The sequence below is a fragment of the Palleniella muris genome (assembly GCF_004792655.1).
Classification (GTDB): Bacteria; Bacteroidota; Bacteroidia; order Bacteroidales; family Bacteroidaceae; genus Prevotella; species Prevotella muris_A.
The window spans coordinates 1-53,436 of record NZ_SRZC01000025.1 but is presented as its reverse complement, the minus strand read 5'-3'; the positions used below and the strand labels follow the sequence as shown (position 1 = coordinate 53,436).

Below are 53,436 nucleotides of genomic sequence, written 5' to 3'. Positions count from 1 at the left end.
TCAAGAAGGAACTCTTCGAAAGTCTCTTCAGCAACGGGATACACCTTGTCCATGGACTGAAGGCGAACATGAAGAACAAGCTCATGCCAATGTATGACAAGATAATGCTGAGGAAGAGGTATGTCATCGAATGCATCAATGACCTGCTGAAGAACAAGGCGGAGATTGTACATTCAAGGCACAGGTCTGTGCACAACTTCATAATGAACATCTGCTCCGCACTGACTGCATACTGCTTCTTTGACAACAAGCCCGAGGCTATGCACGTGCATGTGGAGAAATCAAGCCAGATGGAGCTATTTTAAATGATTTCTTATCCCGAACTCGCGTATTCTATAAGATTACGAAACTTGGCTAAAAAGTCTCTTGTTATAGGCAGAGATGGGTTCATTGCAAGACCATCCCATGAAAAATTCAAATAATCGGAAAATTCCTCAATTAACTCGTCAGTCCATTGAATTTGTTTATTGCAAGAAATACTATCCCAATCAAGAATATATTTATACTTCTTTAATTCTTCGATAGAAAAGGAACAATTTGTTGATATTGATTGAATTATCTTTTTTATCATTTGACAATATTTATTACATTTACTAGTTCATTAATGGGTTCGTCCCAAGAGCATGCGCTAGTTAATGATGGCATTTCTTTTGCAAGAGATAGAAGCACTTTCCCGTTCCCAGTAGAGAATATCATATTTCTTAAGAATGTAGGGTTACATCCTCTTCCTGGCAGTCTACTGCGATCAAGAGCATCGGCGTCTTTAAGAATCTCCCATATTTTGTTGCATCTAACTATTGATGGGGTTTTACTATCATCTATAGAGTGATATTTTACAGCTTCTAGTATGGACGACGCGTCTTCCGGGTTACAGAACTGTTCTATCTTCGTTTTATAAAGATTCGCAGAATTTTCTCCATGTATTTCTCCTTCAGTATCACTATTTTTGCCTAAATCATGAATCAAAGAAGCATACAAAACAGAAGATAGCATCGAATTGCTAACAGTTTTGTCAATGCATGCTATTAGAAATGCGTTCCACATGACTCTCACTGTGTGTCCAATGCCATGATAAGAGTTTAGCATATGGCTTTTAAATAGCGACTTAGTTAGAGTAATCTGAAGTCGTAATGTTTCTTCTTCAAACCGTTTTACAAGTTGGTCTGTAATAATAGGATACGAAGCCATAGAGCTTGTTGTATTTTTCTCGTTAGTATATATTACCCAAGAATTACTGTCATATTTTTGCAAATCCATAAATCTGATTGTAATCGGGATACTTGGTTTAATTATACTGATTGAAGGATATGCCTGAATCTTACCATTAGATATATTGGTAATATGAGACTTGTCGATAATATTTAGATTATCAACATCATCACATTCGATAATGATAGAACTAGAATCTCTGTAGTTGGTAGAAATACTAAGAGTTTCCTCTGTTTCATCAAAAGTTATTGTCCTATTAGTTCTGTGAAAGATTTCGATGCCAGAACTTGTATATGGATCTGTAGTGATATGATTACAAATAGGATCATCGCCTAATTGCATCTTTAATAATTCCGCCTGCTCTTCATTGTAGCAGACTATTCTAAAATTCTTAAGGCATGAGAAATCCAACTCATTCCAAACAAGAAATTCTTGCTGAGAATAAGCTTTATATGTATCAATACCATCTTTAATAGTAAAATACAGAGACAAGGTATTTAATTTGCTTGGATTCTCTACAATGGAGACAACCTGGCTGTTGTTACCTTGCATATTACCAGTACTATAGTAACATTTATCCAAACAATGATTCAGAATCTCTCGTAAGTCGAATTCAAAGAATACCGGCATTGGACATTTCGGAGAACCCAATTTTTGTGCACCCCAATATTTTATTGTTGGACATTCGAGATATGAATTCCAAATCTTTCTTCCTCGATAGTCATAGCCTCCAAACACCCACTTCTCTTTAGAGGAATGTGAATCTTCACCTAAAGCTTCGTTGTAGTATTGAGTTGGTGTTTGTGGACGATAATAGAATCTAGCATAATGATGTGCTGTATTTCTTCTGTGAACATTACTTCCTGCAGAGTTCTCAAATAAACCCTTACCACCGATTCTGCTTAAGATTTTTCTTAACTTGATAATACTTACCGCATTGAATAGATGGGCAAAGTGATAAACTTTAGGGGTTGGATCAGAAAAACGTTCTATAAATTTGATTCCGTTCAATTGCCCTTTGAAAGCAGACGCATACTTGTCTATAGTTTCAATGATTAGAGGATTATTGAATAATGCTGGCCAGTCCCATCTATCAATAAATTTCTTGACAAAATCAACTGAAAATTCGATAGTATTAGCATTAGAAGCCTTAGACCAATCAATATAATCTGCGAATTTATCAAGAAGTATGTTTGAATACTTGAGATCATTTCTTTGATTTATAATTCTCCAATCAACAATATCCTTAAATTCACTCAGATTCTCAATAGAAAGAGTAAATTCTGTAGCACTGGAGATAATAGACCAATCTAAGTATGTTTTATATTTACGGTAGAATTCTATTCCAAGTTTCTGGAAAGTTTCAGACTGGCTTATGTACTTCCAATTTAGCTTTTCTCTATATGGATATAAAACTTCCTTTGAGAGATATATGTTCTGAGAAATCGCATCCCAATCAAGGTCAAAAGCTGAAATTTTTGATAGAACATTTATGGATGGGATAAATGAGTTCATTCTTGAAATACTCTTCCAATCCATCGGCTTTTGCCATATCTTTAATATTAACTCCTCATTATATTGCAGATCTGTTCTTGTTGACAACGCATTCCAATCCCAGGTAATATAGGATTTATCCAATGTGGACAATATGCTCTCATTGTCAAAAGGTATATCTTTTCTGCTACTTAGCGCACTCCAATCCCAATTAACAATATTAAGAGAAAGTAGTTCTGCCAGAGATAGTTTCAAGCCTGTGTTTGAAGACAAGCTAATCCAATCCCATGCCCTCTGTTTTGTATTCTCAAGCAATTCTTTGTCTATGACTAAGCATCGTCCCTTTGAGAGACTTTCCCAATTCCAGTCTTTATCTTGATTTTCAATCAAGAAATTATTGTTTATTCTTAACTTGCTTGATTCGGATATTGCTTTCCAATTCCAATCTTCATCAATGAAGTTGTTGAGTAGATTGTCGTTAAATACAATATCTGGCCTTACTGATAAAAGGCTGAATTCGACAACATCTTTGAATAACTTAATGTTTGTGGACAGTTTTGATTGTCCAGATGTGGTTGTGGTATCAGAGAAACATTTGCTATGCTGTGACAAATACTGCCAGTCCCATTGCTTCTTTCGAATCTTTAAAATGGCAGGATGCCAATTGATCGCATCATTTTGCGACAAGGCACAAAAATCCCAATAGTAATCCTCATTGTGTAAAAGAGATTTAACCATCTCTAACCACATCTTAAAGCTGAGTATGCTTTTGTCGTAAAAGAAAAGTCTTTCTGCAGATTTGGATTTTGATAGTAGTTCCCAATTGATATCTTCAGGATACTGATTGATGTATTCGTTTAGACTGAAGTCTTTATGGTCATATACATACGTGAGATCCCATAGAAATAGTAACGAGTAGTCTTCCAACATTAATGTTTGATGTATTTGACCATACAGTTCTTCCAAAGTAAAACGCCTAGTGATTTTCCCCCAAAGAGTTATCTTAGAGTCATCATCCTTTAGACTGATTATCGTAGCGATGGAAGGTAAAAAACCATTAATATTTAAATCATCTTTTGTGAAGATGGAATTTACTAATGTTACCCAATCCCATTTGTCCGAAAAATCAGCCAGATTTGCTAAGATTACATTTCTGGCGAGTCTTTTGGTTAGAATTATCCAGTTCCAATAATCCTGATATTGAAATAAATGATCTGAAATATCGTCAATTGGCAGATGCTCTGACAAATAACTCCAGTTCCACTTATTAACCCAGCGCTCATCACCCAATTTATCAATCTTCAGGGAATCTATCGTTTTATTTGTAAGCAGATTCCAATCCCAATCAAAATTAATATGATTCTTTACAAGCTGAAGAGCAGCAAGTTCTGTGGCTCGAGACTTTTTTTCTGGGTGTGACGACAAGAAGGCTTGCATCTCTGGGTATTCAAACAATACACAGAAAGTGTCACTAGAAAATAAGTCAAAAGCAATATCAAGATCCAACTGTGCTATGTGTTTTACTACAAAATTAGTTACTTTAATCCATTCTGATTTTGAAGAGATCAGACTCCAATCCCATGAGAACTCAGGATGTTCGTCAACAATAGTAAAGTCTGTTACTCTATATGTGACGCAAGAACAGCCTGATGGGGTAGAGATTTTAGCAGAATAGTTATTAAAGAACTCTTTATCCCAATTGATGTGTGAATTTGACTCGAAGCCTCCAATAATGGGCACGCACCAAGACAACAGCCCAATTCCTTCAAGCATGTCAATGATTTCATTATTCCATATAAGTTTCGATGAATTGACATTGAAAGGAGAGTGGGACGTTTCGACAATATTCTTAAGTTCGTCTTTGTAACTTTGAGATTGGCAATACTGATATGCAAATTCTTCCGAACTTAGTGCTCGGATAGTTAATGTTTGCATATTTAATCTCTTAGAAAGAAGATTGATATTATTTAATATATAGTCCAGATCGTATGTGCGTGAAATGTATTCCCAGTTCCATGCTTTGTCTGGGTATTTTAAGATCAACGACTCCACAAGATTGGGTTCTGATTCTGTTATTAAAGATAAATCGAAAGAAACATCATCTATATGTTTGATTATAAAATCATCCGACAATGATGGCATAATTTCCTTCCAAAGCCATTGTACAGATGTGAGATTTGGATCAACTAAGAGTTTCTCAATATCTTCTTTGGTAACATTTGTATTGTGAACTACAATGTCAAAATCCCATGGAAAATTTGAGGCATGTTCTATTATGAACGACCCTTCAAGTCTTGCAGACAGAATACTCCAATCCCAATTCTCTGAAGATTCCATCACATACGTCTGTATGTCCTCTGTTGGACATACAGATGAGACATCGTGCCATATGTTTGCATCAATGTAATTGGAAAGCATATTAAACAGATTATGATCATTCCAACAGAATCTAACATCTTTGACAATCTTTCCCCATTCAATAATGTCTTCGAAAGGTTTTAGACTATTATAGTCCAAGGAAGCATTGGGATCATTCAATAATCTAAGATAATAACCCCATTCTACTTTAATACTCTTAATTTTGTTATTTGCTTTATTGTTAAGCTGTCCCGAAGCATATTCACTGATAGAACCATCTTTTGTAAATACAACAATGAAGTCTTCTCCATTTTTGTTATATATGGAGACATCAATCCCTTCACTTTCAATACAGAAGTTATTGCACACTAATGACGCTCTAAATACTTTTGTACCTACTGGCATCTGTTCAAGAAGTGCGTTTACCAATGCATTTTCATCCTCCTTGATTTGAGGAACTATATCATAGGATTGCAGAGATTTATAGTAAGAAATTTTCTTCTTGCTATAAATTGTCGTTATAACAGAAAGTGCATCTCTGAAAGGAAATGGAGCTACATTATCGTTCATCAAACTGAAGTTCTCAAAAAATCGGCATTCTGCTTCATAGTAGAATCTTTTCTTTCCTTGTTTTACAGAGAATTCACCCAAAGAGGTTAAAATAATTTTATCTTCCTCTTTGCTAATTAGTTCATCTCTTTCTAATGATTCGAGCAGTTTATTGAAGATGCATATTTCAGCATCGTCCTTATATCTCTTTGGGGTGGATTCATTATTGTCTATCACATTAAAACCGAGGAATGTGGCCAAATCATCTGTCTTTAGTGTGCCATCATGAAAGTATAGTGTTGAACAGATAATTTGGTCTATGTCTGAACACGGCTCATCTTCATACAAAAGTATTTTGCATGAAGTCTTTTTCAATGGCCATGCTCTTAGGGCAGAATCCGATGACTTGGATTTGTAAATAAGTTGTGCCCCTGCTATCTTATTTTTGAAGGTCTTCATATGGATTGCATTTAATAATCTTGCCATTGGAATTAGCTTCTATGATTTTATATACATTGTTATAGATGTCTTTTTGTCTAAACAATTCGCTATTTCCAATAATAATTAGCAGTCTTTTAGCTCTAGATAGTGCAACATTTAGTCTGTTTGGTGATTGTGCAAATCCCAAATCAGTCTGTTCTGGATATCCTAACTCATACTCGGCGAAATTCGGTTCTTGTTGCGAATCAGAAACAATAGTATTGCTTCTAACCATGGACACGATGATAATGTTTCGTTCCATGCCCTGAAACCTGTCAACGACATCAATCTTCATAGACAGATTGTTAAAAGATCTGCACATCTTTCTGATTCTGTTTCGTTGCTTGCTATAAAAACTGATAATTCCAATCTCTTTATCGTCTTCATCAGTCCATTTATCACAATATTCTCTAAAAGAGTTAGATATCGAAAATTTTTCAAGAATATGGGATATCACTTCTACTTCTCCTTCGTTGACTCTTGATGTTCCTTCTATCATCTCAGGAGAGTTGACATCAATCCAAACAACATGATTGTCTGGCGACAACGACTCTCCACAGATAAAATCATCAATCTGAATACCATGATATCTTGAAAAAGGATTTGTCATATTTTTGTCATTGACACCTAAGTCAATAGGGTCGATTAGTCCACAGACAAGTCCATCCTTAGATTCGGAATTATCATTGTCCTCATAGAATTGCTTGATAACTTCATTAATATCAGGATGCATTCTGTATTGTTGAGTGAATTTCCCCTTAAGACTTGGGTCAATATTTTCATATATTCTCTGGAAATGTGATATTTCCATTTCCTTAAAATTCTTTAAGACATAGGACTTTAACTTTCTTAACTGACGCAATTCGGATTCTCCTGAAGCGTTGTCCAAAAGGAATTCCAGGGTATTCACGAATTCTTCCTTGTCAAGCATAGGTGGCAATTGACGATGGTCACCAATTACAATGTTCCTCTTACCATATACAAGAGGTAATGCTAACTCAGCAGGAGTAGCCTTGCTTGACTCATCCTGAATAACCGTTGTGAAAGAGATTCCATCTTTACAATTGTAAGTCGTGATCTTAAGTTCTTCCTCTTTATCAGAGAAATCATTACCTCTTTTATATATTGTCTTTGTTCCAACTTCTCCAAATACAGAACAATAGTTCATAAAGAATTTAGTAGGTCTGTTCTTTGTATTTTTTTCGCCAATAGAACTACAAGTAGCTCCTACAACATTACAATGAGCCTTATATTGATCAAATATGAGTTGTCTCAGAGGTTTGTCTGGATTCTCAAGAATATGTTCCCACAAAGAAACAGATCTATAGTCCATATTGCTTCGGTCAATACGCTTCCTAATGTTGTCTAACCAGTTCTCGAGAATCATCTTCCCATTTTTAGTTTGAACTTCGTCATCCGCTATAGACTCGTCCTGATTTTCGATATAATCGAATTTCCCAGTTTCAACCCATTGCTCCATTGCATTTATAGAGAATTGTCTGCCCTCTACTGCAAGTCTGTCGTCCGATCCGAAACGTATAGGCTTTACAAGATTATGAGTGCTATTGACAGTTCTGTCAATAGCGTTATCAACGGCAAGATTTGTTTCAGAGGTCAGCAAAATCCTTTCCTGTGGATTCAATCTTATATGCTGCCATATCAGCTCCGCAATTGCTGTTGATTTACCAGTTCCCGGAGGGCCTTGAATCAAAGAAATGTCGTTGGCTTTCAGGCATTTGATGATTGCATCTAACTGAGAATGATTGATTTGTTTATTAAGTAAATTGCTTTTGACTTCTTGATAATAGTCGCTGGACTCGTTAGTATAAAACTCTATGTCTTGGGTTGGAGCAGCTTTTGTTGCATCAAAGATGAATTGACTGATATTAGAATTTTTGACACATTTCCCTGTTGAAATGTTGTCGAAAGCGTCTTTCAGTCGTTTAATTTTTTCCATATCACCTTCCAAATTTGGAGTAATTTGATTGAAAGTGAGAGCTCCTTCTTCGTTAAATTTATAGTCGGCAGAAGAAATATCTATTAACAATTCCGGGAAAATGACTTTAAATAGTTTACCTATAGAATGGCCTCTTACTGTGAACTCTGCACCACGAAGAGTGCTGACTACGTTTTCTTTGTTTTCGACAATTTTATTCTGATCAATACGTAACAGGTATCTTTTTTTTCCTACTGGGTCTGCATGTATTTCAAACTCGCATCCTAACTTCCTTAATTCATTCAGTGATGTTGACAATGAAATCTGGAATTGTGAAGCTTGTTCTTGCGTGCAATATTCTTGAACAAAGTGCATTGATCCATCTTTTGGACTTATGTAAGTCTTTAAAGATGAAAAGTTTTTTTTAAGGAAGGTTTCTATCTTTTCCCATTCTGCATTCTTGTCACTTATTTCTACATTGCATCTATGATTGGAAAAAATCGATACTTCCAAGTCGTCATATTTGTTGCTAAGTTCAATTCGTAATTGATCTGGAGCTGTGATCCTCCAGTCAAAATCCACACCGATTGATTGCTTTGATTCACTTATGGAGATACGTTCTTCAGAAATAGTGTCTTTCAAATCTTGGAAGAAATCATAAAGATTTATACCATCTACATTTTGATGATATAGTTTGGAATCATATAGATAATTATAATCTATATGAAACTGATAATTGTTATCGCCGAATTCTGAAGAGCATATATTTTTCAGCAAATCCACCTGCCATTTTCCTCTAATGATGGAAAGATTTCCATTGTTATCATTGGATTTGGCATTAAAGTGATAACGGAAAATACCATCCTGTGAATCCGGAAAGTCATATAAAGATTTCTCAAAATCATATTCCTTCATGATGTCTTCTGAGACTTTTACATAAACATCAAATGAGAATAATCTTAACCCCCAAAGTTCATTAAACTTTTGTAGTGCTGATTCACTAAAATATTTATCATGTATCGTTAATACTCGTCTTAATCTACGCTCTTCGACACCTTCAATCTTGAAGTTCTCGTATTTGAGTGAATGGCTACATTCGATGGACAACCACTTCCTAATGAAATAGGCTGGTGTCGGTGAAATGCTGAATATTCCACTGGCATTCTTTGGAAGAATACCACAAGGTATATCTGAATCATTATCTAGTTTTCGAAGTGCCTCCACAGTGACCTGAAGTCTTCTGTTACTGTCAACGTCATATTGGTCTCCCTGTTCTTTCAATGCCTTGACAATTTTTGAAAAAGTGGATTTCTGCGAGCGTATTACACCCTCTATTATTGGATTCCTTGATAACTGTATATAATATTTTTGGCAATCTTCAGCCAATTGAGAGATATCATATAGATTTGGGCTAAAGCGTGCGTCGCAGACGATAGTGTCATTGCTATTGTCAATAGCTTCATCACTAACGCCAAAGAAAGACTTAATTTTGTCAATTTTAGCATCTAATTCATCTGTTTGGCACACACTAAGTCTTAACCTTTGTCCGGAAATCTGTATGGATTCTGGCTCGATAGCAATAGGGGCAGAATTAAGTTGGAGAACTCGTTCCTGCACCTCAATATGCTTAAGCCATATCTCTTTCTGTAAATTTGTATCGAATCCCATTTTATACAATTGCTAAGATTATTATTCTTTTGTTTTCATCAATCTCTTGTACCTGGCACTTCAAAATTTCGCTTTCTCCTATAGCAAAATCATTTGGCACTAATTTAGCTGGAATAAATGCAGGTAGATGGTCATTTGCTAATTTTACTTGAATGCCCTGCTTTTCAATTCCAATAACGATTGCAGTTACATGTTGACCAACTGTGTAGTTTTGCCAAGGGTTTGGAAGAATACGTTTGTGGCTTAACTCTATTTTTCTTTTGTCTTTATTTATTGAGATAATAACTGCATCCAGGTGGTCTCCAATAGTATAATACTCTTTAAGCTTTTTAATTTTCTCAGTCCAAGAAAGCTCTGATACGTGAATCATTCCTTCAATGCCATCTGCAATATTTACGAAAATTCCAAAATTCGTAATGTTAATTATGGTCGCTTCAACAATATCACCTATAGAGATTTTGTTCTCAATATCTTTCCATGGATCGGCAACCATCTGTTTGATGCTTAATAGTAGTTTTTCTTTTTCCCAATCAATATTGATGATTTTTGCAGATAGAATCTGCCCTTTTGTAAAATCTATAGATGAAACTTTAGTATCCCACGATAGTTCAGATTTGTGAACGAGTCCCTGTACACCTGAAGGAAGCTTTATAAAAATACCATAATCTGTGATGTTACATATAGAGCCAGATACGATATTTCCTTCTCTGGTGTCCTTGTCTAATCGTTCCCATGGTCTCCGCGACAATTGCTTCAGACCAAGGCTAATTTTGAGTTTGCCATCGTTCGTTTGATTAATATCAAGGATAACAACAGTGATATTCTGCCCGATAGATACGATGTCTGAGGGATTAGATACTCTTTCCCATGACAGGTCTGTAATGTGTATAAGACCATCAATAGAAGGGAAAAGAGTTACGAATACTCCGTAGTTGGCAATGCTTTTTACTATTCCCTGAACTATTGAGCCAACTTTTAGATCTTGTAGTTTACTTTGTGTGTCTATTGCATTATTTTCGTCCTCAAGTATTTTATGTGACACAATTGGAAGAAATCTATTACTCTCTTCTTCTTTAAGTTTTACACTGATAAGTTTGACATCAATTGATTTGCCGACAAAAGATTGCAAGTCACCGTTTCTTTCGCGTCCAACCTGTCCTTTTGGCATGAAACATTGCAATCCTTCTATTGACATCAATAATCCTTGTTTTGTAGCACCAACAACTGTAGCCTTAAATATTTGACCGTCTTTTGCTCTTGGTAAAATATTCAAGTATAAAGCCAACTTACTATTATCTTTCACAGCTCGCCCATCTGCCTCATAGAGAATTTTTATATCACTTCCCAGTTCTAATCCATTAATATCTTCCGGTTCAAGTGCAGACAACAAACATGTATCATTGTTCGGAAAGGCAACTATTGTATTTTCCTCAGATTTGAATTCAACGATTGTGTGATAATACTGAATGTCAGAAATATATTGAATTACATTCGAAAATTCATGCAAAGGATATGCTTGATCAATAGAAAGTTTATCTGTCATAGTTGTTGGATTCATTATATATTCTTGTTTCCCTAAATGTTATAACAGGCGTTACCTTCTTCAATGTTTCGCCATTAACAACAGTCTTGTATGGAATGCCTGTTGTCATTTCTTCGACAAGCCAGTCATTGTTCCACAATGACTCAGTCTGCTTATCATCAACCAACTGACATAGGCGCAGTGTATATGGAGACGTATCACTTTTCTTGTCCTGGGTGTACGTCATGTTCTGAAGCCATAGCTGGTTATAGTCTGAATTAGGCTGCTTGCAAAGTTTATGGTACACCTTGTCAATGATATCACGTTTCTCCTGCATATCTTCAAGAGAATCTATCATGCGACTGATGACACGAAGAGCATAATGGCTGATAGCGACATTCTCCAAAGCTATCTGTACGGCAACAGCAGTCATGGCCGCAATACTACCACCTGTAAGTTTCTTTAGTTTAGTGATAGTCTTAGCCTTTGATGATTTTTCTTCTAATAGTGAAATTGTAGTTACTTTCTCTTCGTATGGTTTCAGCCACTCTTCTATCCGTCTATCTAAATCGGAAAGCATTGTTTTGAGTTGTCCGCTATTGGGATATTCTCGGCTAAACATCAGTATATAGAGCAGATGTTTCTCAAAGCTATCGAAGTCGGTACCTTTCTTGTTAAAAATCGGAGTATTATATATATACCATAACTTATCTGACTTGATTGAGTCAGTAACGATGCTGTCACTTATCTTTGTCTTCTGAGAGTTAAGACGCAGATTGAGTGTTTCGAGCACATGCTGCAATATGTACGATATGCGCTCTAACTTGTCATGGTCGTTGCAGAAGATGCGATAGTCATCGCGATAGCGAATTACTTCATAACCATCAAGACCTTCTTTCTGCAGAGCTTCATGAAATAGCAAGTCAGAATAGCCAAGCACTATTTCTCCTATGAAGTCAAACAAGGCACTTCCCTGTGGAATACCAATATTGTGGCCATGCTGCAAAGCACGCAAATACTTCTGGATATTATACGCCAACTCAGTATTATCGTTATTCTCATATTCTGTCCCCTTGCATGCCAAAGCCCACTCAATTGACTGCGGATTAATACTGCCATAGCAATTGGTGATGTCTGTAACGAACATATACCTGTACTCCAACGATAACTCTATGGAACGCTGTTCCATCGCGCTCCACCAATTCAGAATGGTAGTTGATTTATGAAACGGTTCAACCTTTTCTGGCACTACGGGTAGAGCACAAGAGGTGAGATGCGGCACGTTATACTCCTTGAAGCAATTCTGTAAAGCTTCCCATCTTGTAGGTTGGCATAGCTCTCGAACGAGAAAGCAATACAGATATGGATTAGCCAAGATTAATGGACGTACTGCATATTTGCCGTCCTTATTTAAAAGAATGTCTAAATTGATATTATCAAGATCATCGGGTAATTGATTACTCAAACACTCTTCATAAACCTTTTTACCAATCCTATCACGAACAAACTGGAGTACTTCATCAAAACAGAAATACTCCGGTAGTTCGAAGCTATGGTATTGTTCCGACTTCATTAAGAAATCGAATGCTTCCTGCGATGTCAGTGATAAAATGTTCTTTGTCATATCAACCTCTGAATGTATTTTTTTGAATTGTCAAATTTTGGACATAAAATTACAAAAATAATCACAAACTTACGCATAAAACGGCTGGAAATTACGTTTTAGCCTTGTTTTTTCTTTGAATTGTCTTTATTTTGCTACTTGTGTGCGCAAACAAGAATCAAGTATCTTTGATTATCGCCTTTTTCTCGTTTCGCTATCTTTTCTTTTATCCATCCAAGGCGAATCTGAAGTTGAGCCACCGCCACCTGTCCCTACATGTGCTTGAGCTGACACGCCCATTGCCAGTTCCATGGCCGCATTGAGCAGTGCAACTTGCGCCTCATTGATTTGTTCTGCAGGGCTGAAGATAGCATTGACAAACTCTTGTTCGGTCAGTTCGCCTGCGACAAAAGCCTTCGGCATACGATCTTTATCGTTCAGATATGCGACAGGGGTAGAGGGACTGAATTTTATCTTTATTGATGCCATAATTATCTTCTAAATCCTCTTGTTTTATTTCTACTGATTACTATTCCTACTGCCGCCATCAGGCACCTGTGTCTATAAGTTTCCTCGTCCTCATCGGGATTACGTCCGTCCCAGCGAAGGTCGGAAGTCTCGCCTCCGCCGCCGGAGGATGCCGGAACGGGATGTCCTCCAATAAGTGCATCTGCAATGGCGAAGAACTTCTCCCGAAAATCCGGAACGGCTAAAACATCCAATAATCCTGAGAGTGCCTCGTTAAGATTGTTGTTCTCTTCGGTTATATCCCGGATATATTGACGTAGTTGCCCGTTTTCATTCCTATATCGGTGAAGTTCCTTGTAATCCACCAGCTGGTTCTGCCCGGCTGCTTTCACCTGCTTTTCTGCTTCTGCCATATACAGCCTTTCAACCTCAGCAACGGTTTTGTTGAACATGGAGTCTATCCGCTTATTCTGTTTCTCCATCCACTTCTCACGTCCGAACGTGGGCGGTACTTCCGTGATTTGAGGAGCGGTGAAACCTATGCGGTGATTCTTGAACGGGGTGATAATCTGATGAACATTGCCGACATCTTTCATCAAGCGGTTTAGTTCCTGTTGCTTTTCCTGCAACTTGCCTGCCTTGTCCGATAGCTTCTCCTGCAAGGCTGATAGTTCATTCTCCAGCTTATGCACCTTGCTGTCTGCCTCATGCAGCGTTATCTTGCGGTCAGAAAGGCGGCAACGGACAGTCTGTATCTCATCCTGAAGTCGGGAAATGGAACTTTCAAGATTCTCCTTCATGGTTGTCAGTCCCTTGATGGCTTTCTCTAACTTCAGTTGTTCTCGGTAGAACTCATGTTTGTCAAGATGCCGTATATTGCGTCACTCCACGCTGTCGCCACGCTCAAGCCCGTACTTCTTGCCTACGGTTTCGTAGAGCGATGTGTGCATGGCATGAAGAATGGACTTGTATTCGTTCCCGTTCTTTCCAAACTTGGCTGCCCACATCACCCGTTACTTTTTCTCCTTGCCTTTTCTTCCAACGGGGATGACAAGCGCATGGCAGTGGGGAGACTTCTCGTCCAGATGCACCTGAAAACCGATGACATTCTCTTTGCCGAACTGCTCGCAACACCAGCGGTAGGCATCCAATGCCCAGTCTTCCACTTCCCGGCACCGATGCAAGTGGCTGTTGTCCGCTCCCTTGTTCAAGTCCACGGTCTGGTTCCCGAACGCCATTTCAAGTGTCCGCTTATGGTTTCCTCCAATGATGAGCCTAGCACAGATGTTCGGCTGTATCTTGCTGTCTGCCTTGAACGGATGATACTCCAGTTCGTCCAGCCGTTCCTGTAATCTCTCATCCAGCCGCTTGTCCATATAGCCTAATGGATGAATCTTCCCGTCACTTCCAATTTCAAAGTTCAGGTGCATGCGTGTCCTGTCATAATTGTTGGCCGGATCACGGTTGAGCCTGTCTATCTTGTTTTCGTCCCAGCGGCGTTCGTTCTCGTTTGCTTCCGAACGGCTGAATGATTTTCCGTTCTCTATATGCAGGGCTTGTTTCTGTTCTTGTATCATAATTTTCTGTATTTTTGAGTTTCAACATTTCTATAAAATGGGATGAAAAGAGCTTGCTCGCTGTCGGGGTGCAGGGACAATGTGCGTACATTGCCGTTCCCTGCCTCATGGGACTTTGTTGCTCCCAGGCAAAAAGTCCTTATTGAGTTTAGGACTTTTGTAAAGTCTGTATAAGAGCAAGCTCACGGAGCGGACAGTTCCGTTATTGGGGAGCCGATGAGGAATTGGCATGAAGCGGCGCATCCTGTATCTTCTCATACTTGGAGTGTCCGCAATGCCGGAGACGGTTTTCCGCAACATACCGGTCAATCCATTTGTTACAGGTGCTCTCGCTGAACTCCTGCTGACGGACAATAGAAAGATACTCCTGTTTGGTGAAACTGTCGGGCAACATGCCGTACAGCATCTCTCTTCTGTCATTTCTACCAGTTGTCAATGATGGAGTGACAGGTTTCTCCAACCGGCGGAACATGTATGCGGAATGGTACAGCAATGTCTCGGCAATAGTGAGGGCTGTATGGTAATCTTCACCGGAACATTCCAGCTTCAGGGACTGTCCTTCCGTTATCGGATGATAGCTGTCATCCGTCAGATGCCGGACAATCGTCAGCACCATCATGATGCGGAATGCCATCAGGCCGTTCCTTCTTACCACACCCTGCATCCTGTTGCCGACGGCTTCGCAGCATTCGTCGTTCAGCCGGTTGTAGTGTTCCATGAAATGACTGTGCAGAAAAGGCGGAATGCTGACCTCGTATGCCGACGCCTCCCGTTGGATTTTTCCCGACAGTTCCTTGTATCGCCCGCCTAACCGACGGAACACTTCTGTCTTTGAATGCTTGGAGTCGGTCACGGCAAACACGTTGCGGATATTCTTCTCGAACTTTACATTGAGGAACATGAAGCGGCTGAACAGTCCGTTCTCGGAATCCTGTATGAGGCTGCGGACCTGTCCGGGTGTTCCTGCCAATACGACACTAAGCTTGGGACAGTCCAGCTCAAGAAATTCCCTGTCCTTACGGTGGCACAGCGATACAGGCTCATGGTGGAACGCCTTGCGCAACGTGTCGGAATAGTTCCCGTAATCAGACTTCAACGTCTGGCTGAGCGTGTCGCCTTCCGTCTCGAACATCAGCCCGGTACCGTTGTTGTCTGCCAAGGTCTTGATGAACGCGCTGGCACTGCTGTTGGCCGGAATGATAAGGGTGGGCATGGGAACTTCTTTCTCTTTGCCATTGTCTGAATTTTCCTGTTGCTGTCTGGCCACGGCACGCAATTCGGCATTGATGGGCGCAACCAGCTCACGGCACAGGGTCAACGCTCCCTTGCCCATGCCTGCATCAGCTGAGACAAAGAGGTACAGATTTGGATAGACAATGCGCTCATCATAGACACCGCTCACTTTGCCCAGCGTGGAAGAGAGTACCGTAATTACCCCAATCAGCAGCATATCCCTGTCCGACGGTGATATGGCACTTCGCACCACACCATCGAGGAATGGTGGCAGGTGCTCATATACCTCTTTGGGGAAAAGCGGCAGATCCTCTTCCTCCAATATCCATTTGTCCGAAATGTCCGTTTTACCGTTTTGGCAATATGGATATTTGGTATTTTGGACTTTTACGGCTTCTTTCTCCTCCGATATTTCCATATTACCAATATGGCAATTTGGACTTTTGGATATTTCCGCACCGTTTTGTTTATCCTTACGGTCTCTCAAATTACCATTTTGCCAAATTGCCATTTTACCACTTGGTATGGAAATGGATATTCCGGCCTGCTTTGCCAGATGAAAGAAGGTGGACAGGGTGATGCCGGAATTGCCGGAACGGAGACATTTGTCATATTGCAGTTTCGCAGCTTCAATGGTACAGCCAGAATGAAGGGTACTCAGGCGCAGGAAATATTCACGCCCGTTCTCTCCAAATCCATCCGCCAATGCAAAGCCGAGCTTTACCCATTACTCATAGGATGGTGCAATGTCTGCGCCCTGTTGTTCAACCAAGGAGACAATCCGTTCCACATCATTGTCTCTATCGTTGCCCCAATCGTCAGAACATACCTTATTGCATATAGGCATGCGGTTTTCATCCGAGCATGCTTCCCACTGCAGGGGTATAAAAGGTTTCTTTGACATAGGATTGAAATTTTGGATGGATATATGCTTCGGGGTCGTATGGCAGGAAACAGGCTCTGGCCACATCACTGCCCGAGATGTCCACAGGAGGAAGTCCTGTCGCTTTCAGACAGTTTGCCATAGATTTGAAGAAACGGGAGTGTTCCCAACCTTGTAGGTTAACTTCCACAATCCATTTTACCCCGTTGCCCGAAGGTGAGGTGAACATCAGGATAGTATTGAAATACTCATGCTCAAGTAATTGCTGTTTTAGCGCAGGCACATTCTCCACATGGTCAAAATCCACACATATCAGCCCTGAATGTTGGATGAGTTGTGATGAGGAGCGGGAACAGAACAGGCCAGAGAATGTGCAGTAGTCAAAGTGCTGTGCCTTGAACCGTCTGGCTTCGTCATGTGAGGCCATGGTACGCAATTGTTCCGTCCGCTCTTTGGCTATTGGCCCCGAAATGTAGCGGTAGGCATCAAGGATGCTGAATGCCATATTCGGAACCGTGTTCTGAACCGGTGCGCGGAAGAATGAAAATGTATAGCAGTCTTCCATACTCACCTCCAGTCTGCTTTGTCGGGCTTGCGTCTGTTGGAGGCGAGGATTGCCGCGTTTTCTTCCTCTACGGTAAGCGGTACGGGATTCTTGCGGTTGCACTCCAGCCACTTGTCAAGCTCGTCCTGATAGAGTACGTACCGCTTGCCCGGCTTGGTGGCGGGGATTGTGCCGTTGCCCAGTTTCATATAAAGGGTGCGTAGCGGTATCTTCAGATATTCGGCCGCTTCCTCTACCGACATGGGACGGTGGGTGTTCTCTTTGTGTTGTGCGTTCTCGTCTCGCAGATGGCTGAGCATCCGCCTCATGCCGATTACCTCATCCCGAAGCTCGGCCACGACCTGCGGAAGGTCGTTGAAAGTCAAAGTTTATTGCATATTAGTCGTATTAAAAACCGGTGGCAAAGGAACTGAATGATATGCCTGTGAAACAGGATATTGACGGTAATCGGCGGGTAATCCCAAGATAATCGTACTATCAAGAAACAAGGGGTAAAAATGGAGGGAAAGAAAGGTAAAAATGAGAATAAGGCAGGTGTTGTGTGGCAATCAACAGGTAACACAGGGCACTATGGCATACAACGAAAAAGGGAAGCCCGGACGAGCTTCCCTGTAACATATTGTGGGTATTAGAGTAAGACGGTTGTGGTTAAAAGTGGAAAATATAATTATCCGTATAAACCGGTCTGTCAAGTTTGATGTGTCCGTCGTCAGGTGAGCTGGTCAGACTTCTTTCCAACGACTTGGCCTCGATGTCCGCAAGCTCGTTGGGGAACAATGACTTGATGAATTTGGCCTGTATTCTTACAGAATATCCGTTCTCGAATCCGAGCCTCGCGGCGATGTTCCAGACGAAATGCTTGAAAGAGACAGTCTTTAGCTTGTCCTTGTATTCATGAGCAGGTTTTAACTTGACCGGCTGGGGCTTGTAGCCCGGGTTGTCGCACCATGCCCGGATCTCATTGCGGAGCAGGTCAAGGTCTTTTTCCTCCATAAACGGTGACATCACCCTGCCCACATAGTCCATGATGGGATTGACGAGCTTTTGATGCTCCTCCTGCTTCTTACGCTCAAACTCGGCGCAATGGGCTTTGTATTCTTCGGCTGTCATGGGTTGAACAGTGGTAATTGGATGTTTGACCGTATTTATATCAGTACTTGTCTCCGCCGCGTCAATGCCGGCAGAATTTTTCTTTGACAGCCAAATCCTCATCAAGTCAACAGGCAGGTACTGGAACAATACCAAGTACAGCAGCCACAACAGGACATTACTGCCACGGAAGGAAACAGTGTTCACAAACGTACTCCCTCCGAAGTCGTTGCCGACTTTGCAGGACAGGATGAGCGACACGGCAAGGATGGCTGTGCCGGGAAGGCCATAGAAAAGGCAGGTCTCTTTGCTGATAAGCGTATTCAAATTTTTCATGCTCTATGATAGTGTAATTGTTTGATATTACGTCTTGGTGACGGTTATTTACTGCAAAGTTACCATGGCGGTTCGGGTATATGCGGAAATAGCTGCAAGTAAACGCAGTAATTTATGACAAATTAATATTGGGGTATGATTTCATACTCAAAATCATACTCCAATCGCTTGTTAGACAGCAACATCAACAAACTGACGCTATTCCGGCTTGCGTTTCAATGTGATGCAGTTTGCCGCCTCCTTCTTCCTGCGGTCAACGCTGTCAAGATACCGCTGCGTGGTGGCGAGGTTCTTGTGACCGACAAGTTCCTGCACGGTTCGGGAGTCCGTTCCTGCCTCCAGTTGCAGGGAACAAAAGGTGTGGCGGCTCGAATGGTAGGTGATGTGTTTGGTGATGCCTGCCGCCTTTACCCATTGTTTGAGTACTGTCTGTGTCATGCTGTCCTTGAAGCCGGGAAACACAAGTCCCTTCCTTGAATTATTGTCTATCAACGCCAGCACCTCGTCCCCTATCGGATTGTGGGCAATCTGCTTTGTCTTTTGCATACGGGTGGTGATATAGAGCGTGCCGTCCGCCTCTGGCTGTACCATTTTCCAAGAGAATGTCTTGACATCACTCTTTCTCAGTCCTGTAAGGCAGGAGAACAGGAATGCCGCTTTCAGCACGGGAACCTCACAAGGTGTTTCTGCCAGACGTATGAGTTCTTCCGCTGACAGTCCCACCTTATCAGTCGGAATGCTCTCGGCACGTTCTAAATAGGGACAGGGATTCTCCTTTATCTTCCTGTCACGGTGGGCGGCATGGAGTGTGCCGAGAAACGCAGACCAATAGCCGGCTATGGTGTTGGTGTGCAGCTTGCGCTTGGTGTGAATTGCCTGATGCGTGGTGCGCAGGTATTCCAGGAACTTGTTGCAAAGTTCCACGGTGATTTCGGCAAAGGTGCATTTGCCGCCTGTGAACCAGTTGAAGTGCAGGAACGCCTGCTCGTAGCGTGAGTTCTTCTTCACGGCGTATTTCTTGAAGTAGTCAATGAAGCTACCGTTGAGTTTGTTGCGGTCGAAGAACTCGTAACGCTCGTTTACAATTTCCTCGTAGCGGCGGCAGCGCAGTGCCTCGGCCTTCTCCGACAGGCGTGCGTTGTAGTCCTTCTCGCGCTGTGTCTTCGGGTGTGCGTAGATGTAAATGCCGAGAGACTCGTGGCGAAGCACCTTGTTGGTGGTTTCGTCACGGTAGCCGGGATAGTAATCGAGGAAGTAGGACAGCATCCTGCCGCCCTTGATTTTCCGTGTGTAAAGGTTCACGGTCTTACAGATATTTGCCATTGCTTATTCTGATTATTATTGATGAATATTACAGGGTGGAGCGTTTCTCCATGATGCAAAGGAACTGAATGATATGCCATTGGTGACAGTTAATGACGGTAATTTACGGATAAACGTATTATAATTATTGTTCACAGTCCCTTTGCCGCTCTTTCCGCCATCGCACGCTCTACATCAGCACGGAGTAGCAAGTTTCTTACGCCCACTTTCTTCTTCTCTATGCCATGAACTTTGGTGATATGGTGGATGTTCGCTTTAGACAGGCCGTATTTCTCTGACACCTCATCCACGGTGCAGTAGCGTTCATCTGCCATCACATCCGTTTGTCGCAGTTCCGCAAGGTGAGGCTTGGAATAATAGGTGATGCCGTGTTCCTTCCTGGTGGGAATGCTGTGGCGGTAGGCGTTGGCACGGATGGCGGCAGCTTTCATGCCGAACTCCCCGAGCACTTCGTCTGTGGTGAGCCATTCGGTGATTGCGGAAGTGTCAGCGGTAAGGCCGAGACATTCCTCCACGTGGCTTTTGCTATAATAGTTTTTTCCTGCAATGCGGCACATGGGAATCCGGTTACGCTTGGCGGTGGTGTAAAGCCACATCTGCTTTACCTTATAAATGGACATCACCTCCTCGCCGGAAAGGTAGGTCAGAGGTTCGTCAGCAACATGTGCGGTTTCCTTCTGATGCCGCTTAGTAATTGCGGCTTTCGGTCGGTTGCCGAAGACTACCTTGTTATAAGGATTTCCCTCCAGCATGGCCTCGATGTCGGCACGGCGTATTATCGCCATGCGGCTGCTGATGCGTGAGGCTTTCAGCTTGCCTTGCGACACGAGCTTATAAATGTACTGGCGTGAGCATCCCATGAGGACTGCCGCCTTGGAAAAAGTAAGGTATTCCTGTTCTCTCCGCAGAATGACGTCATGTCTAAAAGATGAAAGTTCGACGATGATTAAATTTCAGTTTAATTCATTGGCGGACTTTTTTGATAAACAGAGCGTTATCTCACAAATTGACAAGCTGGAAAGGTTAACAGACTCCTCTTCCACACTTTTGTAAAAAAAGTCCAAAGCAGCTTCAAAAGTCTAAAATCACGCAAAAAGTGTGCATGGTTTTTATGTACGAAATCCAAGCAATTTCATGACGTGATTCAAACAATTTTTGGAGTATGATCTACATTAATTATCAGTCTTACGGGACATCGGGTTTTAGCCTTCGTTTACGTTTCTATCAGGATGGAGAGACAAAATTTCTCGCAGTAAACAAACTCTTAAAGGGAAAACTTCTGAAAAAGCATTGGAACCAGAGGAAGCAGTGTTTTATCCCCTCAGCCCCCTACAGTGAAGAAAACAATGCCATTCTTGTCGAATACAAGCAGAGGTATGACAGAATGGCCATTGAATGGACAGGAAGCCTTTACGGTTTTCTCGCTGCCGTACACGCGGACAACTTCGGTAATGATGGTCCAAAGACCGTTGCTCAGGTGATAGAATTTATAATTACCGAACTGAAAAGAAGGACTCATGCGGACGGTTCTGTAAAGGGCAGTTACGAGGGGTACGCAAAGTTAGAGGGAAGGCTGAAAGAATTTTGCGAACATGAAAAGATAGAGTACGACAAATTGCTTATTACCGACATCAACTCAGTATTTATAAATAATGTGATGGACTGGATTGTAAAGGAAAGGCAAGGTAAGGGTCATGTCTACATATCAGCCATGCTGCATGCCACTCTTGCCAAGGCGGAAAAGCAGGGATGGTTCGACATGTCCACTGTAAAAAACTGTCGGTGGAGAGGCAAAAACAAGAGTTCTGTGCAGAAATATCATACACTGAGTACAGAACAGTGCCGGAAATTCGTGTCACTCACAAAAGGTGAACTGCCACACAATCCCAATTCCGAACTGTACCATGATTTCTGCATCTTTATTCTTTATACGGGACAGTCACCTTGTGACGCAATAGCACTCAGATATTCAGATATTAAGAACATCGGAGGTGTTGACCATTTTGTTTTCAAGCGCAGAAAAATATCTGAAAAACAGGCGATTCCCTGTGCTGTCCCCATTAATGACAGGATGAAAGAGATTATGGACAGGTGGAAGAGTGTCAGCAAAGACGGATACATATTCCCGATACGTAGTAAACGCAAACTCGCCACCCAAAAGACCAGCAATGGCGACATCAAGCATTTTATCAGCCTTCTTAATCACTGGCTGAAAAAGATTGGTGACATTCTTGAATGTGATTTCAGCCTGCATACCTATACTTTCAGACATACGGCAATAACGAACTATATCAGCAAGGGTGTGCCGGTACTGTATGTTGCGAATCTGATGGGCACAAGCGTGAAGAACTGTGAAAGCATCTATTATAACAATCAAGGAGATGTGGCAAGCAGAAACAAAGTGCTTAATGCCATACAATTCTAAAATGAAACGGAGGAGTTGGATACTGCCAACCCCTCCGTCTTGTTGATGGCAGGAGCCAAAACAACAAACACAACCTTTTTACTTAACAAAACTAAAACCTAATGTATTGTTGCGAAGACAGGACTCGAACCTGTGACCTTCGGCGTATGAGACCGACAAGCTACCGACTGCTCCACTCCGCGATATTTACTATATAATATATTACTCAAAAATAGCACAAAAAGTTTTATTGATGGCGTTAAATATTGCAAAAATAAAGGTTGGAATCGTATTTTATTTTGTACGGACTTGTTACCGGAAGTTAAAAAGCCAATGCAAAAAACATTTTTATACCGTAAAAAAATTACACCCGCTATTTTTTTTGTAATTTTGCAAACTACACTAACATAAAATAAAAATCACTATGCTTACAAAATTTGCAACTAAAAACTATCGTGGTTTCTCAGATAGAATCGAATGGGACTTGTCACACCCAAGCAGTTACTCATTCAATAATAACGCTATCAAGGATGGTATAGTGAAGAATGGCATAATTTATGGTCCCAATGGTGCCGGTAAATCCAATTTAGCACTTGCGTTGTTTGATTTAATACTCCATCTCACACAGAAGAATAAAAATCCGCACCAAACAGACACAGTTATCAATGTTTATCATCCACAAGAACTTGTGGAGTTTGAATACACTTTCAAGTTCGGAGCTTCCATTATTGAGTACACTTACGCCAAAAGTCCGGCTGGAATAGAGCAAGAAAGAATCACAATTGATGGCAAGATGGTGTTTAATTTGGAAGATAATAGATTGTCACTGGAAGGCGATGAGTTCCCAATGACAGCAGAGAACAAACATCAATTGGCCAACAGCAGTAATAAGGTGTCTGTATTAGGTTATCTGTGGAGCGTCTATCCCCTTGATTCGGAACATCCGCTGACAAAACTAAAAGAGTTTGTCAATGGAATGTTACTCTTTTGGAATCATGAAGAGAGGGGCTTTGCCGGTTTAGACGAAAGGGTGTCTTTTATAGAGGAATTTATTATAGCGAATGGGCTTGTCTCCGATTTTTCAAAATTCTTGGAATCTGTCAGCGGGCAAGAATTTAAATTCAAAAATCCAAATAAGGGCGACACACAGTTGATTTGTGATATGGGGAATGGTGTCCCATTTAATAAAATCAGATCAACGGGCACCAGTTCATTAACCCTGTTGTATTTCTGGACTCAAAAAATGTCCAAGGCGTCATTTGTCATGATTGATGAATTTGATGCCTTCTATCATTTTGCATTGTCGTTCAATATCTGTAAAAAATTGTTCGCATATTCCAATCAGATATTTGTTACATCACACAATACTTATCTGATGTCCAATGACTTGCTACGTCCAGACTGCAACTTTATCATAGGCAATTGCCGTATAAAGCCATTAAATGCATGCACGGAAAAAGAATTGCGCTGGGGCAATAATATAGAAAAAATGTATAGAGGAGATGCTTTTGAAATATGATACTATTTATTTTTGAAGGGGAAAAATATGAACCAGCCCTATATGACGGTATAAAGACTCTGTTCTTTTCCAGAAGCAATGACCAGATATTGTGTTCATTCTGTAGCAGCATATATACATTCTACAAACGCCTGAAGGATGATTTTGGTGGATTTGGCGATACCGTTGATGTACTGAAGACTGAAATCAAGAAAACAGACCCTCACAATGAGATTTTTCAATACAAGAGTTCCGACTTTCAGTCTATCTATCTCTTTTTTGATTATGATTTCTATAACGGCAATCTGAAAACAAAAAAATAAGCAAATCTTTGAGCTACTGGAGTTCTTTGACGAGGAAACAGATAACGGAAAACTATTTATCAGTTATCCTATGATTGAAAGTATCCAATATACCAAAGAATTACCGGACAAACAATTTCATACATATATTGTTAAACGTGAGAACAGCTGTGGAGATAAATTCAAGAAGGCGGCCAAAGGATTTTGCTTTTATAGAGGTTATGCATATTTAAAAGACAGAGCGAATTGGGAGTTAATAGTACAGCAGCATGCCATTAAGGCTAACATGTTAACAACGGATAGTGTTTCATGGCCAGAACATAAAAGCGATGTTGAACAGTTGCCCGTCTTTGATGCTCAGGTTGCAAAACATGTAGATAAAAATGAGGAGGTTGCAATACTTAACGCATTCCCAATGTTCCTATACTACTACTTTCCAGAAAATAAGTTCCATAAACATTAAAATAGTTGTCTCACAAAATATAGCCTCGGCCATTATTGACCGGGGCTATTTGTCTTATTCTTGTTTTTATGGAATCTTTGTCATTGTCGGCACGTTTGAGGGCAAAGGTTGCTGTCAAAATAAGTCATTTCTCCATATTGTTTATGGCAGTAACGCCAGCAATCCTTGTCTTGGGATTCTTACTGAACACGACCGTCCTTGTATTTTCCTTCCATCTAATCAAACCAAACAGCAGACTATGTTTCTTTTGATAATTTATTACCGTTATGGAGTCCCTGATACTGTAATCTATAATTGCAGTTCTCGCACTATCTATATTGACGCTGATTGTTGCAAAATCATCAGTATATGAAGCCATTAACCCTCCGAATCTGTCAATTACAACCTGTACCGTGTCAACATTGTGAGTAGCGACCCCTACTTCAGTAATGGCAGTCACCTCTTTCGGCTTAATCCCGTTGCCTTTCAACAAATCCTGATAACGATGCCGGAGATTATCAATTGTCATATTCAAGTTCTCAACTCTCGCGGCGTATATCGCAACTGAATCGCTTAACCGTATTTTGCAAGTTTCCACATTCTGGTTTAGCACATTAATTGTCTGAGCCAAGGCTTTTGTCTTTTTGGACTGCTCCATATAAGCCATTGTGGCACGGCCGGAATATCCCAGTAATGCCACAATTATCAATACTATACCAAATCTTGTCATATATTAAAAACCTTTTTTCCTCTTTCCACATATTTCTGAACATCCGGCAAGCCATTTGTTCCTCCATTTATCTTCTTTCTGATAGCAATGGTATTGTCAGCATCTGCCAACAAGTTCAAGCCGTGTTTCCACCAGTACCAAAAGGCTGAACGTGTCGCTCCAAGTGGCTGGGCTATCAAGTCCGGCTTATTCACTACATCAAATCCGCAATATGTCTTATAAGCACTGTAATTTGCTCTGAATGTAAGCTGAAACAATCCCCGTCCGCGGTATCTCCAGCCATCTCCAGACGCCTCATTCCCGTTTCCACACCTATTGGCATAAACCTTGTTGGCAATTTTCTCCGGTTTACGGGCATATAGAGCGGCTGTATTCCTGGAAAAATACTTAGGAAATGTTGTTAGTAATCCTTTTGACGAATAATTGAGATTTTCCTCCACACACCTCAGTTCATTAGATTCCACTGCAACTTGTGCAAGAAAATGAACTATACGCAAAGAAGTATTTACCTGAAACTCCTCTGCGTATTTGTTTATGTATGGAAGATATTTGTCAACGCTGTTATTTGCACATGGCATTATTGCAATTATCTGTTCTCGTGTAATTTGCATGTCATAGAACTGCCTCTTTCAGCATTTTGATTTTATTCTGCCGTGAATTTGTCTTATTGACAGATATGGACTTAATGGGAATAAACCATAAGGAATAGTCCATAAATTTTTCATCTACTTTTACCATCGCCCCGGGAGTTTTGTGTTTTGTCATTGGCTGAGTGACAACACCTCCTTTTCCTATAAGAGGTCCAAGCCCCATTATCAGCAAATCACGGCTGATTTTTACTGTTACTCTATCACCTTTATTTATCATGTTCACTCTGTAAGATTCCTTCAAGTGTTGTTCGTATTTCTCGAATATCCTGAGACATGGATGCCCACTGTTTTGTCGTTGCCTCAAATACGCTCTTGTCAAGTTTAATGGCATCCAACTTTTGATACTGAGAGTCCAGTTGGGCATGCATTTTTACAAGTTCGTTTTCCAACTGAGTAACCCTTACCATATTGATTTGATATTGTATATAAAAGGCTAAGACGACACCAATACAGGACACGATTGTCTTGAAATTCTGGGCAATAAATATTGCAGTTCTATCCATTGTTGTCAATATTTAAGTCGTTTTCCTTTGTCTCAGGCATTATCAAATTGAAGACCATGCCTGTTTGACCATCCCCCTCAATCTTGACCTTGTGAGCTATTTCCTCCTTGATTCCATACATAGAATTAAGCTCTTTTGCTGCATGAACGGAAACAGCCCTCAATGCTGCCGGGGACTGCTCGTTACCATCTTTGTCGCAATAAGTGCCCTCTGCACATTCATGCATAATTTTTAGAAGTGTCTCTGTAGTCTGTGGCTTGATAAATTCAGCCATGTGGAAGGAAATCGCATTGAGCTCTTTGATGCGTTCACTCACAGCCTCTTTCTTCATAAGCCTCTTTGCCTCGAAGTTCGCAATTTCATCCGGTGCGTCAGGAAACACCTTTTGGTAGCACAGTCTTGCATTTCCGGCATAAGGAGCCGCGGCATTAACGTAAAGCAAACAGAACTTTGCTTCATCGTCTGTCAAGTATTTATTGTTGATTTCCATTATTTTATACTTATATTTGATTTGCACTATTTGATATATAATAATAAACAAAATCAACGTAGATAGTTTTACTTTTTATCCACCTGCCGTAAAATTTGTTCTGCAATCATTTTACGGAATAGCCCCTTCATACCTTCAAGTAGCTGTTCCATGCGTTCAGTACTCTTTATTTGCTCCAAGTTAAAACTGAAATCAAGCGCATATCCGCCGATATACCCAAGTACGTTTTGGGTTCTCGGCTCTATAAATTGAAAAATTGTATAATCACTTCTTTCACGGAACTGTACTATCCCTTCAGTGCTTGAAACGTTCGGTTTGCCCCCTGCCTTTAGATGTACTTTCCGCATTGAATCCTGAGATATTTTTTGCTCCTTTGTGTCTGCCTCAACTCTACTCTCAGCCTCCATCGTTCCCGTGGAAGGATTGAATCTAAATTTACTTCCCATAGTTTCAAATCTTAAAATGTTCCCTTGTTTTTATTTTCTTCGTTTTCACCAATGAGCCCGCCCCATCAGTATCAGCGTCCTCATTTCTCATTCTTGCCGTAAGAATCCGCACAACTTCCCTTGTAGCCTCTGTATCGGCATCTGCATCATGGGCATCATCCAGCTCTATCCCCAATATTTCACATAATTCACCAAGACTCCAGCTTTCTATTTCCGGAATATGACTTAATGCAAGTTGGCTGAATACAATTGTATCAAGGTAATAGGGCTGAAAGTTTCCCCAAAAGTCCTTGACCCCTCTCAGCAATTTTGTCAATTCATTCCACAATCCGGCATAGTTGAATATCTGGGTCAGGAAGCCGATGTCAAACATAATATTCTGTCCAACAAGTATGGGGCGGCAATTTCTCTTCACATCAAATGTATTGTCTTTTATAAACTGAAGAATCTGTTCGCAGGCTTCTATCAACGGCAGTCCTTTCGTTTCGAGAATCTCCATGTTCAGTCCCGACACCTCAAATGCCCTTTCTGTATATTCCATCATTGGAGGCTCCTCAATATCATATTTGCTTTTCAGAGTTTTCCGTTTTGGTTTTCCCAGTGCCTGATATGCGTATGGGGCGAAATACAGGTTAAGCGTGTTCATAACTTCAAACGTATCCATTCTTATTGCGTGAATAGAAAGTTGTGTCGCTCCACATTTCTGACAATCCAGCCCTCCTGTCTCAAAATCAAGGACGAATGCTGTCAGTATTGTGCTTTTTGTTTTGGGTGCTGCCATATTTTATTTATCCTTTACTTCGTTGTAGATTGATTCGATACTTTCAAATAGACATTTTTTTGTCGAATTGTTGTTGACAACATAGTTATAAAAACTTAAATCCAGCGTCAGGCGATAGTTGTCACGTCTCATTCTACAGTCTGGCACATTCCTTCTCCGCCTCAGCATTTTCTTGCGAGTGATATAGACAGAGTATATTTCATATTCGTCTTTCCAGCGTTTCCGAAGGTCAAGAAGTCCCTTTTCGTCTATCACATACACTGTGCATGGCCCGAACACCTGCGCTTTTGTGGCATAGTATCTATAATTGCCGAATACCGAAAAAGCAAGCAGTTCTTCCGGTGGAGGTACAACATCTACAAAGTGATGCTCCCTGCCTTCCTCCTCTGTTTCGCGTGGTGGCCTGGTTGTAAAAGAGCAGATTACATTTGCCCCTAAATGGTTCTGTAAATGCAAAGAGGCAAGTGTCTTCCCAACGCCAGACTCTCCGACTATACACAATATTTTCTTTTTCACTGGCTTCTCCTCCAAATAGTCTCTGATTCTTCCTATCATTTCAGTCCTTAAAATATCAAATAATGTGAATTTTCCAACTCTACAGCGGAAAGGATGTTTTTTGCTGCGCTGCGCACTTTTCGCCATACTGTACAATTGGAATTTATTGTAGGCGTCATAATCTATTACATTGAATCTCACAAACTGTATGGTAAGCTGTCTTTTGCGGTTTAACAATTTATCCAGATAGTTCCTTCTGCCTACGGGTCTTTTCACGTGCCCTATCTCCAATGGCTGATTGGCTGACTCGACAAACCTGTAGTACTCCTCCTCAAAGCTTATGGTCTTTTTGCTGACCTTGGGTATTGGAACATCGATGTCTTCTTCATATACAAATGGCATACTTATAAGATTTTAGTGTAAGACTTTGGCGTAATATTCATCGCAAGCTTCTTTTCATAATCGCTATATTTTATCATGACGCCCGATATGACCATGTGCCCGACTTTGCCAGTAAATATGTCTCTTTTGGCTTCCCATGCATCCGGCCAAAGAATTACTGTCGCTATATCGGTATTCTGACGTATCTGAACTTTGCCGAAATGTTTTGTCTCACCTGTTTTCTTGTCCTTAAAAGACTTTTCAGACACTTCCGTAATAGTAGCACATATAGCAGGATTGCTTACCTGACTTGATTGCTCATAAATTGTATTTAGGGCACTTAACGGATAGAAAATAAAGTGTGGGGCTTTTTCCTCATTGAAGATGCGCTCATAGTCAATTTCTCCCATGCCGGAAAGTTTTATCTGCTGTTCTGACCAGAAGTAATGCTTGTCACGCAAGTCCTCAGGAATCTCCGTCGGCTTAATGACGAATCCAAGATGTGAAGCCGCCCTTGCCAATATGCCATAACGCTCGACGACACTCAGCACATTCTCTACTTTATCAAAAGCACCGGCAATAATCAAGTGCTTGACACCCCTTGCATTGACAGGACAACGGTCATATTGCTCTTTTGTATCCGGGTCGTCCCAATATTGATATTTCTTTAGCTTATACTTGAAGATACGGTCTATAAACTCTTCAATACTGGTGTAGGGACCGAATTTATCCCTGTCCTCCATGATGTATTTCACTCCCCGTACACCAAGTTGCTTGATACGGCTGAGTGACCAATGTATGTTTCCCGTGTTGAAGTCTGTAATGAAATCTGTACCGGAAACGTTTATGTCTGGAGCCACTATTGTTGTGCCGCCCATAATCTTCATCTCTCGCATCAATTTTGGCAGTTCCTTTTCCTTCTGATGCTTCAGTATGACAGTATAGAAAGCTGTGGGATAATATGTTTTAAGCCAAGCCCCTATGTAGCCTGTGAGACCGTATGCCGTTGCGTGGGAATTGTGTGTAACAACTCCATTGCCAGTTGTGAAGGTATGGTACGGAGCTTCCATTTCCACATCATACACATCCTTTTTACCGACATAATCAATAGCTATTATTTTTGATGTGCGCGTATAGATGCCCTTACACCCCATTTTCGTTCTTCCCATTACGTAATGTTTCTTCTTATGACAGCTAACACAAAGCGTTTGCAAATTGTTGAAATTCTCACCAGCTATACCATGACATCCATTGATGTGATGAATTTCCAATCTGCAATTTTCCGCACCACACTCTTCACAATAATTTTTCATTAAATTATTCTTGTAATATTTAAGGCGAGTGTATGCCGTGTCACGATGAATAAACCCTTCATGACCTACGCGAGAGTTGTATGTATAATGTTCCACATTGGCATTTGAGTGGTATGCTGTATTATTAATTCGCCCTTTGTCTGTAAAACGGTAACATGTATCCTCTTTGACATATCCAGCGCGCACATACATTTCGTCCACGCCAACGATTAATTCATCTGTACGCTTAATGCCATTCACAGTTGGATGACGATGGTTAGATGTTACATCTATTGTTTCCCCAGTTTCCAAAGTGATTCGGTATACAGGTCGCACTCCCTCATACCGAATGTCCTTTACTCTATTTATTACAAGTCTCTTTTCTGCATTCAAAGACCAGCATGTACCGTATCCACAACGCAAATATTTACTGCGTAGAGAAAGTTTATTATGTCTTTTTGCCCATTGGAGGTCATTCATAGTCTTATATGCTTCCGCAATGGTAATGGCGTTTTTATTGCCATGAGTTTTATGACGCCCCCAAAGATATTCATCTCCACAGATACACTTGTTGAATGAATACTTTGCAGCATCTTCTACATTGCTCCATATCCTTTCAGCAGCCTCTTTAGGGCAACCATTCTTCTTTGCTCCATCAAAATACTTATCCTTGAACTTACGAACCTTCTCCAGTTTCTTCTTACTTAATGCCTTCACCAAGTTTACACCATCAGCAAGGGAAAGACTGCCAATTTTCTGTGCAGTCTGAGAGATTTGTTCCTGGTAGCACATATAGCCAAATGTATCTTTCAGGATATCGTATGTACTCCAAAGATATTCTGGCGTTTCTTGACCATTCTTGCATTTGACATAACCAGCTGCGGCACCAGAGTCCAATGTACCAGGACGAAACAGGGCGACTGAAGCAATAAGGTCGTTTATGTTATCAGGTCTCATACCCATAATGTAGCGAGTAATACCATCACCAGACATCTGAAATACACCTTGTGTCAATCCCTTTCGTATCAACTGATAAACCTTCTGATTGTTCAAATCACCATTCAGAATATCATCAATAGTGATTGTTTTGCCATAGTTCTGCTGAATCAATCGAAGCACATCAGCAATACGTTCTAGCTCAACGATACCAAGAACGTCATTCTTCAAAAGTCCAATGGCATCAACATCATTGCCAGATATTTCCGATACAAGCAATCCATCCATCTTACGCACTGGCAATACATTAAAGCACTCTACCTTTTGACCTTTGACATATTCAGGCACAACAATGACAGCACTGGCATGAATACCTGCTGAACGAGGTTGGTACATCAATGGCAGAATATCCTCAAAGACTTCATAATTTCTCTGAATGTAGTCACGAACCTTCTTGTTTTCAAATGCAAGGCGCATGACCTTACCCCTCCTTATATTGTCATTCTTTCAGTTTTTGGATATAAGCAAAAAATAATTCGCAAATTTAACACCCCTATTTTTGTGTCAAAATTCATAACTACTTGATAATCAATGCGTTAGCTTTGCGAGTAATTTCTTTTGCGTTTTATTTTTCCCACTTTTTAACACTCTCAAAATACCCTCAAAAACACCCCAAAAACAGGCTAAAAAACACTCCACACAGAAAAACATCCCCTTTTCAGCCCTCCACAAAAAAAACTTTCAAAAAATTTTTCCACATTATATACCGCCTGTGTATCCGTACATTTCTAAGCCCCTATAAATCAGTTCGCCAACTGTTTTTGCAGATTCGAAATTTTTTATTAGTCTTGTAGATGTCAGAACGAAACAACACAGCGGTGTTAACTGATAGTCTCCGGCGTAATACAGTAGGCACGGCACTTTTCTTTGAACGGCTTAACATGAAACGTTTCAACTACACCACACACCCCACAACAAATAACGGTGTAGTATCAAGAAGTCAACCACACAACCAAATGAACGGTAATATTAAACCGTCTCTACAGCGTCACAATGTCTTAACATAGGCGCAAAATGTAGATGGCAGTCACATTCGAAAGGTGTTAATGTGTGACACTTTGGAAACGATGCAAAGGGACAATTATAGGGGCTTGCTAACATACAGCAGATGGCGTGCCGTGACTATGTTAGCCCCCTTGTGGGTCGGTAGCAAAATACAGGCAAAATAGGTTTATTGCACACCGGGGGGGGGGGGGGGGGTGAACTTGGTGTGCAGTGGGTTCGACTCCCACTGCACACCAATCATTAACAAAAATCAACAACTTAACGCTTTTGCAGTGGGCACCCATAGGGTGGAAACTGCCAGAATTATGACAAAGAAGACAAATGCAACCGTTTCAGCAACAACAGTACGTAAAAGCGCAAAGTCTGTGCTTGACATGACAATGACCCTTAAGGCGGTTTGTGCGCAAATCAACTCAGCCATGAAAGATGAGTTTGAGAATGACGGCACAAAAATGTCTGTGCGTGAATGGTTTGCCCTTATGGGCTACAAATTCGGTGCAAAGGGTGTAACCCCGTCAGCGCTCGCAAAGGTGTGGCATGAGGAAATGCGCCTTGACGGTGATATGGCAGTATGGCGCAAAATACCGGCAAAAGTTGGTACAGGCAAAGACGCCAAAATTGTTTATGAATGGAATGCGAAAAAGGGTGAATTTAGCTCTGTGGGCGAGTACCACCTTGTAAAGTGCGAAAAGTGGACCGCTCGTATGGTTATCATGGGTCTCATTGATACATGGAACTATGACGCGGTGAAAAATGCGCATGCAAAGAACACAAAGGCAATTGCTGACATTAAAAAGTTCTATGTAACGGAAAGCAAGACAGCTACGCACAAGAACGTGAACACAAAAATGCGTGAAGTGTCAAAGGATGAAATTACTTTCTAATAGGCATAAAAAGACGGGGTGCTGTAACGCCCCGTCTAAAAAGTCCTGAATATTTCAGGCAAAGGCGGACGGCCTGAACCGTCCATAAAACCGTTATAAAATGATGATAGTATTTATTATTATTTTCGTTTTGCGGCTTGTCTCCAACAATAGAGATTAAGCCGTGGCGGTGGCACACCACCACCGCCGTAACGGTTTTATTTTGCAAAGATAGCGAATAATCCGCAACGGTGTATATTCCGTTAAGGTTATTTAGCAAAAAAAAGAGGTAGACACCATCGAAGGCGCACGTGCGAGGGTTACAGATTTTGGCGTTTGAGCCGTCACCCTCATTAATAAAAAACGACTGAAACGACCAACAAAAAACTACTGCAAAGAAATGACAAGCGGAGCGATACCGCCAGCAGTACAAAATTAATAACAATCAAATGCAAATATTATGAACGAGCGATTTTTTGAAAAGTTTATAATGACTGAGTTTGTAAAAGGTCATTTGAATACACAGACGGCTGTAAACGATATGTTATTACTTATCGAAAAGAAGTTGCACAAAGACAAGATGGAGGCGGCGGCGTTCCTACGTGCTGTCATTGGGTTAGCATAAAAAGACGGGGATGCCACCGACACCCCCGTTCAAGTCCTGAATATTTCAGGCAAAGGCGGACGGCCTGAACCGTCCATAAAAACCTTTATTTTATGGAAATACGCTTTTCTGTGAAAGTGTGGCATTTCAAAATAACGTTAATATTCAGCGTTTAGCCACACGGGCGGGTTAAACCGCCCTAAAGGTTTTATTTTGCAAAGATAGTGAATAATCTGTAACGTTGCGCATTTCGTTAAGGTTATTTAAGACTTTTCTGTGGTACGCCTTGGGCGTGGTCTTCGATGTACAGCCACGGAGCCAATTATTAATCAAAAAAAAGAAGACATGAAAGAGTTTATCGTAAAGAACCCGTCATTTATGTTCGGGTTAGTTTCAGCGTTAGTAATTTGCACCCTGTTTTGGGTGACTTATTTCGAGTGTGTTATGAACTTTGGTGGATTTGCTGAATTTGTTCAGAATCATCCATTTGCGGATGTTCTCACAATTTACACAATATTGCCAACCTTTTTAACCCTCTTTCTTGGGGGCGTAATTGGTAAAGAGGAATTTGACGAACTCAAAGAAGACAAAAGGAGGAACAAGAAATGAATAACAAAACACTATTTTTGAGCATGCTCTTGGCAAATGCCATAAACGGGTGTGCAGACGAGATTGTGAACTATGCCGAGATAAACGAGGCGTACAGTACAGCCGTAAAAGATATGGAGGAAGCGTAATGAAACAGTGCACTATATGGGTGACGGGTACGGCAATAATCACTCCCGTTGCATTCAGCTTAGCCTGGGGAAGCCTCTGGAGCGTACTTTTCGGGCTTATATATGCTTTTGGCGTGTACTTGTCAGGAACAACAGACAAGGGGCGCAAATTCTGGCGCAAGTGGTGTAAAATCAATTTGCTTATAACCGCAAAATTAGAGCACCATGAAGAAGCGTAAAGTCATAATAAAGGGTGTGGAGTGCAGTCTTTGCACGGCTACAGCCCCACTCCACCAAAACGTGGAGGTAAAGCCAGCAAGCGCAATTTGTGCAGGGAAAGCGACACGCAAGAACTGCAAGCGCGGAGGAGCTGATTTCTGTACTGTGGCACAATTTTACAGAAACAGCCGTGCAACATCCGAATATTTTAGCAAAACAGACAAGGCAGAGCGTGAACACCTGAAAGAGTTGATACGGCGAGCCAACAAAAACATGACTCCATACGAGCAGATGCTTGTACGTATGAGAGCCAAAACAGTATAAATCAAGACCCCGCCTACAGGAGCGGACAACAAAACAAAATGAAAGCAAAAATTACAGTTATCTTAATCACACTTGGCACTTTTGGAGCGTGGATTTATGCACATTCTTACAAACTTCCACCAGCACCTATGGTAGAGTTAGTTGCCACACCAGCCTCAGAATACGCACGACATGAAGTGCGCCCAGGGACACAGAAAACCCAAGAGTTGCAAGAGACAGAGGACAGCCTGTACAGATGTGCCCACACAATATGCACACGGCTGATGCAGCGTAATGCAGAGTGCTTTAATGTGGTTGACGAGGAGACCGTAGAAACCCTCAAAGCCTACGAGGAACCGAGACTGTGCGTGCTTATTTCAGCACTCAACCAATTGCAGGAGGACGGAGACCTTTCAGACATCTATGACGATGATGAAAGCACTCTTGCAAAGTATGACGCAATAAAGGCAAAATACTACAAACTTGTTCTCAATAGATAGTCCGTAACATTCTTTCACAAAATTTAAGACACATCCTGCCACTGACGGGGTGCGTTTTTGAGTACTTATATACAAAACCAAAATTTAAGGAGAAACAAAACATGCAGACAATTGATTTCACAGCAGTTTTTAATGCAGTCACAACGGAGGCTGAAGTTCAGAGCCTTATGGCGAAACTTGTAGAGGGCGCACTGAAGGCAGGACACGAACGGATTGCGGAGTTTGGCAAGCCAGAAAGCAAGGGCAAGAAAAAAACTGTGGTAACTGTAGAGACTAAAGCCAAGGAGTACAAGACAACAACAGAGCGCAAGCCCGTTGAGGAACGCCGCAAGGAGCGTGCAGCATATATCCGGGCATGCAAGCCAGGTTCGAGCGTGGAGGTCACAGTGAAAGATTTCCGCACAAAGCAGGACATTCAGAAGAGCGTGAGCATACCGACAAAGGCTCAGTTGAAAGAACTTGACCTGAAAGCCGTGGACTACTCGGAAAGTTCTTTCGTAGTTGTCGGCAACACAAAGGAGATAAAGGACTACCTGAAGCACATCCTTGGCGGTACGTTCAACCCTTGCCTAAGCTGTGGTGCGGGCTGGGTGTTCGCAAAGAATGTGCAGGGCGATGCAGTCATGGAGGTGCTTTCACTTACGATATAAACTGATTAAAGCATTTTATCATGGCAAGAAAAAGAATCAAGACCGCAATGGTTGACGGGAAAAGAGTGGTCATTATGGACAAGACGTTCCAAAATGGACCATTCAGAGACACAGTCAAAAACGCATACATGGCCGCGTCATCAGGCTCTTTGGAGCATACACAGGAATGGGTTGCAAAGCGTGTTTACGCTCAGACAGCCGAGTTCCGTGCAAAACAACGCCGTCAACATGAAATCAAGGCACTGGTTAAATAATAAAACAAAACAGGCATGAAACAGAGTATCATCAGGCAGATGAGAAACATTGCCGCAGTCAGGAACAAGATGACCAAGAAAATCACACGAATCATCCTTAACTAAAACGAGAAACGAAATGAAAGATTTATTCTTACTCTCACAGGCACGTCAGATTGCGGAAAATGCGACTGACGACGCCATGGGCGTTGCCGTAAGAATGCTCATAAAGCAATTCCTGGCAATGAACATCGCAGATATAAAGCCGATACCCCAACTTGCCGTGAAGCATTTTACGGGCGAGAACAAGGGGACATACGTTCTCAGCGGAATCTGTATGGATGCGGACAACAAGGTAGCAGTCGGAGCGTCACCTTATGCGCTCCTTGTCAACCCAGCTGAGTTCAAGAGCGTTGCAGGAGTCAAGCAGGGGACTGTTATCGTAGATGCGGAAAATCGAAGCAAGAAACTTGACGGAGCTTTCCCCGACTATCAGAAACTGATTCCTGCCGCAAGTGTCACGAAACCGATTGTGATGAGACCGTTGCAGGACATTCAGTTTGACGCAAAATACGCAGTGGTTGACGCAAGGATGAACGGCTATGACTTGCCTGTGGTGAGAGTCGCTGACAAAACTGACAGCCAGTGCGCCGTATACATCGCAGTCATAAGGCTTCCGTTGTTCCTGCGTGCCAGACTTGACGGTTGGGAGGCGGAAATGTTGAATGAAGACATGCTTGTGCGCCCTCTGGTCAAACGCTTTGAGGACGGCAAGACAATGCTATTAATGGTGGTGAATCCATAAAAACAACAAAAAATGAAGGCAGACAAGAAATTATACGAAGCGTGCAAGTTGCTTGACCAGCCGATTTCACAGGTCAGGGACAAGGTGATTGGCAAAATTGACGAGTTTCTGGAGAAGAACGGCATCGTTGAAATCACAAGTATGGAAATATTTTAGTTTACAGACATTATGGCAAAAGAGAAAATGAATGATTTTGAGCTTGCTATCAAGGCTTATCTGGATGAAAGAGCCGAGCAGGACTCACTTTTCGCACAGACGTATGCGAAAGAAAACAAGAGTATCCAGGAGTGCTGCCAGTACATCATAGGCGAGGCAAAGAAGCGGACTTTCAGCACTAACGGAGGTTCCATGTCCGCCATATCTGACGAGGAGGTGTATGGAATGGCGGTTCATTACTATGACGAAGACGACATTAAGGTTGAGAAGTCAAATGACTCCGTTAAGGTGACGCATTCAGGTAAGCCCAAGGACAAGGCTAAGGCTAAGGACAAGAAGGTTGCTTCCGTGGAATTTGAACTGTTCTGATATGAAACGTATGACGAAAATTCAACAGGAAGTTTCCCTGCTGTCCTCTGAATTGCCAGAACTGACGCTGAGACAGGCAATACTGCTCCGTCAGCATCTGGTGAAGGAGTCAGCAGAGGGCTTCCTTTACAAGGGTGTTGCACGGTGTATGGCTTGCGGTCATGTCTGGAACGCCCCTGTCAACACAATTGGAGCGGAGATGACCTGCCCGTGCTGCGGTTCACGGCTGAGCATGACCAACAGCCGCAAGACCTCATTGACGAAATCACGGGTTGAATACGCAACCATCTCGGAGGCTTTCAAGGGCTGGCAGGTGACAAGGACATACGTTGTAGAGCATACGGTTCGGAAGGATTGCAGAGGCATATACGACTATCATCTTGTTCAGGAATGCTGGGATAGCATAAAAGGGAATGTTCTCTTTCAGGCTGGGAAGACGATGGGGTTCTGGTATTGCAGAGAGGGCAAGGGCTGGGACTATGGAGTGCATATGCGGAACAGCCGTGAATACTACCAGATGACGGCAAAGACAGAGGTTATTGACAGTGTCATTTCTGAGTTACGGAAACGTGGATTCTTACGGAAGAACAGTCACGGTTTCTATCTTCAGCCATTGTTCAGGGCACTTCTTTCTCAGCCAGAATTTGAATCCTACTGGAAACGAGGGCTGTACAAATTGTGTGACAGGCTTCTCAACAACAGGTGGAGTGCGGAGATTGACGGCGCCATCAAAGTTTTCCTGCGTCACAACAGAAACGGCTGGACTTCAACAAGTCACATGAACGACTGGTTTGACATGGTGCAGGCTTTACATGAACTTGGCAGGGATATTCACAATCCTCATTATATCTGTCCTGCGAACTTTCAGGAGGCTCACGACCGCTGGATTGAAGCACGACGCAAGCACAGGCAGGAGGTTGAAAGGCAACAGAGGCATGACGAAGCTGTCGCCAAGGCAAAGGAGCAGGAGGAAGTGGCAAAACGTTATCTGGACGAGCGTGGAAAACAATTCGAAAATCTCCGAATTGTCGGTAAGGGCATTATCGTTCAGGTTCTCCCTGACGTTCAGGCATTTATTGAGGAGGCGGACGAAATGCAGCACTGCGTGTGTCAAATGGAATATTACAACCTTGACAAGCACCCAAACTCGCTGATACTTTCCGCCAGATGTGCGGACAAGACAGCGAAAAGACTGGAGACTGTGGAGGTTAATCTTGCAAATTATTCCATCGTTCAGTCCCGTGGACGCTGCAATTCAACAACCCCAAGACACGAGGATATTGTGAATCTGGTTTCCTCAAATATGCAACTGATTAAACAATATCATCACAGGAAAGTATAAACCAAACTTAAATCAAAAATGGAACAAAAACTTTATATTCTACTGACAGTCAACGTTGATACGAACGGCAGTCTGGGCTACAGCATGGGCAAATACGAGACTCTTTCCGAGGCTCAGAGAGCGGGCGAGAACGCTCTCATCGGTTGGATGGAGTGGCAGGGGTTTGTAGAAGAAGGCAAAGAGGATAGTGGTTATACGGGACGGCTGTGTCGCATTAAGCGTTACAGTGACAGTTGGGCGGAGGCTTGCGATACTGACAGTGTTGCGGAGTTCGACTATATGGTGGAAGTGTTCTAAAATACGCAACAATTATATGGCAAAGAAATCTGAAAGGCAAGAGCTGCTTCAGCTTTACAGAGAGCTGATGACAGACAAACACATGATTGTCAGAAATGAAGGCAGACGTGAAATTATAATATACTCCATGACAAAGCCGGACGGCAAGACACTGTCGATTAGCTATGCGAATCGGGAAGACTTAAGAGGATGGAGAGAACCAACACCGGAGAGTATTGTGGAAAAACTCCTGAAGAAGAGCCGACAACACGCCACAACAAAACGGAAACTGGAAAAGTCATCACTTGCCACACAGAAGGAAATGGCATGGATTGGTGAGCACAGGGCGTTGATTCCATACCTGCTTGAATACGCGGAGACAAAAGACACGGAATACTGTTGTTTCCGGGACTTTATCTGTAAGACCCGACTAAACAACGGCATGGGGTTTGGGGCATGGTGGAGAAAAATCGTAGGTATTGGCACATGGCAGCTAAAATGGAGAACTTCTCAGCAATCAGAAATATTCAGAAAACGTAAGCTTCCTGAATTTAACCGCCATACAATCCTGTGCCTGCCGTTGGCGTGGCTACCGAAAGAACATACTGAAACAAAACATTAAAACTATGGCAAAGAAAAGCTACAACAAGGAATACATTGAGAGAACCACCTCAAAGTATATGGAAATCATAGGCAGCAAGGTGGAATATGACTGCTGGACGCAAATCTGCCTTACCGTACAGAATGCTGTGAAGGCAGCCGGAACTGTGTGGGGATTCGCCACGGACGAGCAGAAGGCAAATATGGGAAGATTCATTAACGAGTTGGTTGTCAATGGCGTATTGTTGAATATCGACAATTTTGATATAACATTCAAAAAGAGGAAACAGGAACAATGAACACACTTTACTGCGCAAAATGCGGCTCCACTGACGTTCAGATTATGGCATGGGTTGACGCAAATACAAATGAATACAGAGGGGATGTGAATGACCCGCTGGAACTCAAGGATTGCTGGTGCGAGACGTGCAAAGACCACGCCGAACTGCTGACAATAAGGTTGCTTTGGAACCGCTTTGCCGAAATTCCAGTCAACAATGATGACGAGATAGAGGAGCCGTTTCTCAACTTTGAGGCAGGCACATGCAAATTCGATGTGTGGCACTGGTTTGACAAGCGGTGCCCGCATAACCTTTACAGGGATTTGATGTATATAGGCGAAAAATAATCACTAAAAACAGATAATATGAGTACAGATAAGATTCTTGCAATGTTCTTCGACACCGACCGATGGACTTATGCCATTGAGAAAAAGATTGCCGGCTGGAGATGCAGAAAATAGGCGAATCACTTTAGGCAGACTTCATGCAATGGGCTGAGCGTATTTCAATCGCAAGGCGGTTCTGCCCCCGTCCATCCCGAGATGAATCGGTCCCCGCCTCGCAATATCTGACTGTTACAGAAATGCCCGTGCCAGCGGTTGCATGAAACAACAAGGGTGAAACGGATACAGTGAGCCGGCATTATTTACCAAGAGCTTCAGGAGTCAACTTTCACTGTCTGACTCCCGAAGCTCCTACATCAAAAAGTTACAGCAAGCCCTTAGCCGGTGGCTGTGCCAAAACATCAGAGTAGTGCAACTCTTCACAAGCCTAAGAGGACATAGTTTAATACACTGGCAGAAATGAAGGATTCTTTCTACCGCGTCGACTTCGCTTTCGACGTGGTGCGTTTTCCTTCACTCCACCAGTGAAATATCATAAGAATACAGTCATGCACCAATATCCTTGAAGGCTTTATTTTTAACAAATAAATAAACATGGCAAAACGACAACGGAAATATAACGTGTTGCTCTCGAGACCGGCATACGTCCGCGTTGAGATTGAGGCAACGAGCAAGGCTGAAGCGTGTATGCTTGCCGTCAACAGGGCTTACCAAATTGCGGAGGAAAAGGGATATTCCTGTTGGGGAGGCTTTAGGGCACGTGACCTTCAGGAAATTAAATGATTAACAGTAACGTATAAAAACAAAAAGAACAATGGCAGAAACAAGAAAATTCTGGTGCCACTACATCGGCACCGACGACAAGCCAAAACGCAGATCTATGGAGTTGGAACTGGTAAACATTCCCAACTCGGACGTAGCTCTATGGTGTGAAAAAGAGCAGGACTCCGGATATGGCGATGAAACGTATTATTACTACTATCCATACTGCATAGTGGGCGAAAATGTCGCATTCGGGACACGGCACTTTATATCAAGCAATGACATGGAGCTTTTTGCAAAGACCGAATCCGACTGGCGGTCATGGGCTGAGGAACATTTCTGTGACGGCGAAGACTGGTGGATAGAGGAGTCCATTGCAAAATATATTGAGGATAACAGGAAAGAGCGTGAATGCCGCCTGAACCAGTTGCGGAGCCTGGTGCATTGTGTTGATTTCATGATAGAGTCCGCACCAAACTGCTGGATACAGATGTCCGCTATCAAGGCTTGTGAGGAGGTGAATCACCCAAGACTGGAGGAACTGCGCCTTGCACGGGAGAAATGCGTGAAATACCGGGAAGAGCAGGACAGACTGGAGAGAATGAAGCGAGAAGAGGAACGTAAGGCTGAGGAGGAGCGCAAACGTAAGGAATTGGCAGAGGGGGAAGCACGCTTGGCTGAACAGGAAAAGGTTTTCCGGGACGGAGGTATGATTGCCGGCGAGGACGTGGTGACTCTCTGCCGTAAGTACGGAATAAAAATGCACCTCCGTACAGTTCATAACCTGCAACAGGTTATATCAACCATTGACGGTAAGGGATATTGCAGATATTGCCAGCAGACAGGGAAGCGCAAGCCTGTGCTTGACGGCTGCTTCAAGGTGTCAACTGAATTATATGATTTCTTGAACAAACAACAGTAAAACAATAAAGACATGAAACTTAAACTGACATTTACAGGAAAGTGTGGACTTGGCTATCCTAAGTACAAGGATGAAGCGGGACATGTCTACGTGGACGTGGACTTTTCCGACGACCCACGAAAGCCAACAGGACTCCACACTGTCATGGGAGATTTCTACGAGCCCGCCCATCCCGTGAAATGTGATGAGATTGAGGTTGAGGGGTGGACGGAGCAAGACCAGATACAGAAGAATTTCAAGCACGAGTACATGATGCTGTCCAGTCTTCAGATGAGAGTGCAGTACAAAATAGAGAACGGCATAGCGGTTGGCGCCGCAATCATCAGTGATATGCGCCGCTACTACGACATGCTTCCCGTCAAGCCTGAATGGTGTACGAAAGAGAATATAGACAATTACGAACAAAATAAACTTTAAGCCATGAATGTATTTACAGAAAATCATGATTTCTACCCTACCCCAAGAGCTGTCGTAGAGCGTATGCTTATGGGCGAGGATGTTGCCGGAAAGACAATTCTTGAACCGTCTGCCGGGAAGGGAGACATATGCACCGTTCTCCGTGAGTTCGGCGCATCCAACATCCTTGTGTGTGAGAATGACGAGCATAACAGAAAGCTGCTGAAAGGGAAATATGACGAGTTCCTGTGTGACGACTTCCTTCAGCTGACTGCGGAGCGTGTGTCCCACGTTAACATGATTGTCATGAATCCTCCGTTCAGCCGTGGTGCGGAGCATATAAACCACGCCTTTGAGATTGCGCCCCCGGGATGTACGGTAATTGCGCTGTGCAACTCTGCAAACTTTACACGAAGTTTTAGGAGCGGGAGCATAAAACTGATGGAGGAGAACATCGCCAACTACGGTAGCCGTGAGAACCTCCAGAGCTGCTTTGACACGGCAGAACGCAAAACCGATGTGCAGGTGTCCCTCATCAAACTGTACAAGGAGGGTGAGGGAAGCAGTGAGTTTGCCGGCTATATGTTCGAGAATGTAGACAGTGATCCGCTTAACGGCAACCATACGAAGGGCATCGTGGGCTACAATCTTGTCCGTGAGCTTGTCAACCGCTATGTGTCGGCTGTCAGGATGTTTGACGAGACAATGGAGGCGGCAAAACGAATCAATGACATGGCAAGGTTTGACGACCCTGAGGATAATGGAAAGCCTGAATACTGGAAGGCTAATATCCCGATTAAGTTCGATGCTGTCAAGATTGACAACAAGGGGATAGGGGGCAAGGTTACACGCAACATCTACAAAAAGGAACTGAAACGCTACTACTGGGGCATTATCTTCCGCAAGCTGAACATGGAGAAGTACACCACCCAGGAACTCAGGGAACAGCTTAATAAGTTCATTGAGACTCAGGGCTGTGTCCCGTTCACGATGTACAACGTTTATAAGGTTATCGACATGGTGATACAGACTAACGGACAGCGCATGCGGAGGGCTTTGACTGAGGTATTTGACAGAATCTGCGCCTTGTCTGCTCAGAACTCCACTGCCGGAGAGAAGTGGAAGACAAATTCCAATTACATGGTGAACAGGCGGTTCATTGCAAACTATATAGGCGATTATGATGCCCGTTGGCCACGTGAGTACGTTACAATCCGCTACGGTGGCAACGCTGACATTATCGATGACTTCTGCAGGGCTTTGTGCTGGCTGACGGCAACGAACTATGACGACATCGGAAATTTCCGGAGTTGTGCCGGTTACAAGGATGATAAGGTGCGCAAATGGGGCGAGTGGTTTGAATGGGGCTTCTTCAGGGTGCGTGTCTACAAGAAGGGCACCGCTCACTTTGAGTTTCTTGACGAGAAGATATGGCAACGGTTCAATATGGAGGTGGCCAAGTCGAAGGGCTGGAAACTCGGTTCAAAGGAGGATAAGACCAGAAAGCCACGAAAGAATAAGGAGGCAAAGGAAGATACCACGGTGCCTGCCGTTGTGGAATACCCGATAGAGGCAGGGACCGAGAAAACTGAAAAGATTGATAACAACCAAACTTTATTTGACATTTTATAATTTTATAGTTTATGGAACAGTTAACGAGAACGTCCGATGCCGTGACAATCAAAAGATATTTTGACGGCATACTGGAACTGTCAAGGCAGCACAACGAGTTCCCGGTAGACCTGGACGATGTGTGGATGCTGGCGTATTCGAGGAAGAATGAAGCTGCAAGAGCTTTGAGGCGAGACTTCATGGAACACGTTGATTATCAAGTTTTACGCAGAAATGCTGAAAACCTAAAAGGAGGAAGACCTACTGAAAAATGCATGCTCTCCCTACCCTGCCTCGAGTACTTCATTGCCAGAAAGGTTCGCCCGGTATTCGAGGTATATCGCATGGTCTTCCACAGAGCAACAGAGGAGCAGTCAGTGCCACGTTCCTTTGCCGAAGCGTTGCAGCTTGCCGCAGACCAGCAGAAGAAGATAGAGGAACAGGAACTGCAAATCCGCCTGAACAATATAAAGATGGCGGAGGATAAGCCTAAGGTTGATTTTGTTGACGATTATGTCGACATGCCGGAACAGACAGGCGACGTTACTCTGACAGAGCTTGCCCAGATGATTTGCGCAAAAGGTTACGAGATTGGTTCCAGACGGCTGTGCGAATGGCTGCGTGAACATAAGTATCTCTACAAGGACGACAAGGTCAACATGCCCACCCAGTACTCGCTTAACCTGAAACTGATGACGATATATAAGTTTGACAGGTGTGTGGGCAATGACGGCAGGATAAAGATTCGCAGGCAGACCAAGGTGACTCCGAAAGGACAGCTGTATTTCTGCGATAAATTCCGCCAGCTGCGTGAGAACGGTGAACTGAAACTGCCGAAGCGCAAGGTGCGGACTGTGCGTGAAAAATTGGAGGAATTTGCGCAGAATAATCCTGAGTTCAAGAAAATTTGGGACAGGGCGAACAAATTTGAGGAAGCCCAGCGCAATATTTTCGGACAGAATACGTTAAAATAAATAACCCACATGGCTACAATCAAATATCGCATTGATGGCGTGGGCTGGACTTTTGACACTCTCAAGGATGCCAAATACCATGTTTTCCTCGCATATACCCGTGAGGAGCGGAAACTATATTTGCGGGGTTGCAGTATAGTGGGCGTCAAACATGGTGAAGACTACAGTATCACACACATCCGAATTGATGACGAGGGCAACTACTTCTTTTCCAAAACGGAGAAGTGCTGACTTTTACTAAAACTGCTGGGCTAACGGCATGACGGGCATTTATATACTATAAACAAACCTTTTATTTAATCAGATATGAACAGACAACGTAGAAAAGATTTGCAGAATGTCATTAAGACATTGCGTAATATCTTTATAATAACTGACAGGGAGGAAGTCATTGAAACCCTGGAGTCAGCTATTGACGATCTGGAATATGTCAGAGCTGATGAGGAGGAAGCGAGAGACTCCATGCCAGACAGCCTTCTCTTTACGGCAAGATATGATGACATGGAGGACAATATCGCAGACCTTTACGACATTACAGGGGCATTATGCGACATGATTGACGACATCGCATCCGATGAGAGAGTTGATGCGTCAGGCATAAAGGCGGAGATAGAAAATGTTATTCAGAAAATTCAAACGGTTATTGATAGATGAGGAAATTCATACATGATTTAATACACGACCCTGAAGTTAGGGACGGATTATTCTACCACCTGATGATGTGGCTTATTGGCTGTGGATTTTGTTTCTTCCCGCTGAATTTTATTGTGGTTCATCTTTTGGAAACAGCTATAGGTGTTCTTTTTATTATATTTGCTGTCCTTACAATGGGTGGACCGGGACCTGATATATTTCTGGTTGGGCACCCCGACCCATGGATAACTGCCTATGTGTTGTGTGGAATTTGGACTGTGGGCGTACTGATAGTGGGATTCAGCGAGTATGAAAAAAAAGAAGACAACTCACTGCCAGAGAAAAATGCACAAATGTCCATGCTGGTCGGACAGCTTCGTAGTTTTTCAACCGAAAACCTTAACCAACAGGAATTTAGGACTTTCTTATCCGACGTCTACTGTGCAACCGAGGAGGCACGAATGCTGCTCAATCGACTAAGAAGCATAGAGCGGAAGAATGCGTCCGACCAATGGTCATCAGTATATAGGAATGCGTATGCAGAAGCCGAGAAAGCGCAGCATAATTATAATCGCTTGCAGGAATTGAGTGAAAAATTTGCCATTAACACTGCCATTCCAGAATATATTGCGAATTACAGCAGAGGTGGAGACGATGGTTTTTTGTCTGTGGTGGGTGCATTGTTAATATGGCTTCTTGGCTGTGTCCTAAGTTTTCCACTGAGCATTATTATCGGTCGTATTATAGAGATTGTAACGGCAAAATCTGTCATAGCCGCCTCCGTGCCATGGAACATTATTTACACTTTGTGCGGTATCTGGACTGTTTTGAATATAATTTATAGATGCATAGAACGTATTAAATGGCGGCGTAAAGGGAAGGAAGAGCCTGAGAAATGTGCCCGGTATAAGGGACTGGATGACATGTGTGCAAGGTATGGTATAGTCCAGCGGGAAAGCGAACGACGTAAGCACCTGGATGATATGTATGTGAGACTGGACAAAGTCAAACACTATGCCGACCTGGACAGCATGCAGGAAAGGCAGAGCGCAATCAAACAGACCAAAGACCGTCTCCAGGAACTACGCCGACTGACAGTAAAATGGCGAAACATGGTAAATTTACAGCATGAGCTTGACAGCATGAAGCGTGATTTGGCAAATATGAAGCGGGGAATGTCGCAGAACAAATGTATCAACAGGCAGAAAACACTGGCTGATATAGAAGAATGCGAGGAGGATATAAAACTCAAAAAGCAAGAAATTGCCAGAGTTCATGACGAAATCATATCACCTGAGAACGGGATTGTCGAAGTTAACGGTATTGTGCTTGCCGAGGTCGGGGACGAGTACTATTATTTCCCGAAACTGACAGTTGTTGACCCGAATAAGCTGTGTGAGCCGAAAGAGAATGTGCTGAAAAGAATTAAGGCAGGCGACCAAAAGACCATACAAAAGTTTCTTCGCAACATTGGCGGTACAGAACTTATATACATCTGCGGTGATTACTACTATTACCCGAGTCTGACACGTGTCGGAAGTGTGGCACTGGCAACACTCATGAAAAACGACACACCCAGCACTGCCGGCAAAAGACCTGTGCCTGTGGCGAAAAAGCAGGAAAGGCAGGAAAGATTCCAGCAACTGAAGAACAGCGACAAATATCATGAACTTCAGACTCGCAAGGAAGAGGCATTAAAGTCTGCCCCGTTAACCAAACAGCAAAAGAAAGAAGCAATCAAGGAGGCGCAAATGGCTGTCGAGAAAGCTGAACAGGCATACAAAAGGCTTGTGAAGGAAGAAAAGCTGCTGAGACTACGTGCTGGCGACAAGAGTGCACTGAAGGAATGTCGTCGTGATGTCAAGGGAGTCCGGCTTGTCAAGGTATGCGGTGATTATTACCATTATCCTGAGTTGACGCTTGTCGGATATAAGGAACTTGTGGAACTGGGATTGGAATGATGTTTATGGCTAAAATTAGAAAAGTCCGGAGTAAAGCGGTCAAAAAGTTCGGAGTCCTTTTGCAAAGTCATAAAAAAGTACTATCTTTGCACAAAGAAAAGTCATAACTATATGAAAAATAAATTATATATTCCAAGAATAGCAGACAAATTGGGCAAAGTTCATTTGCTGCCAAATCTGGCAAGCAAACAGGTCACGAAATGTTAATAATTAAGTCTAAAAACAAATTAGTCTAAAATCTCATTGTTTTCTCAGAAAAAGCACTACCTTTGTACACCAAAAAGTGTGCACAAGCAAAGTACATCACTCAAACAATGAAATCAAAGGCATTAGAAAATCTCAGTTCGGCGCAAATACTGATCAACAACAAGCAATTTACCACTAGCGTGCATTGCTCATACTATGCCGTTTTTCAATATATGAAGTACGCATTGTCTAAAAGCACATTCCGCCCAATCGATTATTTCACACAAGACTCACACAATGGAGAGTCTTCGCACGAATATATACTCACAGAGGTCAAAAATCGGATTCAGACAAATCCTCGCAATTTGAGAAGTTTTACTGAAGGAGTACGTAATCTAAAGCAGAATCGAGTAGATGCAGACTATCATCTGAGAAATTTCAGTGACATTGAAGGTATAGAATGCAGAGATAATGCTGAGAAATTAATAAAGAACCTGAACAACTATTTTGACAACCTATGAACAAAGAAAATATCGAAATTCAGTTACGTAATTGGTTCTCCCAGATGACCAAGAAGTACAGTTGGCTTCGCATTAAATTCGAATTCAACGAAGTCCGTGGTGTATTTCTGGTATCCTTCTCACCAGTATGTCAAATTGAGCTCTCAGACGAATTCAATTTCGATGCAATGAATTTTGCTGATGAGATGAACGCTACTTATGGTAACGAAGCTCCACTTTTTACCGATGAAGAAACCCTTTTTCGACTCTCTGCTGAAGCAGAAGTTATATCTTCACACGCATTTGTCTCTTTTGGCAAACCCTCCACCACACTTATCACAGTTCACCAACAGCGTGCGTATGGTTCATGGACATCAGCTGCCAACACTACAACTGCACCAGCCGGCAAGAACTTTCGTCAAACCCAACCAGCAACTTATGCTTTAGCAGCATAAAACTTTTATATGGATAAGCAAATTCCTTTTCGAGTCGTAGGACTTCAGGTTGATAATTTCACCCTTACTAGCAATAAACTGCAGGAAGATTCACCTATAGAGGTACGTACCAACTATGAGTTTGGTGTAATACCCGAGCAACATCTTGTAATGGCACGCCTTACTTATACATATTTACAGGCAAAAACTGAACTGCTCCAAATGACTCTCATAAGCACTTTCGACGTTAAACCTGAAGCATTCAAGACTATGCTACAGGATACAACATTCACACTTGAACCATTCTTCTCGCAGTATCTCTCTACCATTAATGTAGGTGCTGCACGAGGTGAGATTCATGCGCGTTGTGAGCAGGCTGGTTCAGAACTTGCTAACGTAATCCTACCACCGGTCAATCTTGTCGAAGCTCTTCCTGATCCGATTGTCATCTCATTAATGTAATATTAATGAGATATAAACAAGAATCCCGCTATCTGAGCATCCAGCTCGGGTGGCGGGATTCTTCATGTATTACTTTTCATATAAATAATCCTTTCATGAAAAAGCAATGCCCAGTAGCGAATCCCAAATTTCCTTTATCTAACATGAGTTCGATATAAGAATTATGCAATAAGGTTTAGGTCGAACTCAGGTTATATTATATCAATAACCGATTTGGAGTGAAATCTGAATCGGTTATTTTTTTGTGTATTCACAAACAGTTAATGTATATTAATAAACGAGAAAATAATAAAATGGTTAACACAAACGGGACACAAAATGAGTACTACCATGTATCAATTAAACTTTAAGTAAAAATGGCAAAAAAGAAAGAAATCACAAAAGAAGCACAGGCATGGCTTGACTATGCCGAGTTATCAAATTTTCTGTTGCGTGACAATGCTCCGCTAAAAATCAATGAGACACCGGAGGACAGCAAGTTCTATAAGCCTGCAAAAGAACTGGCTGAGGAACTTGAACTAAACTGGAATGAACTCACTCAGGACGAGTCCAACCGCATAATGATAAACATGCTGAGCGACTACTTCATGAGCATCCAGGAGAGTAAGGATAAGCGTTACGTACTTGATATTACGGTGCGTGAAGCAGATAAGAAACTAAAGGAGAAAGAAAACGATGAATCTGCCGACATGCAATCTTAAATTTCTCCTTACCGATGAAATGATTCTCAGGGCGGCGGCTATCTTTGACTTGGATGAAGCCACCCTGAGACGGCTTAACGACATGGCATTGCTAAATACTGAGTATATCCGCAACGCTATAATCATCAGGGACTACGAGAAACTGACAAAGGGACTTCTTTACCTTGCGCAGGACAACAAGGCATACACGTACTCTGAAATAAGGCAGGCTATAGCCAAAAAGTATCGTGTCACACCAGAACAGGTCAGCCGGCAGGTTTCCAGTAAGACAAAAAAGGGGCTCTTCTATTGTAAGGAGTGCGGTAAAATCATGAAAGAAGCTGAATGGAAACGCACTGGAGGTGTATGCAGCTCATGTTTCGTTGACCAAATAGAGATGTGAGTTACTTTTTATAAGAATTGATACAAATAGTTTATTACATATTAAATACAAATGAACAAGACAGCAAAGAAAATCATTGTAAACCTCAAGTTTGACCGCAATGCAGACGGTAAGATTGTTGGATTCGTCACCAAGTATAACGGAGCATGGCACGGATGCAGGGCTGAGGAGTCCAGACCAAAGAAAATTGTACTCCTTGACATCTCACTGACAGATGTGGTTATGCCCGGAGTGCTATATCGGGTCGGACTGATACCTATGCGTGAGGACAGAGGCTTTGTGGCGATACGTGCTACACCGGTCCAATTTGATGCCTTTATCGAGACTGTGTTCGACGGCGACATTCCTCATATTGAAGTGAAGTTCGGAAACAAGACCATTGTATATCGTCCGAATTCCTCCATGAGCAAGTACTCTGATATTGATAGGATTGCAAGCCACATACTAAGACGGCTTGACATACGCAATGTCTATGAGGTCACACAAAATTTCCTCATAGCAGCCAATACTCTGAAAAATTATTGTCTTAAAACTGCCTGACATGACAACGGCAATGATTGATTTATCAAAGGGGATTGCCGTTGATGCCGCCCACTCCATAAAAAACAAAGTAACCGAAATACAGGGCGTCGACCTTGAAACTGGAGAAATTGTTTTTTATAAGGAGTTGGGCAATCAGACAATAAACATCGGAGAGTTCCTCGCCATAGTGGAGGGAATAAAACACATTACCAAATACAACAAGCCTAAGATTATATTCTCTGACTCCGTTACAGCCATCAGCTGGGTAAAACGCAAAAGAACAGCGTCAAAGAAACGGAACAAACATGTACAAATGGCAGAGATATACCTGAAGGTTGCGGCGTATTGGGTGGATAAGGTTGAGATAATTCACTGGGATAATGAAGCTTGGGGAGAAATTCCGGCTGATTTTGGCAATAAGTAATCAAAACATACTATAATAAAATGACAAAAGAAAACGCAGAAACAGCATACAACAAACTGAATGCACTCATAAATGTCGTCCTGGGTGCGGCAAATACCATAGCCGGCAGATGCCTGTACAATGCAATAGAGGTACTTGCAGGTGATAAAAGGCTTTATAGACACGAATTAAAGAGACTTGCGAATGAAGCAAAGAAATATTTTGACAGCTACGAACGGACACACATGGACAACTTCGGTGAAAAACACCAGTTGTTCCTTGACTATCTTGATGGTGTAGAGGATGAGGTTATGCCGCACGCTGACACGATGTACTGGAGCATCAAATCCGCATTGGACAGACATAATGAATCCGACAGTGAGCTAAAGGCTAAGGTTCTGCTTGCACACGTGTTACTTGAATACTCATGCCAGGTATATGATGACCTGATAGAGAAGACACGCACATCATCAGGATACAATTTTGACAGATTCATGCGACCGGCAAGGCTGACAAGGGTTTTACACTCCTGGGATGGCATTTGCGGAATTTTGTGCAAATCAGAGCATGATATTGACCTCAACTCGGAGCCAAACTGCCTGCTTGCATTCAGAGTCATTAAGAGAATATTGCAATCAGGAGAAGCAATGAACAAAGCCGGTTATAACGCCTTGATGCTGAATCCTGAGTTTATAGAGGAAATTGGCGATGAAGACTTTGAGATTTTGAAAAACATGGTAAAAGGCAGATAAAGATAACAGAATATATAAGGAAAACCAATGATGAGAAAATTTTACAAAAAAAGCACTCCTGACGGATATGTCGTTGTAATGATGGAGGAGCATACCGTTAAGCCATTACGGTGTTTCGGCTGGAACCAGTCCGCTGCAATAGAGTTCTGCGACATGCTCAATAATCGGTTCTGGGAGCGCAAGGACTATCAAATCAACGGATGGGCGAAAACGTTCGACATTAACAAAAAATTCTCGTACCCAAAGTTAACGAGTACAGGTATACAACTCCATAGGTAGAAAGATAAATAATGAAAAAATCAAAACAAACCCGCTATCAGGTAGAGATGACCGAGGAGCAGCTCCGCCTTGTGATTGACTGCATAGAAGACTGTTCACGCTTCATGGCAGGACAGACAGAGATGACGAACTGTACGGCAAGGCTTGACAACAACCACGAATTGTGGAATAGCCTCAGGGAATTACAGCCGTTGGTAACTCCTGCACTTGGATGTGGAAGCAGTTACAGCTGGAATGGCGGACACTGCCCGAACGAGCAGCAGCGCAAGTTTATCGCACAGACATACTACCTGTACAGGGAGATGCGCCACCGCCTGACGACGGCATAAAGAACGTATATACCAGCGACACTCTGAGATGTGAGGAATCAGGCGAGCCGATAATAGTTAGAAGAATATGACAAAGGCAATGTGCAGAATTATGCGCAGATGGAAATTTGGAAAACTTTTGTAAAATATTTTTATTACATGAACAAAAAATAATAAATAAAAGATATAATCCAATGAACGAGAACATTAATTTAGTAGAAATAGAACTTGTTCAAACTAATTTATATTCGTTAATTATTCGCTAAAATACAAAAAATA

The 53,436-nt window shown here is 42.2% G+C and carries 61 protein-coding genes, 1 tRNA gene and 2 pseudogenes; 41 read left to right on the top strand and 23 right to left on the bottom strand.

Features of this window, described 5'->3' with window-relative positions; all coding sequences use genetic code 11:
• Positions 1 to 305 (top strand): transposase (locus E5358_RS12880; RefSeq protein ID WP_277821304.1); only part of this gene is annotated, 305 nt, incomplete at its 5' end.
• Positions 306 to 313: 8 nt separating this feature from the next.
• On the opposite strand, the gene E5358_RS12875 is transcribed toward E5358_RS12880, so the two are convergent.
• The 8 genes and pseudogenes from E5358_RS12875 to E5358_RS12840 all read right to left on the bottom strand — a co-directional run bounded on the left by E5358_RS12875 (position 314) and on the right by E5358_RS12840 (position 16,764).
• Positions 314 to 571: a hypothetical protein gene (locus E5358_RS12875; RefSeq protein ID WP_135940586.1), complete on the bottom strand. Its 258-nt coding sequence runs from the start codon at positions 569 to 571 to the stop codon at positions 314 to 316.
• A complete protein-coding gene (locus E5358_RS12870) occupies positions 568 to 6,096 on the bottom strand; it encodes a DarT ssDNA thymidine ADP-ribosyltransferase family protein (protein ID WP_135940585.1) in 5,529 nt (1,842 codons plus the stop codon). The genes E5358_RS12875 and E5358_RS12870 overlap by 4 nt, the downstream gene beginning before the upstream one ends.
• On the bottom strand, positions 6,050 to 9,694 hold the full coding sequence (locus tag E5358_RS12865) for an AAA domain-containing protein (protein WP_135940584.1): 3,645 nt from the start codon (positions 9,692 to 9,694) through the stop codon (positions 6,050 to 6,052). The genes E5358_RS12870 and E5358_RS12865 overlap by 47 nt, the downstream gene beginning before the upstream one ends.
• A 1-nt stretch (position 9,695) precedes the next feature.
• Positions 9,696 to 11,237 carry a S1 RNA-binding domain-containing protein gene (locus E5358_RS12860; protein ID WP_168354673.1) on the bottom strand — a complete coding sequence of 514 codons (1,542 nt, stop codon included), beginning with the start codon at positions 11,235 to 11,237 and terminating at the stop codon, positions 9,696 to 9,698.
• On the bottom strand, positions 11,227 to 12,789 hold the full coding sequence (locus E5358_RS12855) for an RNA-directed DNA polymerase (RefSeq protein WP_277821305.1): 1,563 nt from the start codon (positions 12,787 to 12,789) through the stop codon (positions 11,227 to 11,229). Before E5358_RS12855 ends, E5358_RS12860 begins: the two co-directional genes overlap by 11 nt.
• A 222-nt stretch (positions 12,790 to 13,011) precedes the next feature.
• Complete coding sequence (locus E5358_RS12850; protein ID WP_135940581.1) at positions 13,012 to 13,308, bottom strand: hypothetical protein; 297 nt, start codon at positions 13,306 to 13,308, stop codon at positions 13,012 to 13,014.
• Positions 13,309 to 13,310: 2 nt separating this feature from the next.
• Positions 13,311 to 14,864, bottom strand: a pseudogene (gene mobV, locus E5358_RS12845) (MobV family relaxase).
• A 202-nt stretch (positions 14,865 to 15,066) separates the two neighbouring features.
• Entirely contained in the window at positions 15,067 to 16,764 is a 1,698-nt protein-coding gene (locus tag E5358_RS12840; RefSeq protein WP_422121085.1) for a DUF3987 domain-containing protein, read from the bottom strand.
• Here E5358_RS12840 and E5358_RS15435 point away from each other — a divergent pair.
• On the top strand, positions 16,654 to 16,998 hold the full coding sequence (locus E5358_RS15435; protein ID WP_277821302.1) for a hypothetical protein: 345 nt from the start codon (positions 16,654 to 16,656) through the stop codon (positions 16,996 to 16,998). The two genes, E5358_RS12840 and E5358_RS15435, sit on opposite strands and share 111 nt — an antisense overlap.
• Here the strand turns inward: E5358_RS15435 and E5358_RS12835 are convergent.
• From E5358_RS12835 to E5358_RS12815, 5 genes and pseudogenes are all read right to left on the bottom strand, one after another.
• Positions 16,952 to 17,545, bottom strand: coding sequence for a BT4734/BF3469 family protein (locus E5358_RS12835; RefSeq protein ID WP_135940579.1), 594 nt, complete (start codon positions 17,543 to 17,545; stop codon positions 16,952 to 16,954). The genes E5358_RS15435 and E5358_RS12835 overlap by 47 nt on opposite strands.
• Positions 17,546 to 17,547: 2 nt before the next feature.
• On the bottom strand, positions 17,548 to 17,853 hold the full coding sequence (locus E5358_RS12830) for a helix-turn-helix domain-containing protein (RefSeq protein ID WP_168354674.1): 306 nt from the start codon (positions 17,851 to 17,853) through the stop codon (positions 17,548 to 17,550).
• 340 nt (positions 17,854 to 18,193) lie between these two features.
• Positions 18,194 to 18,970, bottom strand: a complete 777-nt coding sequence (locus tag E5358_RS12825) for a hypothetical protein (RefSeq protein WP_135940578.1) — start codon at positions 18,968 to 18,970, stop codon at positions 18,194 to 18,196.
• A 198-nt stretch (positions 18,971 to 19,168) separates the two neighbouring features.
• Positions 19,169 to 20,293 carry a tyrosine-type recombinase/integrase gene (locus E5358_RS12820; protein ID WP_135940577.1) on the bottom strand — a complete coding sequence of 375 codons (1,125 nt, stop codon included), beginning with the start codon at positions 20,291 to 20,293 and terminating at the stop codon, positions 19,169 to 19,171.
• A gap of 131 nt (positions 20,294 to 20,424) precedes the next feature.
• A pseudogene (locus E5358_RS12815) lies at positions 20,425 to 21,195 on the bottom strand (helix-turn-helix domain-containing protein); the annotation flags it as partial.
• 260 nt (positions 21,196 to 21,455) lie between these two features.
• On the opposite strand from E5358_RS12815, the gene E5358_RS12810 reads away from it, so the two are divergent.
• Positions 21,456 to 22,718, top strand: a complete 1,263-nt coding sequence (locus tag E5358_RS12810; protein ID WP_135940575.1) for a tyrosine-type recombinase/integrase — start codon at positions 21,456 to 21,458, stop codon at positions 22,716 to 22,718.
• A 109-nt stretch (positions 22,719 to 22,827) separates the two neighbouring features.
• Here E5358_RS12810 and E5358_RS12805 read toward each other — a convergent pair.
• Positions 22,828 to 22,900: transfer RNA gene (locus tag E5358_RS12805), tRNA-Met, on the bottom strand.
• Positions 22,901 to 23,121: 221 nt separating this feature from the next.
• Here E5358_RS12805 and E5358_RS12800 point away from each other — a divergent pair.
• The 3 genes from E5358_RS12800 (at position 23,122) to E5358_RS12790 (ending at position 24,960) form a co-directional block, all read left to right on the top strand.
• Entirely contained in the window at positions 23,122 to 24,216 is a 1,095-nt protein-coding gene (locus E5358_RS12800) for an AAA family ATPase (protein WP_135940574.1), read from the top strand.
• Positions 24,213 to 24,518, top strand: coding sequence for a hypothetical protein (locus E5358_RS12795; protein WP_135940573.1), 306 nt, complete (start codon positions 24,213 to 24,215; stop codon positions 24,516 to 24,518). Before E5358_RS12800 ends, E5358_RS12795 begins: the two co-directional genes overlap by 4 nt.
• A gap of 70 nt (positions 24,519 to 24,588) precedes the next feature.
• Positions 24,589 to 24,960 (top strand): hypothetical protein, encoded by a 372-nt coding sequence (locus E5358_RS12790; protein WP_135940572.1) that lies wholly within the window; start codon positions 24,589 to 24,591, stop codon positions 24,958 to 24,960.
• A gap of 124 nt (positions 24,961 to 25,084) precedes the next feature.
• On the opposite strand, the gene E5358_RS12785 is transcribed toward E5358_RS12790, so the two are convergent.
• The 9 genes from E5358_RS12785 to E5358_RS12745 all read right to left on the bottom strand — a co-directional run bounded on the left by E5358_RS12785 (position 25,085) and on the right by E5358_RS12745 (position 32,120).
• Positions 25,085 to 25,669 carry a hypothetical protein gene (locus tag E5358_RS12785; protein ID WP_135940571.1) on the bottom strand — a complete coding sequence of 195 codons (585 nt, stop codon included), beginning with the start codon at positions 25,667 to 25,669 and terminating at the stop codon, positions 25,085 to 25,087.
• The gene (locus E5358_RS12780) at positions 25,666 to 26,280 is read right to left on the bottom strand and encodes a glycoside hydrolase family 19 protein (RefSeq protein WP_135940570.1); all 615 of its coding nucleotides are present in this window, start codon (positions 26,278 to 26,280) and stop codon (positions 25,666 to 25,668) included. Before E5358_RS12780 ends, E5358_RS12785 begins: the two co-directional genes overlap by 4 nt.
• A 1-nt stretch (position 26,281) precedes the next feature.
• A complete protein-coding gene (locus E5358_RS12775) occupies positions 26,282 to 26,536 on the bottom strand; it encodes a hypothetical protein (RefSeq protein ID WP_135940569.1) in 255 nt (84 codons plus the stop codon).
• On the bottom strand, positions 26,526 to 26,822 hold the full coding sequence (locus E5358_RS12770) for a hypothetical protein (RefSeq protein ID WP_135940568.1): 297 nt from the start codon (positions 26,820 to 26,822) through the stop codon (positions 26,526 to 26,528). Before E5358_RS12770 ends, E5358_RS12775 begins: the two co-directional genes overlap by 11 nt.
• On the bottom strand, positions 26,815 to 27,312 hold the full coding sequence (locus E5358_RS12765) for a hypothetical protein (RefSeq protein ID WP_135940567.1): 498 nt from the start codon (positions 27,310 to 27,312) through the stop codon (positions 26,815 to 26,817). Before E5358_RS12765 ends, E5358_RS12770 begins: the two co-directional genes overlap by 8 nt.
• A 68-nt stretch (positions 27,313 to 27,380) precedes the next feature.
• Positions 27,381 to 27,758 carry a hypothetical protein gene (locus tag E5358_RS12760; RefSeq protein ID WP_135940566.1) on the bottom strand — a complete coding sequence of 126 codons (378 nt, stop codon included), beginning with the start codon at positions 27,756 to 27,758 and terminating at the stop codon, positions 27,381 to 27,383.
• A gap of 4 nt (positions 27,759 to 27,762) precedes the next feature.
• The gene (locus tag E5358_RS12755) at positions 27,763 to 28,539 is read right to left on the bottom strand and encodes a 3'-5' exonuclease (protein ID WP_135940565.1); all 777 of its coding nucleotides are present in this window, start codon (positions 28,537 to 28,539) and stop codon (positions 27,763 to 27,765) included.
• A gap of 3 nt (positions 28,540 to 28,542) precedes the next feature.
• The gene (locus E5358_RS12750) at positions 28,543 to 29,436 is read right to left on the bottom strand and encodes a nucleoside/nucleotide kinase family protein (RefSeq protein ID WP_135940564.1); all 894 of its coding nucleotides are present in this window, start codon (positions 29,434 to 29,436) and stop codon (positions 28,543 to 28,545) included.
• 2 nt (positions 29,437 to 29,438) lie between these two features.
• On the bottom strand, positions 29,439 to 32,120 hold the full coding sequence (locus E5358_RS12745) for a helix-hairpin-helix domain-containing protein (protein WP_135940563.1): 2,682 nt from the start codon (positions 32,118 to 32,120) through the stop codon (positions 29,439 to 29,441).
• An 893-nt stretch (positions 32,121 to 33,013) separates the two neighbouring features.
• Between E5358_RS12745 and E5358_RS12740 the strand changes: the two genes are divergently transcribed.
• From E5358_RS12740 to E5358_RS12590, 35 genes are all read left to right on the top strand, one after another.
• Complete coding sequence (locus E5358_RS12740) at positions 33,014 to 33,592, top strand: hypothetical protein (RefSeq protein WP_135940562.1); 579 nt, start codon at positions 33,014 to 33,016, stop codon at positions 33,590 to 33,592.
• A gap of 439 nt (positions 33,593 to 34,031) precedes the next feature.
• On the top strand, positions 34,032 to 34,196 hold the full coding sequence (locus E5358_RS15135; protein WP_168354670.1) for a hypothetical protein: 165 nt from the start codon (positions 34,032 to 34,034) through the stop codon (positions 34,194 to 34,196).
• Between the two features lie 324 nt (positions 34,197 to 34,520).
• Complete coding sequence (locus E5358_RS12735) at positions 34,521 to 34,784, top strand: hypothetical protein (RefSeq protein ID WP_135940561.1); 264 nt, start codon at positions 34,521 to 34,523, stop codon at positions 34,782 to 34,784.
• Positions 34,781 to 34,912 carry a hypothetical protein gene (locus E5358_RS15430; RefSeq protein WP_277821301.1) on the top strand — a complete coding sequence of 44 codons (132 nt, stop codon included), beginning with the start codon at positions 34,781 to 34,783 and terminating at the stop codon, positions 34,910 to 34,912. Before E5358_RS12735 ends, E5358_RS15430 begins: the two co-directional genes overlap by 4 nt.
• Positions 34,912 to 35,130, top strand: coding sequence for a hypothetical protein (locus tag E5358_RS12730; protein ID WP_135940560.1), 219 nt, complete (start codon positions 34,912 to 34,914; stop codon positions 35,128 to 35,130). The genes E5358_RS15430 and E5358_RS12730 overlap by 1 nt, the downstream gene beginning before the upstream one ends.
• Complete coding sequence (locus tag E5358_RS12725; RefSeq protein WP_135940559.1) at positions 35,117 to 35,434, top strand: hypothetical protein; 318 nt, start codon at positions 35,117 to 35,119, stop codon at positions 35,432 to 35,434. Before E5358_RS12730 ends, E5358_RS12725 begins: the two co-directional genes overlap by 14 nt.
• A 38-nt stretch (positions 35,435 to 35,472) precedes the next feature.
• A complete protein-coding gene (locus E5358_RS12720; protein WP_135940558.1) occupies positions 35,473 to 35,913 on the top strand; it encodes a hypothetical protein in 441 nt (146 codons plus the stop codon).
• A 101-nt stretch (positions 35,914 to 36,014) separates the two neighbouring features.
• On the top strand, positions 36,015 to 36,563 hold the full coding sequence (locus tag E5358_RS12715) for a hypothetical protein (protein ID WP_135940557.1): 549 nt from the start codon (positions 36,015 to 36,017) through the stop codon (positions 36,561 to 36,563).
• A gap of 20 nt (positions 36,564 to 36,583) precedes the next feature.
• Positions 36,584 to 36,817: a hypothetical protein gene (locus E5358_RS12710; protein WP_135940556.1), complete on the top strand. Its 234-nt coding sequence runs from the start codon at positions 36,584 to 36,586 to the stop codon at positions 36,815 to 36,817.
• A 118-nt stretch (positions 36,818 to 36,935) separates the two neighbouring features.
• Positions 36,936 to 37,601, top strand: coding sequence for a hypothetical protein (locus E5358_RS12705; protein ID WP_135940555.1), 666 nt, complete (start codon positions 36,936 to 36,938; stop codon positions 37,599 to 37,601).
• A gap of 12 nt (positions 37,602 to 37,613) precedes the next feature.
• On the top strand, positions 37,614 to 37,757 hold the full coding sequence (locus E5358_RS15130) for a hypothetical protein (RefSeq protein ID WP_168354672.1): 144 nt from the start codon (positions 37,614 to 37,616) through the stop codon (positions 37,755 to 37,757).
• Positions 37,758 to 37,769: 12 nt separating this feature from the next.
• On the top strand, positions 37,770 to 38,126 hold the full coding sequence (locus E5358_RS12700; RefSeq protein ID WP_135940554.1) for a Cas9 inhibitor AcrIIA9 family protein: 357 nt from the start codon (positions 37,770 to 37,772) through the stop codon (positions 38,124 to 38,126).
• 10 nt (positions 38,127 to 38,136) lie between these two features.
• A complete protein-coding gene (locus tag E5358_RS12695; RefSeq protein ID WP_168354671.1) occupies positions 38,137 to 39,468 on the top strand; it encodes a PcfJ domain-containing protein in 1,332 nt (443 codons plus the stop codon).
• A gap of 18 nt (positions 39,469 to 39,486) precedes the next feature.
• Positions 39,487 to 39,765: a hypothetical protein gene (locus E5358_RS12690; RefSeq protein WP_135940552.1), complete on the top strand. Its 279-nt coding sequence runs from the start codon at positions 39,487 to 39,489 to the stop codon at positions 39,763 to 39,765.
• Between the two features lie 16 nt (positions 39,766 to 39,781).
• A complete protein-coding gene (locus E5358_RS12685; protein ID WP_135940551.1) occupies positions 39,782 to 40,366 on the top strand; it encodes a hypothetical protein in 585 nt (194 codons plus the stop codon).
• Positions 40,367 to 40,370: 4 nt separating this feature from the next.
• Positions 40,371 to 40,643 (top strand): hypothetical protein, encoded by a 273-nt coding sequence (locus tag E5358_RS15425; RefSeq protein ID WP_277821300.1) that lies wholly within the window; start codon positions 40,371 to 40,373, stop codon positions 40,641 to 40,643.
• A complete protein-coding gene (locus E5358_RS15420) occupies positions 40,640 to 40,972 on the top strand; it encodes a hypothetical protein (RefSeq protein WP_277821299.1) in 333 nt (110 codons plus the stop codon). Before E5358_RS15425 ends, E5358_RS15420 begins: the two co-directional genes overlap by 4 nt.
• Before the next feature lie 591 nt (positions 40,973 to 41,563).
• Positions 41,564 to 41,752 carry a hypothetical protein gene (locus E5358_RS12675; protein ID WP_135940550.1) on the top strand — a complete coding sequence of 63 codons (189 nt, stop codon included), beginning with the start codon at positions 41,564 to 41,566 and terminating at the stop codon, positions 41,750 to 41,752.
• 31 nt (positions 41,753 to 41,783) lie between these two features.
• Positions 41,784 to 42,653, top strand: a complete 870-nt coding sequence (locus E5358_RS12670; RefSeq protein ID WP_135940549.1) for a hypothetical protein — start codon at positions 41,784 to 41,786, stop codon at positions 42,651 to 42,653.
• Positions 42,654 to 42,665: 12 nt separating this feature from the next.
• Complete coding sequence (locus E5358_RS12665) at positions 42,666 to 43,070, top strand: LPD11 domain-containing protein (protein ID WP_135940548.1); 405 nt, start codon at positions 42,666 to 42,668, stop codon at positions 43,068 to 43,070.
• A gap of 3 nt (positions 43,071 to 43,073) precedes the next feature.
• Complete coding sequence (locus tag E5358_RS12660; RefSeq protein ID WP_135940547.1) at positions 43,074 to 44,681, top strand: class I SAM-dependent methyltransferase; 1,608 nt, start codon at positions 43,074 to 43,076, stop codon at positions 44,679 to 44,681.
• A gap of 11 nt (positions 44,682 to 44,692) precedes the next feature.
• Positions 44,693 to 45,634 (top strand): phage antirepressor KilAC domain-containing protein, encoded by a 942-nt coding sequence (locus E5358_RS12655; RefSeq protein WP_135940546.1) that lies wholly within the window; start codon positions 44,693 to 44,695, stop codon positions 45,632 to 45,634.
• Between the two features lie 9 nt (positions 45,635 to 45,643).
• Entirely contained in the window at positions 45,644 to 45,865 is a 222-nt protein-coding gene (locus tag E5358_RS12650; RefSeq protein WP_135940545.1) for a hypothetical protein, read from the top strand.
• Between the two features lie 75 nt (positions 45,866 to 45,940).
• Positions 45,941 to 46,288: a hypothetical protein gene (locus E5358_RS12645; RefSeq protein ID WP_135940544.1), complete on the top strand. Its 348-nt coding sequence runs from the start codon at positions 45,941 to 45,943 to the stop codon at positions 46,286 to 46,288.
• Positions 46,289 to 46,545: 257 nt separating this feature from the next.
• Positions 46,546 to 48,228, top strand: coding sequence for a hypothetical protein (locus E5358_RS12640; RefSeq protein ID WP_135940543.1), 1,683 nt, complete (start codon positions 46,546 to 46,548; stop codon positions 48,226 to 48,228).
• A 314-nt stretch (positions 48,229 to 48,542) separates the two neighbouring features.
• Positions 48,543 to 48,935 carry a HEPN domain-containing protein gene (locus tag E5358_RS12635; RefSeq protein WP_135940542.1) on the top strand — a complete coding sequence of 131 codons (393 nt, stop codon included), beginning with the start codon at positions 48,543 to 48,545 and terminating at the stop codon, positions 48,933 to 48,935.
• On the top strand, positions 48,932 to 49,369 hold the full coding sequence (locus E5358_RS12630) for a hypothetical protein (RefSeq protein WP_135940541.1): 438 nt from the start codon (positions 48,932 to 48,934) through the stop codon (positions 49,367 to 49,369). Before E5358_RS12635 ends, E5358_RS12630 begins: the two co-directional genes overlap by 4 nt.
• Positions 49,370 to 49,570: 201 nt before the next feature.
• Positions 49,571 to 49,810 carry a hypothetical protein gene (locus E5358_RS15415; RefSeq protein WP_277821298.1) on the top strand — a complete coding sequence of 80 codons (240 nt, stop codon included), beginning with the start codon at positions 49,571 to 49,573 and terminating at the stop codon, positions 49,808 to 49,810.
• Between the two features lie 356 nt (positions 49,811 to 50,166).
• On the top strand, positions 50,167 to 50,511 hold the full coding sequence (locus E5358_RS12620) for a hypothetical protein (RefSeq protein WP_135940539.1): 345 nt from the start codon (positions 50,167 to 50,169) through the stop codon (positions 50,509 to 50,511).
• Positions 50,486 to 50,893, top strand: a complete 408-nt coding sequence (locus E5358_RS12615; protein WP_135940538.1) for a hypothetical protein — start codon at positions 50,486 to 50,488, stop codon at positions 50,891 to 50,893. Before E5358_RS12620 ends, E5358_RS12615 begins: the two co-directional genes overlap by 26 nt.
• Before the next feature lie 51 nt (positions 50,894 to 50,944).
• Entirely contained in the window at positions 50,945 to 51,433 is a 489-nt protein-coding gene (locus E5358_RS12610) for a hypothetical protein (protein ID WP_135940537.1), read from the top strand.
• Position 51,434: 1 nt separating this feature from the next.
• The gene (locus tag E5358_RS12605; RefSeq protein ID WP_277821297.1) at positions 51,435 to 51,839 is read left to right on the top strand and encodes a ribonuclease H family protein; all 405 of its coding nucleotides are present in this window, start codon (positions 51,435 to 51,437) and stop codon (positions 51,837 to 51,839) included.
• 20 nt (positions 51,840 to 51,859) lie between these two features.
• Entirely contained in the window at positions 51,860 to 52,570 is a 711-nt protein-coding gene (locus E5358_RS12600) for a hypothetical protein (RefSeq protein WP_135940536.1), read from the top strand.
• A 27-nt stretch (positions 52,571 to 52,597) separates the two neighbouring features.
• The gene (locus E5358_RS12595) at positions 52,598 to 52,849 is read left to right on the top strand and encodes a hypothetical protein (protein WP_135940535.1); all 252 of its coding nucleotides are present in this window, start codon (positions 52,598 to 52,600) and stop codon (positions 52,847 to 52,849) included.
• 11 nt (positions 52,850 to 52,860) lie between these two features.
• Entirely contained in the window at positions 52,861 to 53,178 is a 318-nt protein-coding gene (locus E5358_RS12590; RefSeq protein WP_135940534.1) for a hypothetical protein, read from the top strand.
• The last annotated feature ends 258 nt before the right edge of the window (positions 53,179 to 53,436 follow it).

Bases quoted from the DNA above. Each gene is read 5' to 3' on its own strand.
- E5358_RS12875 (WP_135940586.1), bottom strand. From the start codon at position 571: ATGATAAAAAAGATAATTCAATCAATATCAACAAATTGTTCCTTTTCT.
- E5358_RS12775 (WP_135940569.1), bottom strand. From the start codon at position 26,536: ATGATAAATAAAGGTGATAGAGTAACAGTAAAAATCAGCCGTGATTTG.
- E5358_RS12730 (WP_135940560.1), top strand. From the start codon at position 34,912: ATGAAACAGTGCACTATATGGGTGACGGGTACGGCAATAATCACTCCC.
- E5358_RS12855 (WP_277821305.1), bottom strand. From the start codon at position 12,789: ATGAAGTCGGAACAATACCATAGCTTCGAACTACCGGAGTATTTCTGT.
- E5358_RS15415 (WP_277821298.1), top strand. From the start codon at position 49,571: ATGACTCTCATAAGCACTTTCGACGTTAAACCTGAAGCATTCAAGACT.
- E5358_RS12830 (WP_168354674.1), bottom strand. From the start codon at position 17,853: ATGAGGCGGATGCTCAGCCATCTGCGAGACGAGAACGCACAACACAAA.
- E5358_RS12725 (WP_135940559.1), top strand. From the start codon at position 35,117: ATGAAGAAGCGTAAAGTCATAATAAAGGGTGTGGAGTGCAGTCTTTGC.
- E5358_RS12685 (WP_135940551.1), top strand. From the start codon at position 39,782: ATGGCAAAGAAATCTGAAAGGCAAGAGCTGCTTCAGCTTTACAGAGAG.
- E5358_RS12760 (WP_135940566.1), bottom strand. From the start codon at position 27,758: ATGGGAAGTAAATTTAGATTCAATCCTTCCACGGGAACGATGGAGGCT.
- E5358_RS12690 (WP_135940552.1), top strand. From the start codon at position 39,487: ATGGAACAAAAACTTTATATTCTACTGACAGTCAACGTTGATACGAAC.
- E5358_RS15430 (WP_277821301.1), top strand. From the start codon at position 34,781: ATGAATAACAAAACACTATTTTTGAGCATGCTCTTGGCAAATGCCATA.
- E5358_RS12720 (WP_135940558.1), top strand. From the start codon at position 35,473: ATGAAAGCAAAAATTACAGTTATCTTAATCACACTTGGCACTTTTGGA.
- E5358_RS12700 (WP_135940554.1), top strand. From the start codon at position 37,770: ATGGCAAAAGAGAAAATGAATGATTTTGAGCTTGCTATCAAGGCTTAT.
- E5358_RS12780 (WP_135940570.1), bottom strand. From the start codon at position 26,280: ATGCAAATTACACGAGAACAGATAATTGCAATAATGCCATGTGCAAAT.
- E5358_RS12670 (WP_135940549.1), top strand. From the start codon at position 41,784: ATGGCAGAAACAAGAAAATTCTGGTGCCACTACATCGGCACCGACGAC.
- E5358_RS12835 (WP_135940579.1), bottom strand. From the start codon at position 17,545: ATGGAAGACTGCTATACATTTTCATTCTTCCGCGCACCGGTTCAGAAC.
- E5358_RS12695 (WP_168354671.1), top strand. From the start codon at position 38,137: ATGACGAAAATTCAACAGGAAGTTTCCCTGCTGTCCTCTGAATTGCCA.
- E5358_RS12595 (WP_135940535.1), top strand. From the start codon at position 52,598: ATGATGAGAAAATTTTACAAAAAAAGCACTCCTGACGGATATGTCGTT.
- E5358_RS12810 (WP_135940575.1), top strand. From the start codon at position 21,456: ATGATCTACATTAATTATCAGTCTTACGGGACATCGGGTTTTAGCCTT.
- E5358_RS12820 (WP_135940577.1), bottom strand. From the start codon at position 20,293: ATGGCAAATATCTGTAAGACCGTGAACCTTTACACACGGAAAATCAAG.
- E5358_RS12750 (WP_135940564.1), bottom strand. From the start codon at position 29,436: ATGCCATTTGTATATGAAGAAGACATCGATGTTCCAATACCCAAGGTC.
- E5358_RS12620 (WP_135940539.1), top strand. From the start codon at position 50,167: ATGGCAAAAAAGAAAGAAATCACAAAAGAAGCACAGGCATGGCTTGAC.
- E5358_RS12865 (WP_135940584.1), bottom strand. From the start codon at position 9,694: ATGGGATTCGATACAAATTTACAGAAAGAGATATGGCTTAAGCATATT.
- E5358_RS15425 (WP_277821300.1), top strand. From the start codon at position 40,371: ATGGCAAAGAAAAGCTACAACAAGGAATACATTGAGAGAACCACCTCA.
- E5358_RS12630 (WP_135940541.1), top strand. From the start codon at position 48,932: ATGAACAAAGAAAATATCGAAATTCAGTTACGTAATTGGTTCTCCCAG.
- E5358_RS12655 (WP_135940546.1), top strand. From the start codon at position 44,693: ATGGAACAGTTAACGAGAACGTCCGATGCCGTGACAATCAAAAGATAT.
- E5358_RS12610 (WP_135940537.1), top strand. From the start codon at position 50,945: ATGAACAAGACAGCAAAGAAAATCATTGTAAACCTCAAGTTTGACCGC.
- E5358_RS15130 (WP_168354672.1), top strand. From the start codon at position 37,614: ATGAAGGCAGACAAGAAATTATACGAAGCGTGCAAGTTGCTTGACCAG.
- E5358_RS12615 (WP_135940538.1), top strand. From the start codon at position 50,486: ATGAATCTGCCGACATGCAATCTTAAATTTCTCCTTACCGATGAAATG.
- E5358_RS12635 (WP_135940542.1), top strand. From the start codon at position 48,543: ATGAAATCAAAGGCATTAGAAAATCTCAGTTCGGCGCAAATACTGATC.
- E5358_RS12660 (WP_135940547.1), top strand. From the start codon at position 43,074: ATGAATGTATTTACAGAAAATCATGATTTCTACCCTACCCCAAGAGCT.
- E5358_RS12870 (WP_135940585.1), bottom strand. From the start codon at position 6,096: ATGGCAAGATTATTAAATGCAATCCATATGAAGACCTTCAAAAATAAG.
- E5358_RS12605 (WP_277821297.1), top strand. From the start codon at position 51,435: ATGACAACGGCAATGATTGATTTATCAAAGGGGATTGCCGTTGATGCC.
- E5358_RS12795 (WP_135940573.1), top strand. From the start codon at position 24,213: ATGATACTATTTATTTTTGAAGGGGAAAAATATGAACCAGCCCTATAT.
- E5358_RS12715 (WP_135940557.1), top strand. From the start codon at position 36,015: ATGCAGACAATTGATTTCACAGCAGTTTTTAATGCAGTCACAACGGAG.
- E5358_RS12745 (WP_135940563.1), bottom strand. From the start codon at position 32,120: ATGCGCCTTGCATTTGAAAACAAGAAGGTTCGTGACTACATTCAGAGA.
- E5358_RS12705 (WP_135940555.1), top strand. From the start codon at position 36,936: ATGAAAGATTTATTCTTACTCTCACAGGCACGTCAGATTGCGGAAAAT.
- E5358_RS12675 (WP_135940550.1), top strand. From the start codon at position 41,564: ATGGCAAAACGACAACGGAAATATAACGTGTTGCTCTCGAGACCGGCA.
- E5358_RS12590 (WP_135940534.1), top strand. From the start codon at position 52,861: ATGAAAAAATCAAAACAAACCCGCTATCAGGTAGAGATGACCGAGGAG.
- E5358_RS12740 (WP_135940562.1), top strand. From the start codon at position 33,014: ATGACAAAGAAGACAAATGCAACCGTTTCAGCAACAACAGTACGTAAA.
- E5358_RS12860 (WP_168354673.1), bottom strand. From the start codon at position 11,237: ATGACAGATAAACTTTCTATTGATCAAGCATATCCTTTGCATGAATTT.
- E5358_RS12825 (WP_135940578.1), bottom strand. From the start codon at position 18,970: ATGAAAAATTTGAATACGCTTATCAGCAAAGAGACCTGCCTTTTCTAT.
- E5358_RS12850 (WP_135940581.1), bottom strand. From the start codon at position 13,308: ATGGCATCAATAAAGATAAAATTCAGTCCCTCTACCCCTGTCGCATAT.
- E5358_RS12645 (WP_135940544.1), top strand. From the start codon at position 45,941: ATGAACAGACAACGTAGAAAAGATTTGCAGAATGTCATTAAGACATTG.
- E5358_RS12770 (WP_135940568.1), bottom strand. From the start codon at position 26,822: ATGGATAGAACTGCAATATTTATTGCCCAGAATTTCAAGACAATCGTG.
- E5358_RS15420 (WP_277821299.1), top strand. From the start codon at position 40,640: ATGAACACACTTTACTGCGCAAAATGCGGCTCCACTGACGTTCAGATT.
- E5358_RS12790 (WP_135940572.1), top strand. From the start codon at position 24,589: ATGATTGAAAGTATCCAATATACCAAAGAATTACCGGACAAACAATTT.
- E5358_RS12600 (WP_135940536.1), top strand. From the start codon at position 51,860: ATGACAAAAGAAAACGCAGAAACAGCATACAACAAACTGAATGCACTC.
- E5358_RS12800 (WP_135940574.1), top strand. From the start codon at position 23,122: ATGCTTACAAAATTTGCAACTAAAAACTATCGTGGTTTCTCAGATAGA.
- E5358_RS12755 (WP_135940565.1), bottom strand. From the start codon at position 28,539: ATGGCAGCACCCAAAACAAAAAGCACAATACTGACAGCATTCGTCCTT.
- E5358_RS12665 (WP_135940548.1), top strand. From the start codon at position 42,666: ATGAAACTTAAACTGACATTTACAGGAAAGTGTGGACTTGGCTATCCT.
- E5358_RS12650 (WP_135940545.1), top strand. From the start codon at position 45,644: ATGGCTACAATCAAATATCGCATTGATGGCGTGGGCTGGACTTTTGAC.
- E5358_RS12785 (WP_135940571.1), bottom strand. From the start codon at position 25,669: ATGACAAGATTTGGTATAGTATTGATAATTGTGGCATTACTGGGATAT.
- E5358_RS12765 (WP_135940567.1), bottom strand. From the start codon at position 27,312: ATGGAAATCAACAATAAATACTTGACAGACGATGAAGCAAAGTTCTGT.
- E5358_RS15435 (WP_277821302.1), top strand. From the start codon at position 16,654: ATGAAAGAAGGTGGACAGGGTGATGCCGGAATTGCCGGAACGGAGACA.
- E5358_RS12710 (WP_135940556.1), top strand. From the start codon at position 36,584: ATGGCAAGAAAAAGAATCAAGACCGCAATGGTTGACGGGAAAAGAGTG.
- E5358_RS15135 (WP_168354670.1), top strand. From the start codon at position 34,032: ATGAACGAGCGATTTTTTGAAAAGTTTATAATGACTGAGTTTGTAAAA.
- E5358_RS12735 (WP_135940561.1), top strand. From the start codon at position 34,521: ATGAAAGAGTTTATCGTAAAGAACCCGTCATTTATGTTCGGGTTAGTT.